50 protein-coding genes (1 of these 50 only partly in view) are annotated in these 57,671 nt (G+C 47.0%); 34 read left to right on the forward strand and 16 right to left on the reverse strand.

The features are described 5' to 3' along the window. The first annotated feature begins 50 nt into the window (after positions 1 to 50). From OB236_RS23075 to OB236_RS23085, 3 genes are all read left to right on the forward strand, one after another. Positions 51 to 1,583 (forward strand): extracellular solute-binding protein, encoded by a 1,533-nt coding sequence (locus tag OB236_RS23075; protein ID WP_262686084.1) that lies wholly within the window; start codon positions 51 to 53, stop codon positions 1,581 to 1,583. 85 nt (positions 1,584 to 1,668) lie between these two features. Beyond that, a complete protein-coding gene (locus OB236_RS23080; protein ID WP_262686085.1) occupies positions 1,669 to 2,379 on the forward strand; it encodes a ThuA domain-containing protein in 711 nt (236 codons plus the stop codon). Beyond that, positions 2,376 to 3,101 (forward strand): SDR family NAD(P)-dependent oxidoreductase, encoded by a 726-nt coding sequence (locus tag OB236_RS23085; protein ID WP_262686086.1) that lies wholly within the window; start codon positions 2,376 to 2,378, stop codon positions 3,099 to 3,101. The genes OB236_RS23080 and OB236_RS23085 overlap by 4 nt, the downstream gene beginning before the upstream one ends. Positions 3,102 to 3,134: 33 nt before the next feature. Here the strand turns inward: OB236_RS23085 and OB236_RS23090 are convergent, their stop codons facing one another. Continuing rightward, on the reverse strand, positions 3,135 to 3,989 hold the full coding sequence (locus OB236_RS23090; protein ID WP_262686087.1) for an AraC family transcriptional regulator: 855 nt from the start codon (positions 3,987 to 3,989) through the stop codon (positions 3,135 to 3,137). 142 nt (positions 3,990 to 4,131) lie between these two features. Here OB236_RS23090 and OB236_RS23095 point away from each other — a divergent pair, with 142 nt between their 5' ends. After that, a complete protein-coding gene (locus OB236_RS23095; protein WP_262686088.1) occupies positions 4,132 to 5,295 on the forward strand; it encodes a Gfo/Idh/MocA family protein in 1,164 nt (387 codons plus the stop codon). 91 nt (positions 5,296 to 5,386) lie between these two features. Here the strand turns inward: OB236_RS23095 and OB236_RS23100 are convergent, their stop codons facing one another. Next, entirely contained in the window at positions 5,387 to 6,010 is a 624-nt protein-coding gene (locus OB236_RS23100; RefSeq protein ID WP_262686089.1) for a YjgB family protein, read from the reverse strand. Positions 6,011 to 6,114: 104 nt separating this feature from the next. Continuing rightward, on the reverse strand, positions 6,115 to 6,288 hold the full coding sequence (locus OB236_RS23105) for a hypothetical protein (protein ID WP_179097622.1): 174 nt from the start codon (positions 6,286 to 6,288) through the stop codon (positions 6,115 to 6,117). Between the two features lie 147 nt (positions 6,289 to 6,435). Here OB236_RS23105 and argC point away from each other — a divergent pair, with 147 nt between their 5' ends. From argC to OB236_RS23125, 4 genes are all read left to right on the forward strand, one after another. Next, positions 6,436 to 7,389, forward strand: coding sequence for an N-acetyl-gamma-glutamyl-phosphate reductase (gene argC, locus OB236_RS23110; RefSeq protein ID WP_262686090.1), 954 nt, complete (start codon positions 6,436 to 6,438; stop codon positions 7,387 to 7,389). 114 nt (positions 7,390 to 7,503) lie between these two features. Further along, entirely contained in the window at positions 7,504 to 8,283 is a 780-nt protein-coding gene (locus OB236_RS23115; protein ID WP_262686091.1) for an SDR family NAD(P)-dependent oxidoreductase, read from the forward strand. A 381-nt stretch (positions 8,284 to 8,664) separates the two neighbouring features. Further along, a complete protein-coding gene (locus OB236_RS23120) occupies positions 8,665 to 12,972 on the forward strand; it encodes a DEAD/DEAH box helicase (RefSeq protein WP_262686092.1) in 4,308 nt (1,435 codons plus the stop codon). Positions 12,973 to 13,055: 83 nt separating this feature from the next. Continuing rightward, positions 13,056 to 13,208, forward strand: a complete 153-nt coding sequence (locus OB236_RS23125) for a hypothetical protein (protein ID WP_262686093.1) — start codon at positions 13,056 to 13,058, stop codon at positions 13,206 to 13,208. A 96-nt stretch (positions 13,209 to 13,304) separates the two neighbouring features. On the opposite strand, the gene OB236_RS23130 is transcribed toward OB236_RS23125, so the two are convergent. The 5 genes from OB236_RS23130 to OB236_RS23150 form a co-directional block, all read right to left on the reverse strand. After that, the gene (locus OB236_RS23130) at positions 13,305 to 14,507 is read right to left on the reverse strand and encodes a Ger(x)C family spore germination protein (RefSeq protein WP_262686094.1); all 1,203 of its coding nucleotides are present in this window, start codon (positions 14,505 to 14,507) and stop codon (positions 13,305 to 13,307) included. After that, entirely contained in the window at positions 14,507 to 16,021 is a 1,515-nt protein-coding gene (locus OB236_RS23135) for a spore germination protein (RefSeq protein ID WP_262686095.1), read from the reverse strand. Before OB236_RS23135 ends, OB236_RS23130 begins: the two co-directional genes overlap by 1 nt. 32 nt (positions 16,022 to 16,053) lie before the next feature. Next, positions 16,054 to 17,154, reverse strand: coding sequence for a GerAB/ArcD/ProY family transporter (locus OB236_RS23140; RefSeq protein ID WP_262686096.1), 1,101 nt, complete (start codon positions 17,152 to 17,154; stop codon positions 16,054 to 16,056). Positions 17,155 to 17,170: 16 nt separating this feature from the next. Further along, positions 17,171 to 17,407, reverse strand: coding sequence for a hypothetical protein (locus OB236_RS23145; RefSeq protein ID WP_262686097.1), 237 nt, complete (start codon positions 17,405 to 17,407; stop codon positions 17,171 to 17,173). 195 nt (positions 17,408 to 17,602) lie between these two features. Further along, positions 17,603 to 18,232 (reverse strand): DUF1796 family putative cysteine peptidase, encoded by a 630-nt coding sequence (locus OB236_RS23150; protein WP_076235025.1) that lies wholly within the window; start codon positions 18,230 to 18,232, stop codon positions 17,603 to 17,605. A gap of 290 nt (positions 18,233 to 18,522) precedes the next feature. Between OB236_RS23150 and OB236_RS23155 the strand changes: the two genes are divergently transcribed. The 3 genes from OB236_RS23155 (at position 18,523) to OB236_RS23165 (ending at position 21,434) form a co-directional block, all read left to right on the forward strand. Further along, positions 18,523 to 18,717, forward strand: coding sequence for a hypothetical protein (locus OB236_RS23155; RefSeq protein ID WP_076235027.1), 195 nt, complete (start codon positions 18,523 to 18,525; stop codon positions 18,715 to 18,717). A 224-nt stretch (positions 18,718 to 18,941) separates the two neighbouring features. Continuing rightward, on the forward strand, positions 18,942 to 19,325 hold the full coding sequence (locus tag OB236_RS23160) for a hypothetical protein (protein ID WP_262686098.1): 384 nt from the start codon (positions 18,942 to 18,944) through the stop codon (positions 19,323 to 19,325). 18 nt (positions 19,326 to 19,343) lie between these two features. Further along, complete coding sequence (locus OB236_RS23165) at positions 19,344 to 21,434, forward strand: methyl-accepting chemotaxis protein (protein ID WP_262686099.1); 2,091 nt, start codon at positions 19,344 to 19,346, stop codon at positions 21,432 to 21,434. Here the strand turns inward: OB236_RS23165 and OB236_RS23170 are convergent. Further along, complete coding sequence (locus OB236_RS23170) at positions 21,400 to 22,374, reverse strand: helix-turn-helix domain-containing protein (RefSeq protein WP_262686100.1); 975 nt, start codon at positions 22,372 to 22,374, stop codon at positions 21,400 to 21,402. The genes OB236_RS23165 and OB236_RS23170 overlap by 35 nt on opposite strands. 264 nt (positions 22,375 to 22,638) lie before the next feature. Here OB236_RS23170 and OB236_RS23175 point away from each other — a divergent pair, with 264 nt between their 5' ends. The 17 genes from OB236_RS23175 (at position 22,639) to OB236_RS23255 (ending at position 46,036) form a co-directional block, all read left to right on the forward strand. Next, entirely contained in the window at positions 22,639 to 24,168 is a 1,530-nt protein-coding gene (locus OB236_RS23175) for a type 2 periplasmic-binding domain-containing protein (protein ID WP_262686101.1), read from the forward strand. Positions 24,169 to 24,295: 127 nt separating this feature from the next. Beyond that, positions 24,296 to 26,440 carry a glycoside hydrolase family 52 protein gene (locus OB236_RS23180; RefSeq protein ID WP_262686102.1) on the forward strand — a complete coding sequence of 715 codons (2,145 nt, stop codon included), beginning with the start codon at positions 24,296 to 24,298 and terminating at the stop codon, positions 26,438 to 26,440. Positions 26,441 to 26,505: 65 nt separating this feature from the next. Next, complete coding sequence (locus OB236_RS23185) at positions 26,506 to 27,663, forward strand: Gfo/Idh/MocA family protein (RefSeq protein ID WP_262686103.1); 1,158 nt, start codon at positions 26,506 to 26,508, stop codon at positions 27,661 to 27,663. Between the two features lie 16 nt (positions 27,664 to 27,679). After that, entirely contained in the window at positions 27,680 to 29,260 is a 1,581-nt protein-coding gene (locus OB236_RS23190) for a glycoside hydrolase family 43 protein (RefSeq protein WP_262686104.1), read from the forward strand. Further along, positions 29,261 to 30,346, forward strand: a complete 1,086-nt coding sequence (locus OB236_RS23195; protein ID WP_262686105.1) for a Gfo/Idh/MocA family protein — start codon at positions 29,261 to 29,263, stop codon at positions 30,344 to 30,346. A gap of 46 nt (positions 30,347 to 30,392) precedes the next feature. After that, complete coding sequence (locus OB236_RS23200) at positions 30,393 to 31,304, forward strand: ABC transporter permease (RefSeq protein WP_262686106.1); 912 nt, start codon at positions 30,393 to 30,395, stop codon at positions 31,302 to 31,304. Between the two features lie 18 nt (positions 31,305 to 31,322). Next, positions 31,323 to 32,171 (forward strand): carbohydrate ABC transporter permease, encoded by an 849-nt coding sequence (locus OB236_RS23205; protein ID WP_262686107.1) that lies wholly within the window; start codon positions 31,323 to 31,325, stop codon positions 32,169 to 32,171. Positions 32,172 to 32,348: 177 nt separating this feature from the next. Next, on the forward strand, positions 32,349 to 33,035 hold the full coding sequence (locus OB236_RS23210) for a GntR family transcriptional regulator (protein ID WP_076235051.1): 687 nt from the start codon (positions 32,349 to 32,351) through the stop codon (positions 33,033 to 33,035). 102 nt (positions 33,036 to 33,137) lie between these two features. Continuing rightward, positions 33,138 to 34,214: a mannonate dehydratase gene (gene uxuA, locus OB236_RS23215; protein ID WP_262686108.1), complete on the forward strand. Its 1,077-nt coding sequence runs from the start codon at positions 33,138 to 33,140 to the stop codon at positions 34,212 to 34,214. Then, the gene (locus tag OB236_RS23220; RefSeq protein ID WP_262686109.1) at positions 34,211 to 35,059 is read left to right on the forward strand and encodes an SDR family oxidoreductase; all 849 of its coding nucleotides are present in this window, start codon (positions 34,211 to 34,213) and stop codon (positions 35,057 to 35,059) included. Before uxuA ends, OB236_RS23220 begins: the two co-directional genes overlap by 4 nt. 419 nt (positions 35,060 to 35,478) lie before the next feature. Continuing rightward, positions 35,479 to 36,261, forward strand: coding sequence for a Cof-type HAD-IIB family hydrolase (locus tag OB236_RS23225; RefSeq protein ID WP_262686110.1), 783 nt, complete (start codon positions 35,479 to 35,481; stop codon positions 36,259 to 36,261). A gap of 34 nt (positions 36,262 to 36,295) precedes the next feature. Continuing rightward, complete coding sequence (locus tag OB236_RS23230; RefSeq protein WP_262686111.1) at positions 36,296 to 36,556, forward strand: DUF2164 domain-containing protein; 261 nt, start codon at positions 36,296 to 36,298, stop codon at positions 36,554 to 36,556. A gap of 187 nt (positions 36,557 to 36,743) precedes the next feature. Further along, positions 36,744 to 39,080: an AraC family transcriptional regulator gene (locus tag OB236_RS23235; RefSeq protein WP_262686112.1), complete on the forward strand. Its 2,337-nt coding sequence runs from the start codon at positions 36,744 to 36,746 to the stop codon at positions 39,078 to 39,080. Positions 39,081 to 39,231: 151 nt separating this feature from the next. Next, the gene (locus OB236_RS23240) at positions 39,232 to 40,881 is read left to right on the forward strand and encodes an extracellular solute-binding protein (RefSeq protein WP_262686113.1); all 1,650 of its coding nucleotides are present in this window, start codon (positions 39,232 to 39,234) and stop codon (positions 40,879 to 40,881) included. A 94-nt stretch (positions 40,882 to 40,975) separates the two neighbouring features. Beyond that, positions 40,976 to 41,896 carry an ABC transporter permease gene (locus tag OB236_RS23245; protein ID WP_076235066.1) on the forward strand — a complete coding sequence of 307 codons (921 nt, stop codon included), beginning with the start codon at positions 40,976 to 40,978 and terminating at the stop codon, positions 41,894 to 41,896. Between the two features lie 10 nt (positions 41,897 to 41,906). Further along, entirely contained in the window at positions 41,907 to 42,788 is an 882-nt protein-coding gene (locus OB236_RS23250) for a carbohydrate ABC transporter permease (RefSeq protein WP_262686114.1), read from the forward strand. 83 nt (positions 42,789 to 42,871) lie between these two features. After that, entirely contained in the window at positions 42,872 to 46,036 is a 3,165-nt protein-coding gene (locus OB236_RS23255; protein WP_262686115.1) for an alpha-mannosidase, read from the forward strand. 87 nt (positions 46,037 to 46,123) lie between these two features. Here the strand turns inward: OB236_RS23255 and OB236_RS23260 are convergent, their stop codons facing one another. Continuing rightward, positions 46,124 to 46,558, reverse strand: coding sequence for an Lrp/AsnC family transcriptional regulator (locus tag OB236_RS23260; RefSeq protein WP_262686116.1), 435 nt, complete (start codon positions 46,556 to 46,558; stop codon positions 46,124 to 46,126). Between the two features lie 161 nt (positions 46,559 to 46,719). Here OB236_RS23260 and OB236_RS23265 point away from each other — a divergent pair, with 161 nt between their 5' ends. Further along, the gene (locus OB236_RS23265; protein WP_262686117.1) at positions 46,720 to 47,214 is read left to right on the forward strand and encodes a VOC family protein; all 495 of its coding nucleotides are present in this window, start codon (positions 46,720 to 46,722) and stop codon (positions 47,212 to 47,214) included. On the opposite strand, the gene OB236_RS23270 is transcribed toward OB236_RS23265, so the two are convergent. Together OB236_RS23270 and OB236_RS23275 are read right to left on the reverse strand one after the other, a co-directional pair. Further along, positions 47,175 to 47,552 (reverse strand): hypothetical protein, encoded by a 378-nt coding sequence (locus tag OB236_RS23270; RefSeq protein ID WP_262686118.1) that lies wholly within the window; start codon positions 47,550 to 47,552, stop codon positions 47,175 to 47,177. The genes OB236_RS23265 and OB236_RS23270 overlap by 40 nt on opposite strands. A gap of 82 nt (positions 47,553 to 47,634) precedes the next feature. Beyond that, positions 47,635 to 48,060 (reverse strand): hypothetical protein, encoded by a 426-nt coding sequence (locus OB236_RS23275; protein ID WP_262686119.1) that lies wholly within the window; start codon positions 48,058 to 48,060, stop codon positions 47,635 to 47,637. 343 nt (positions 48,061 to 48,403) lie between these two features. Here OB236_RS23275 and OB236_RS23280 point away from each other — a divergent pair, with 343 nt between their 5' ends. The 4 genes from OB236_RS23280 (at position 48,404) to OB236_RS23295 (ending at position 51,555) form a co-directional block, all read left to right on the forward strand. Continuing rightward, positions 48,404 to 48,883, forward strand: coding sequence for an NUDIX domain-containing protein (locus OB236_RS23280; protein ID WP_262686120.1), 480 nt, complete (start codon positions 48,404 to 48,406; stop codon positions 48,881 to 48,883). 59 nt (positions 48,884 to 48,942) lie between these two features. Further along, positions 48,943 to 49,587 carry an HD domain-containing protein gene (locus tag OB236_RS23285; protein ID WP_262686121.1) on the forward strand — a complete coding sequence of 215 codons (645 nt, stop codon included), beginning with the start codon at positions 48,943 to 48,945 and terminating at the stop codon, positions 49,585 to 49,587. Positions 49,588 to 50,020: 433 nt separating this feature from the next. Beyond that, complete coding sequence (locus OB236_RS23290) at positions 50,021 to 50,461, forward strand: NUDIX hydrolase (protein ID WP_262686122.1); 441 nt, start codon at positions 50,021 to 50,023, stop codon at positions 50,459 to 50,461. Positions 50,462 to 50,574: 113 nt separating this feature from the next. Beyond that, the gene (locus tag OB236_RS23295) at positions 50,575 to 51,555 is read left to right on the forward strand and encodes an aldo/keto reductase (RefSeq protein WP_262686123.1); all 981 of its coding nucleotides are present in this window, start codon (positions 50,575 to 50,577) and stop codon (positions 51,553 to 51,555) included. Positions 51,556 to 51,719: 164 nt separating this feature from the next. On the opposite strand, the gene OB236_RS23300 is transcribed toward OB236_RS23295, so the two are convergent. Then, a complete protein-coding gene (locus OB236_RS23300; protein WP_262686124.1) occupies positions 51,720 to 52,736 on the reverse strand; it encodes a DMT family transporter in 1,017 nt (338 codons plus the stop codon). Between the two features lie 132 nt (positions 52,737 to 52,868). On the opposite strand from OB236_RS23300, the gene OB236_RS23305 reads away from it, so the two are divergent. Next, positions 52,869 to 54,755 carry an ABC transporter substrate-binding protein gene (locus OB236_RS23305; protein ID WP_262686125.1) on the forward strand — a complete coding sequence of 629 codons (1,887 nt, stop codon included), beginning with the start codon at positions 52,869 to 52,871 and terminating at the stop codon, positions 54,753 to 54,755. A 38-nt stretch (positions 54,756 to 54,793) separates the two neighbouring features. On the opposite strand, the gene OB236_RS23310 is transcribed toward OB236_RS23305, so the two are convergent. The 3 genes in view from OB236_RS23310 to OB236_RS23320 are tightly spaced (at most 28 nt apart) and all read right to left on the reverse strand, a layout consistent with a single transcriptional unit that may run on beyond the window. Continuing rightward, the gene (locus OB236_RS23310) at positions 54,794 to 56,257 is read right to left on the reverse strand and encodes a sulfatase (protein ID WP_262686126.1); all 1,464 of its coding nucleotides are present in this window, start codon (positions 56,255 to 56,257) and stop codon (positions 54,794 to 54,796) included. A gap of 28 nt (positions 56,258 to 56,285) precedes the next feature. Beyond that, entirely contained in the window at positions 56,286 to 57,152 is an 867-nt protein-coding gene (locus OB236_RS23315) for a carbohydrate ABC transporter permease (protein ID WP_076235102.1), read from the reverse strand. Positions 57,153 to 57,167: 15 nt separating this feature from the next. Then, positions 57,168 to 57,671: the 3' portion of a carbohydrate ABC transporter permease gene (locus OB236_RS23320; protein ID WP_262686127.1), read on the reverse strand. It continues 369 nt past the right edge of the window; 504 of the gene's 873 nt are visible here — the last part of the coding sequence; the start codon falls outside the window, past its right edge; the stop codon is at positions 57,168 to 57,170.

Consider the following 57,671-nt stretch of genomic DNA (forward strand, 5'->3'; position numbering starts at 1 on the left):
ATGTTCGGGATACGTTCACATACAATTAGATTAGGGGAGGCACATTCACAATGAAAAGACGTAACGGTATAAACAAAGCAGGCATCGCCACAATGGGTATCATGGTAGGAGCTGCGGCAATGCTTGCAGGCTGCGGCAGTGACAGCGGCAAGGCTCCTGCGGCCAGTCCCGCCAGCAATAATGCGGCAGTAGAAAATAAAGGACCGCTGAAGCTCAGCATCATGACGCTCATGTATTCCGAGCCGCCCAAAGCCGACAGTGAGGCGCAAAAGAAAATTGAAGAATATACCAACACCAAGCTGGATATTTCCTGGGTGCCGAATTCCTCTTATAAAGAAAAGGTTAATGTTACGATTGCTTCCGGTGAGCTGCCCAAGGCACTGCTCGTTCAAAATAATAAGGATTCCAACATCCTGGCTGCCGTCCGTTCGGGCGTCTTCTGGGAGGTAGGACCGTACCTGAAGGATTATCCGAACCTGTCCAAAATGAATAAGTCCGTGTTCGATAACATCAGTGTGGACGGCAAGGTTTACGGCGTATTCCGGGCTCGTGACCTGGCGCCCAGCGGGATTATTTTCCGTAGTGACTGGTTGAAAAACGTCGGACTGAGTGAGCCCAAAACGATTGACGAATTATACAATGTGCTGAAAGCCTTTACACTTAACGATCCGGACAAAAATGGGAAAGCAGATACCGTAGGGCTGACCGATGAGAAAACGATGGATGGCTTCGCGGTAGTCGCATCCTATATGGGCGCACCAAACGGATGGGAAGCAAAAGACGGCAAGATGAGCCCGGATTTCATGTCACCTGCTTACTTTGAAGCGATGAAATTTTACAAAAAGCTGTATGACGAGAAGCTGATCAAGCAGGATTTCCCTGTGCTGAACAATCAGCAGAAGAAAGATGATATTAACCAAGGCAAAGCAGGGGTAGTTATCTCGAGCATGCTGGATGCACCGAATTACCAGGCATCCTTGACCAAATCATTCCCTGGGGCCGATGTAGATGTGGTTAGCCGCATTAAAGGATCTGCAGGAGATAGATCACCAGGCGGACAGGGCTATAATAGCGTGTTTATGTTCCCTAAATCCAGTGTGAAAACGGAAGCAGAGCTGAAGCAGATTTTGGGATTCTTTGATAAGCTGTCTGATCAAAAGATGCTGGATTTACTCGGATGGGGTATCGAGGGAAGACATTATAAAATGGAGGACAATAAGCCAACCTTCATCGATCAGAAGCTGTTTGACACGGAGGTCGGCTCCAGCTTGCTTCAATTGCAGGTAGCCAAATATTCGGCGAAAACAACGGGTAAAGAAACACCTCTAATGGAGAAATATGGTAAAATGATTATAGACAATGAATCGATTGCTGTTAATAACCCGACTAATCCGCTTGTATCGGATACACAGACGACCAAAGGCAATGAATTAAAGCCGATCATTGATGACGCTCGCACTAAATTTGTATTGGGCAAGCTGGATGAAGCTGGCTGGAAGCAAGCGATTGAGCAGTGGAAAAAAGCAGGCGGTGACAAGGTTATCGAGGAATACAGTGCACAATACGCAAAAATCAAAAAATAACCGGATCGAAATAGAGAGGGGCAGCGATGCCCCTCTTGTATGCTGCAATCAGTTCTATCATATCTGGGTGTGAGGAGAGGGAATAATGACAAGTAAACACATTAACATACTGCTGATTTCCGGAAATGACCAGCATAAATGGCATAATTGGGAGGAAACAACGCCACTTATCAAGGAAGCGCTGGAGGAAAATAGAGCGATTAACGTAACGGTTTCTTATGATATCGAAAGTCTGGCGGAGGAAAGCCTGCTTGCTTTCGATGTGATTGCTTTCAATTACTGCAATTGGCAGGACCCGACAGAGCTGAGCGAGCAGGCCAAGGCTAATGTCATTGAATTTGGTGAAAGGGGCGGCGGGATTGTGATTCTGCATTTTGCCAACGGTGCTTTTCACTTCTCCCTGCCGGAGGCGGGACCGTCGGATTGGCCGGAATATCACCGCATCGTACCTCGGGCATGGAATCATCATGGCAAGAGCAGGCATGACAAGTATGGCGAGTTTGAAGTGTTTATGACGGACAATGCCCATCCGATTACAGAAGGGATTGCGTCTTTTACCATTACGGATGAACTATATTTTGATCAAGAGGGCGACGTGGATATCCATCCGTTGTATGCTGCACATTCGAAGATTACGGGTAAGGAAGAACCGCTTGCCTGGGTAAGTGGATATCGCAACTCAAGAGTATATCAAACGTTGCTGGGACATGATCGGAACGCTTATCTTGTGCCTGAGGTAAGGGAAATGCTGAGACGGTCCGTAGTCTGGGTAACCGAAAAGGAGCAGCAATCATGACGAGCACAAAGACGGTTTGCATATCGGGTACCGATAGAGGGATTGGACTGGCATTGACCCACCAATTGCTGGATGCAGGTTATACGGTATTTGCTGGGGGCATCGTGCCTGACAATGAATGGTTGAAGCAGCTTCAGGTACAGTTCCCAGAGCAACTGCACGTCATTACGTTGGATGTGGGCAGTGACCAGAGCGTAAGGGAGGCCGCTGCATTCATTGAGAGTAAGACCGACAAGCTCGATCTGCTGATCAATAATGCGGCGATACTCGGTGATACGCTGGCTACGGTGGAGGACACTATTGACTTCGATGAAGTCCAACGTGTGTACAATATTACGGCAGTTGGTGCGATTCGCTTGTCGAACGCCTTGATTGGCCCGATTATGAATGGCGGCAAGCTGATCGTCAATATTTCCTCGGAGGCAGGCAGCATTGGGAACAATCAGCGCGAAGCCTGGTTCGGATACTGCATGGCCAAAACGGCATTGAATATGGGCTCATCCCTAATTCATAACACCATTCGCAAGCAAGGCGGGCGTGTTCTATTGCTGCATCCAGGCTGGGTGAAAACTTTCATGCATGGTGCCTGGAGCGATAAAGGGACGCATACGCCAGAGGAAGCAGCCGTACATATCTGGAACCGGATCGAAGCGCTGAAGGATCTGCAGCGTGAGCAGCCGATTTATGTAGAAGCCGATACCGGTGAAGAATTACCTTGGTAGACGGCATCCCGCCAACGTCAATATCCTGATGGGTCAGGTTCTTTTGTGAATATGCAGCCGGTATTGGTGCGGTGTGCTGCCCATCGTATGACGAAATACACGGCAAAAGTAAGAAGGGTTGGGAATTCCAACTCGAACCCCGATTTCCGGAATGGATAATGATGTTGTGATCAGATACACACAGGCGTGCCGGATTCTCGTTGCCTGCGTGTAAGCGACAATGGTCGTTCCTGTGGCCTGCTTGAATAAGTGGGCGATATGGTAATGAGAGAGATGCAGCTCCTCAGCCAACTGCTCCAACCGAAAAGGCTCATGATAATGCTCCTCGATCCACTGCATCACCTCTTCAGCCCGATGATGATGCCTTCTCGCAGGTAAGGAGGAATTGTCTTCGGGCTTATACCCTAATGACTTTAATTGACGAAGAAAGCCAAGCAGGAAAAAATGGAATTCTTCCTTGATTTCATGTGCGTTCATTTTCGATCGTGCCTCGTTAAATGTTCCCAAATGAGTAATAATCGGCTCGGATTCCCGAATACTGTGTACCGGTATAACGTTGGTTTGCTGCTGCAAATCAAGGAAAAACCGTTCAATGACAGGGAAGGTGGCCCAATAGGGCTTCAGCAATGCAGGGTCGAACTGGATGACGGTTCTAATGAATGGTGAATCGGAAGTGACATGTATTTGCACGCGATGCAACTGAAAGGGCTGGAAAATCATTAAGGTGTTGGGCTCGATGGAATAGGTTCTGCCCTCAATAATTAAATTGCCTCTTCCTGTATGCACATAGGTGAACTCCATCTCGGGGTGGGCATGGAAGACTTCTTTAAAATTTAGCGTTGACGTTCGCCGATAGTCAAATTGGAACGGATCGGAGACGATGCTCATCCTCTGGGTTCACCACGCTTCGTATTAATAATAGCAAGATATGAACATTTTATCACAACATCGCTGCATAAAATAAGCCCGGATTCGATTATGATGAAGATATGAAAAAGCATGAAGTATCTTAATCTGGAGGGATTCAGCTATGTTGAAGGTAGCGATTATCGGAGCGGGAGCGATAAGCCCGTCTCATATCCAAGCTTATTTGAAATTTTCGGAGCGCTGTGAAATTGTGGCGATTTGCGATATTTATGTGGACAAGGCGCAGTCGCGTATCGATCAATTCCAATTGACCGCGGCCAAGGCCGTTTCCGATTATAAAGAGCTGTTGGGGCTGGACATTGATCTCATATCCGTGTGTACACCTCCGTACACGCATGCACCGATTACGGTGGATTTTTTGCAGGCAGGCAAGCATGTACTGGTAGAGAAGCCGATGGCGTCCTCGCTGCAGGAATGCGATGAAATGAATGAAGCCGCCCGAAAGAGCGGCAAGATCCTGTCGGTCGTCGCTCAAAACCGTTTTAAAACACCGATGATGAAGCTGAAATCGGTTCTGGAAAGCGGACTGATGGGTCCGATAGTCCATGCACAGGTTGATTCCTTCTGGTGGCGTGGACATTGCTATTATGATTTGTGGTGGCGTGGTACCTGGGAGAAGGAAGGCGGGGGCTGCACGCTTAATCATGCCGTGCATCATATCGATGCGTTCCTGTGGATGATGGGACGTCCGAGCGAGCTTCAGGCATTCATGAGCAATACGTCGCATGACAATGCAGAGGTTGAGGATCTGTCTATTGCCATGCTGCGTTTCCCGTCCGGTGCATTGGCCCAAATCACGAGCTCCGTCGTCCACCATGGCGAGGAGCAGCAGCTTATTTTCCAAGGCAAGCAGGCTCGTGTCTCTGCACCATGGAAGCTGAAGGCATCGAGCTCGAAGGCCAATGGGTTTCCTGAACCGAATGTTGAATTGGAGCAGGAAATCGTCAAGCTGTATGAGGAACTGCCGGAGGTAGCGTATGAAGGCCATCAGGGGCAAATTGATAATGTGCTGCAAGCCATCGAAACCGGTGCTCCCTTGCTAATCGATGGGATTAGCGGCCGCAGTACGCTGGAGCTGATTCTGGGGATTTACAAATCTTCAAGCACAGGTGAAAAAGTGACCTTCCCGATTAGCGCGGACGATCCTTTCTATACCCGTGAAGGGATTCAGGCGAATGCCACTCACTTCTATGAGAAGAAGGCATCGGTTGAGAATTTTCAGGATCAGGCGATTACAACAGGCAGCAGTTTGAAGACAGGCAGATGATTCGGTTAAGGATTGAGCATACAAAAGCAGCAGGTCTCAGGATTTTCCTGGACCTGCTGCTTTTGTATGTCCGGTAAGGACAGAATGTCTTTTATCCCGCCATTAAATTGACGGAGTCCTGAGGAGAAAATACGGATATATGGTCCACTTTTCCGGTCGATTTAGGGATGATGAATTTAAGCTGAAATTGATCATTTGCTTTGAAGATGTAGATCGTATCGTCACCATTCAACTTGATGTCGGCGGGTTTGCCCAATGTTTGTTCAATCTGCTGAAGCGTAAGCTTGTGTAGAGAAGGATCATTTGAACGAACATCGAAAATGAGCATGCCTTTGTTAAAGCCGAGCACGGCGTTCTTTTTACTATAGGTAGCGTACACAAAGCCTTTGCCCGCTGAATCCTGTTTATCGGCTTTACCCCAATCCTTTTCTACCTCATCTATCAATGCGGTATGTGCCGCATACTTAATGCCAGGAATCTTGCCTTGTTTGGCTTGCTCAAGGAGCTCTTTAAGCTGCTTACTGGTGTCTTCAGATCCTGCCGCCGCTGTCGGTGCAGGGCTTGGAGTCGTGTTATTCGTCGGTGCAGCAGGTGTAGTTGCTGCAGGATCAGGCGTAGCAGGTGTCGCCGTCTTGCTATCTGAATTACAGGCTGCGAGTGTGAGCACACCTGCGAGCATCATGGAGTAAACCAAAGCTTTAATCTGTGGTTTCATGGTGTTATCTCCTTCATAGATATCATCCTGTTCATTGTTGCAGTTGTTGTTTAGACTGCTTTCAATTAGACGGACGGTATCCACGGAAGGTTGCAACTATCTGTTTACTGCAAACGGTAATCGTCGGTTTTTTCCCCGTCCTCCCAAATTTCCACGAAAAGCGCATCGCAGTCTTCAAAGTCCTCTGGCTTGAAAGCTAGTGCTTTTTCCTCGTCTGTACCTACATACACATTGTCCATAGACTCTCCATTAAAGGAGAGAATCACATATATTTTCATGCTATGAATCCTCCAAAGTTTGATATTCGACATTATAACACAAAAACTTACCAACACCGATGCTTTATATTTTTAAATAGAATTGAATATAAATACAATAAAATGTATAATTATTAATATTAATTTGGGGAATTGAGGTGTTCAGGTATGAGCAATACTGTGTTTGTTGATGGTCAAGAGGGAACTACAGGTTTAAAAATATTCGAGTATTTATCCAAAATAACAGGAATCCAAGTGTTAACCATTGATCCTCTGAAACGAAAAGATCCGCAAGCTCGTAGTGAGCTGCTGAATGCTGCTGATATTGTTTTTCTATGCCTTCCTGACGCTGCAGCCAAGGAGTCGGTTTCACTTGTTACCAACAGCAAGACCAAGATCATCAATACGAGCACTACCTTCAGGACTGACCCCGATTGGGTGTATGGTTTACCTGAATTAACAGGCAGCCAAAGAGAAGCGATTCGCAGCTCAACGCGAGTGTCGGTGCCCGGCTGCCATGCTACAGGTTTTATCCTTAGTCTGAGACCGCTTATTGACGCTGGTGTAGTACCCAGAGATTACCCCGTTAGCTGCTATTCGGTAACAGGCTATAGCGGCGGAGGAAAAAGCAAGATCGAGATGTACGAGGATGCTTCCATCGTGAATGAGAGAAAGCTGGGCGTACCCAGACATTATGCTCTACAGCATACACATAAGCATATCCCAGAGATGCAAAAGTACACCAACCTCCAGTACGAGCCGCTTTTTACACCTATTATTGCCAATTACTATCAAGGTCTGGCTATGTCTGTTCCTTTAATCAAACGGAATCTGACCAAACAAATGTCTGCCAAGAACGTGCATGAGCTATTGTCAGCCTATTATGGATCCGAACCGTTTGTGCGTGTGATGCCATACGAATCCGATGCTTATCTGGATGAGGGTTACTTTAAGCTGGCAGAGTGCAGCAATACGAATAGGATTGAAATCTTTGTGTTTGGCGAGGGGGATCATATCCATCTGTTATCGAGATATGACAATTTAGGTAAAGGGGCGTCAGGAGCAGCTATCCAAAATATGAACCTGATGCTGGGTTATGACGAAGGGTATTGTTTAATCTAATAGGAATCAGAGGCAGAGAAGCCGAATCTGAAATGTATAAGCTGCTTGATTATTTTCTATAAATATACAATAGTATAAGTAGGCTAGCAGAACAGTAGGATGAGGAGATTATGGATGAGTATCTGGGAAAAGTTTGCGATGAAGGATTATTGTTCAATCGTTACTGGAGGGGCAACAGGACTTGGAAAAGCGATGGCCGAGGCACTTGCAGATATGGGATCCCATATCGTCATAGCTGATTTGGATCAGCAGCGGGCCGAGCAAACGGCTGAGGCACTGCGCACGGCAAAAGGGGTCCGGGTACTGGCGATCCAGGCGGATGTCACCAAGAGTGAGGATGTTGAGCGTATTGTTGAAGAGACGCTCGCTTCCTTCGGTAAAATTGATGTGCTGGTGAATAATGCGGGTATCGTGCGTAACGCCAAAGCGGAGGAAATGTCCTTTAAGGATTGGTCCGATGTGATTAATGTGAATCTCCATGGTGTTTTTCTGATGGCTCAAGCAGTAGGGAAAGTGATGATTCAGCAGCGAAAAGGTTCTATCGTGAACATTTCATCGATGTCCGGAATTATTGTAAATACGCCTCAATGCCAAAGCTCTTATAATGCTTCCAAGGCCGCTGTTATTTCATTAACGAAAAGCTTGGCTGCCGAGTGGGCAGTCCATTCAGTCCGGGTGAATACGATTGCTCCCGGGTATATGAAAACAGAGCTGACACAGCCTTTCTTTGATAACGGTGGGGATATGACGAAGCTGTGGATGGAACGGACTCCGCTTGGCAGACCGGGAGTTCCAGAGGATTTGGGCGGAATTGTCGTATATCTGGCTTCCGAGGCTTCCGCTTATGCAACCGGTGGGGTATTCGTGGTGGACGGCGGGTATACGGTACTGTAGTTGGAACGGGTAAGCTTGGGTTAGAGGATGGTTTGAGATTACAAAAGAAACGGCGCCGCGACTTACAGGTGACCGTTTTTTGTTGTTTGTCGTTATAAGTGCGTGTTCAAAAAGTCGACATTTCAGCACCGAGAAGTAAAAGTTTTCGTAGAAAACTCGCTTCGTAAGATGGGAAGAAGGAGGAGCGGAGTTTAGGCAAACCTAAATGAGCACCGGACTTCGAGCCTGATTGCAAGATTCGATGCCGAATACGCTTCCTGTGTAACCGCGTGATCAAAAGGTGACTTTTTGAACAACCTCTATAAGTATATAATAATAGTAACGATGATTAGAGACGCTTGATACAATCAATCCGATCCATATAAGGGGGATTCTATATAGATGGGAACAGATCCTTATTTGCAGCGGGTACATCCAGTTCTGGCTGCCTGGTTCAAGGAAAGCTTCAATGAGCCTACAGATGTGCAGATGCAGGCATGGGCATCGATTGAAGCCAATCGCCATACGCTGATTGCTGCTCCGACGGGTTCAGGTAAAACATTGGCCGCCATGCTGCCGGGATTAAACCGGATTATTCAGTCCAAGCTGAATCCTGAAGGTGAGGAGCGGCCGGGGGTCAAGCTGCTTTATATTACACCACTCAAAGCACTGAATAATGATATCCACCATCACGTGGTTTCTTTTGCGGCGGAATTGGATAAGCTGGCCGAACGTACGGAGCTCAGCTGGCTTGGACTTAAAGCTGCCGTTCGTACAGGAGATACGCCGCAAAAGGTACGTGCCTCCATACTGCGGAAGCCGCCGGATATACTTGTGACGACCCCGGAAACTTTGTATTTGATGCTGACCTCGCTCAAGGCCCGGGAAATTCTGCGCTCGGTAGAGCAGGTTATTGTCGATGAAATTCACTACATCGCAGGGGATAAACGGGGGGCTCACTTATCACTTTCGCTGGAACGGCTGGAGGCGCTGTGCGGGAAGTCGTTTCTTCGTATTGGTGTGTCCGCTACGCAAAAGCCATTGGAACGGGTGGCTGCTTTCCTTGGCGGTTGGTCAGAAAATTCGCTCCGACATGTCAGTATTGTTGAAAGCAGCATGGATAAAAAATTTGAGCTTCGTGTGGCGGTACTTGATCATGACTCTGCTCAAAATAAAGAGGTAGTCTGGTTTGCGATTATGGACCGTATCCTCAAGGAAATGGAAGGCTGCCGCTCGACGTTGATCTTTGTCAACAACCGTAGGCTATGTGAGCGGCTGGCCCAGCAATTGAACGATTATTGCGGCGGCGATTTCGCCAGCTCGCACCATGGAAGCATCTCGCGTGAGCAGAGGCTGGAGGTCGAACGACGCCTGAAAGCGGGCGAGCTTAAATGTCTGATCGCCACCTCTTCGCTGGAGCTTGGAATCGACGTGGGTCAGATCGATGTGGTCATCCAGATCGATTCTCCGCTTGCAGCCGCGACGGGTATACAGCGAATCGGCCGAGCTGGACACGGTGTCGGAGAGGTCAGCCGCGGTGTCATTATCGTCCGTCAGCGCAGCACACTTCCCGAGGTGGCTGTGCTCAGCAGGATGATTCGGGAAAGGGAAATTGAGCCCATCGTTATTCGGCGCAATCCAATCGATGTTCTGAATCAGCAGATTGTTGCAATGATCGCAGCGGATGACTGGACAGTTGATCAATTGTTCCAGCTCGTGCGCGGCAGCGATTGCTACCACACGCTGACACGCGACAGACTGGTAGCGTTGCTGCGTGTACTATCCGGTTATTATCCATTTGTCCGACCTCTGATCGATTGGGATTTGGACACGGACAGGCTGAGCAGCAGAAGCAGCAGCCGGATGGCAGCCATTATGGGAACCGGCACGATTCCGGGGAGCGCCAATTATCCGGTTTACCATATGGATAGCCAGATCCAGCTGGGTGAGCTGGATGAGGAATATGTGCATGAGAGCAAGGTTGGCGAGCTGTTCCAGCTGGGAGCGCAGTCGTGGACGATCCGGGAAATCCGCAATGATCGTATATTGGTAAGTGAAACAGCTAACCGGATTAGCGAAATCCCTTTTTGGCGAAGCGAGGGGTTGGGAAGATCGTTTGGGCTCGGGGAGCGGGTAGGTGTTTTTTTGGCTGAAATATGTGCTCGATTGGAAGATCGTCATGCGGATGTGGACACTATCGATTGGCTGGAGCAGATGTATGGCTTTGATGCGCTTGCATCGGATAGTCTGATTCAGCTGATCAGAAAGCAGCAGGCGGCAAGTGCAGTTCCGACGCACTGCTCTATTGTGATCGAGCATTATCAGGATGCCATGAACCAAACCCATGTCATTCTCCATAATGTGTGGGGACGCAGGCTGAACCGGACGTGGCAGATCGTGCTGGAGCATGAGATTGAGCGTAAGCTGCAGCAATCCCCTTATATGGGGGCTAAGGATAATGGGATCGAGATGATTTTCAAGGAATGGGACGCGGAGTGGCTGTCATCGATTTGGCGGGCTGCGGTGTCAGCGGTCGACCCGATTCTGATGGAGGCAATGGGGCGTTCACCGATGTTCGCAATTACCTTTCGCCGGATGGCTGAGGTAGGCCTGCTGCTGTCACGGCAATTTACGCGGACACCGATGTGGCAAAAGCGCCTGCGCAGCGAGGAACTGCTAAAGGAAGTGCTGCCCTATGCCGAGCAGTTTCCTTTCTTCGAGGCGGCTATCACGGAATGCTTTGAGGAGCATCTGGATGCAGACGGTCTCAAATATGTACTGGGTGGCCTGGAGTCAGGAGTGATAGAGGTCAAGATCACGGCAAGTCGTTTCCCCTCTCCTTGGGCTAATCAATTTATGTGGGACTATGTGAACACTCAAATTTATGAGTCGGATGCGCTCAGCAGCGAGCTGCAAATGCAGGTAATGAACATTAACCGTGAGATGGCAGGCGCGGTATTCGGATCGGCTGCGGTAGGCGTTGTTTATGAACCGGAGGTAGTAGCTGCGGAACGACAGCGTCTGCTGGGCAAGCCGCAAAGCCCTGATGAATTGGCTGCACTGCTGAAAAAGCGAGGCGATTTAAGTAATGCCGAGCTGGAGGAAGCTTACGGAGAGCAAGCCGAGACGTGGATCCAGCAGCTTGAGGCGCAGGGTGTCGTTATCCGCTTGCAGGTAGGCGGTGAGACAAGATGGATCTGCCGTGATGAAAAGGACACCTACGAGCTGTTTCCACATGATCCAGCTTCTGTTACATTCGTGCTGGGTCGCTATATCGATGGTCGTCTGTCGTTCTCGGAAGCAGAGCTGGGACGAAGATATTTGCTGAATGAGGTGCAGACTGCGCAGCTCATGAGGAAATGGGAGCAGGAGCGGCGTATCGAGCGTACTCCTTTTAGCAAAGCTGATCTGGCTTACGAAACTGATGAAATCCAGTGGTCGGGCAGCAAGATTTGCGACCGTATCACACGTTTGTCCTTACAGCACTTCCGTAATGCGGGTGAGCCTGTCGCACCGGCTAGACTCGGGCTTATGCTGCTGCAGCGACACCACCTGCTCCCGGGACAGCAAAAGAAAGGGTTCGATAGCTTGCGTCATGCGGTGACCTTGCTGCAAGGGATTTTTCTACCTTATTCCCAATGGGAGCAGCTGATATTTCCGTCCAGGGTAGCCGGGTACCAGAAGGCGGATCTGGATCTGTTGTGCGCTTCAGGCGAGGTGATATGGATGGGCCGTAAGGAGGCTAACGAAAAGGAAGGCAAGATCGCCTTTTTTCTGGCAGATTCTGCTTCGCTCTATAGTCCGTTTATGCCAACTACAACGGAAACCGCACATCCCGAGCTGCTGGCTCTGCTTCGTACAAGAGGAGCAAGCTTCTTAACCCGACTATCCACCGAAACGGGTCTGGTTCCTTCCGTGCTTCTAGCCCAGCTGTTCGATCTTGTCTGGGAAGGTCATATCTCGAACGATCAATGGTCTCCACTGCGTAATTATAGCGCGGCCAAAGGCAAGCTCAATCCCAAGATGGGCTCGGGCCTTGGACGCTGGTATCCCGTTGAATCGCTGGGTAGTGCTGCTATTCCCCTTGAGGAATCCGCGCTTGCCTGGGTTCGGCACCTGCTGCAGAATCACGGGATCATCACCAAGGAGGTCGTCTCCCAGTACGCACCCTTTTTATGGGACAACATGCTGAAGGTGCTCAAACGCCTGGAGGAGCTCGGGACGCTCACGCGTGGGCTGTTCGTTCAGGGCGTGCAGTCGATGCAATTTATGGAGCGTGATGTCATTGGTATGCTCCGCCAGCAAGACGAGGCCCAGTCCACAGTGGAGGATACGGATCGTGCTGTAGCGATCCATGCGGCTGACCCTGCCGATGTGTTCGGAACCGTTGTACCTTGGCCAGAGGTAGATGGGATTCATTTTACTCGTAAGCAAGGTAATTTCCTTGTATATCATCGGGGTATGTGGGTATGCTGGCTGGAAAATTACGGACGCAAGATCGTATTTCTGAGGGACGATTACAATCAGAATCCGGAGCTGCTGCTGCCGATATTTCGCCAGATGTTGGACTATGGCAAATCCCGCAAAATCGTTATCGATTCATGGAACGGCCGACAGGCGGTCGATTCCCCCGAAGGGCAATTGCTGCTGAAACGCGGTGCAGAGCGAGATCGCAATTCGATTGTATTTTGGCCGAGCACCTTGGGTTAAACACAGAGCTGATACCTCCTGATTAGTAAACAGTGGAGATGGGTAAAATACCATATCAAAGCTACAGGTGAGGCGGGCTGAATATGGATGAAATTATGAAACAAACCAGAATTAACTGGCATCATTTCCTGTCCAACTTTTACTTGATCCTTCATGAACATAGTATGGACAGGGAACTAAAAGCGACCTTTATGAAAAAAGCTTATACGCATACGCTTAAAATAAGAGACTTGTAAAGGTAAAGCATATAGACATATATGCTTGGATATACGTAATAAATAAAGCTTAACGGGAGTGTGTTCATTCGCTTTCGTTAAGCTTTTTTTGCGTTCTTATTGCTTGGTTTGCTGGTCTACGGATTGTACGATCGTTCCCATACGTCTCAGTATGGTATCAGCCTGCACATGGACCTCCAATTGTTTGAATTCTTCATTCCAGTCTTTGTATTGAGACCAGATTGTTGGGTTTTTTTGGTGAATAAGCTCTCCAAAACCAAAAATATCGGTTCCATATTGCTTTTGTATCTTGTGAATGGAGTTAGTAATCAATTTTTTTATTTTCTGATCGCCTTCCTCCTTCAATTTGTCAAGCACGGGCTTTTGGGTGATGTCGACATTACATTCGATGTCTGATATATTTTGCTCTACGCGGACATGGATATCAACAATCGGTTTTCCATTTTTGACCCGGGTATTCATGTGAGATCTTACATTGACAACATCTAGGGATACCGTGCCGTTTTCGCCTGGGCAGGAAAGATAACCAACGGTTTGATTGACTGTATTTTGCACATAGTTCAGCGCCTTCGTCTCATCCTCGTCAAGCCAGCCTACCATACGATCTACCTTGAAAATAGCCATGCCTGAATACCTTAATAATGCCGGTGGCGCAATCTTTTCGACATTCAGGGTACTCTCACCAATAATCTTACTCCCGATAATTTCTACTCCGGTCATTGCAGGACTTTTACCAGGCTTGCTGAGATCCTGAATCAGCTTATCAAGCGTAATTTTACCGGTTGCGGCCCACAGCTTATCTGAGGCCTCAAGTGTTGTATATAAATTATTTGCCGGAATCGGATCCATACGGCTGAAAACCTTTAGTACCTCGGAGGCATCGGAATTTTTGGCAATGATCAGAAAAAAATCGGTCCGCATTTGCGGGTTTCTGGATATGAAATCAAGCGGTTTGCTAATTCCCGATTTAGCAAGCTCTTCCCCAATTACAATCATACGCAAATGTGCATAATACAGCTTGCGCGGTACCTGAACCTCCATACGTCGCAGTGCTTCAGGGAGTGTTTTACCTGATTCCACAAAAGTGACGACTGGACTGGCATTGCTGCTAACTCCGGTTTTGGGGGCGACCCGGGACGGATTCACGAGTTGAACGCTTACTTTATACGTGTCGTCCACTTTATCGAGGCCAAGCCCAACAACGAGACTGATTTCATTCAATTCATTACGGTCCCAGCAGCCAGCCAGCAGGGGAATCAGCATGCCTATGATCAAACACATCGCGAGTTGTCTCATCATTATTCCTCCTGCTGGGTAGAGCTCCTTTTTTGTCTAACCAGATTACGGGGCTTTAGGCTTTTGGGCCGGGTAATCATGCTCATCAACGGGAACCTGACGAGTGTATCCTTTTGATCTGACATGTGGAAGGGAGCAAAGGGTGACATGTAGGGGACGCCCAGTGAGGACAAGCTGCACATATGGATGACGAGCAGAATAATCCCCATAAATATGCCAAACAGACCGAATGTCCCCCCAACGAGCATCAAACAGAACCGTATAATACGTGCTGTAATTCCCATATTGAACGCAGGAATAACAAAATTGGCTATGGCGGTTATAGAGACAACAATAACCATACCGGCGGTGACCAAACCGGCTTCAACTGCTGCTTGTCCGACGACCAATGTACCTACAATAGAGATGGCTTGTCCAATCGTCTTGGGCATACGAACGCTCGCTTCGCGGAGGATTTCGAAGGTGATTTCCATAATCAAGGCTTCGATCAGAGCAGGGAAAGGCACCCCTTCGCGTTGGCCTGACAGGTTGTAGAGCAAGGTCGTGGGAATCATTTCCTGATGGAACGTTGACAAGGCAATGTATAGTGAAGGCGTTAATGTTGCGATAACGAGACACACAAAGCGCAGCAAACGAATCAGGGTGGCAAAATCACTTCGTTGGTAGTAATCCTCGCTGGATTGGAAAAATTGTGTGAATAGTGCTGGGGCCAACAGCGTGAACGGGGTGCCGTCCACCATTACTCCTATTCGTGCCTCCATTAATCCGGCTGCGACAACATCCGGCCGCTCTGTATTGTAAATGGTCGGAAATGGGGTGTAACGCTGGTCCTGAAGAAACTCTTCGAGATAGTTGCTTTCCAGTACAGCGTCAATATCGATTTGGTTGATACGGCTGCGGACCTCGTTAACCAGATCATCAGAAACCAGATTATTTAAATAGACGAGGGCTACCTCGGTTTGGGTGACGGTGCCAATCTTGAAAAATTCGATCCATAGATGACGGCTGTTAATTTTACGACGCAGCATCGCCGTATTCCAGGAGAGCACCTCCGTGAAGCCTTCGCGGGGGCCGCGTACGACGGATTGCACATTTGGTTCTTCAACGGTACGGGCCTTTACTTGCTTGGTTCCAACAGACAGGCCGTAGGCACACCCTTCAATAAGCAGGATACTGCTGCCAGAAAGCAGTCCATCGAATAGTTCCTCAAAGTGAGTGACCTCTCTCACATCACCCTCAGAAATCACACTGACCTTGTAGTGGTAGAGAAGACTCTCAGGATCGGACAAATCCTGCGGTTCATAGGCATCGGCAAGCAGAGCCTGCAGCATGACCTGTGAATTGGAATAGCCCTCCACATAAATAATAGCAGCCTTCAGGAACGTATTCCCGATCCCGTCTATTTGGAAATCCCTGAATCTGATATCGCCGCTGTTGCCCAGGGTTTGCTTGATATGCTTCAGGTTAGGCTCCAACTGATCGCTAATTGTATCGGTCATATCTTCAGAATTGCGCATAGCTTGGGAAGTCACCCCATTTCACGATCAAATTAGTTGCTGCTGTTGGCACTCTGGCGGCGAATGAGCGATACGCCGAATACAAGCAGAGGAAGTATCAGCATGAACAGAAGAGAGAAGGCCGCCCAGCTGTGGGTGAGCAGTTTGATGACAAACATCGTACTGGGATAGCACATCGACGATAGCACAATCATTCCGATCGCAAATGGCCAGACGAATGGCTTTTCATCCTTGAAATTGAAAATCTGTGCCATACCGAGGACAGAGGCATGGAACGTTAGTGTAATCTTCATGAATATGGATAAAATCCAGAGAAACATCATCACGGATTCGATACGTTCCAGAAATTCACCGATGTTAATGTGCTTCGCAACCGCATAGGCAGGAAATAATTGATTGGCTGTAAGTGCAGGCCCAAGAACAAGAATACTGGAGAGGGTCATAATAATGATGAGGCTGCCACCTATGGACATGCCTATAATAAATCTGCTTCTGCGATCCTTGGTACCAACTGATACGTATGGATAAAACATGAGCAGCACAACCATCTCCTGAAGAGCGAGAAAATTGTAGGCACCCTTAAATACAGGCTTGATACCAAACTCCAGCAGCGGATAGAGATTGTCAAAGTGAAACTTGGGTGCAGAAGTAAGGATGAGCAGGATAAATAGCCCAAACATCCATATAATAAAAATTTCCGCCGCATGGGTATATACTTTGAGTCCTGCCCGAATTGCCATAACGATAACGAAGGTGAAAATAATTTTTAATATTTCCATCGGTGTGTCCGGCATAATTTGCGATGTCAGAAAAATCCCCATATCGCCAAGCATCAGGGAGGCAAGAATATAGCAAAAGGCTACAAACAGCAGAGCCACGAATTTTCCGATCCAGGGTCCGAGCGATATGATGCAGTATTCCACAAATGTCTTATTCGGATATCGATTACCAAGCGTGGCATACAGCAGCACAAGAAGGATATTGATAACAACACCTAAGATACCTGCCATCCAGGCATCCTGCTTCGCATCGATGGCCAAACCGCCGGGCGTGATCAGAATGGAGGTACCCACCGCAAACATAATAACGAGAATCATAAAAGAACGCGCCTTTATGGTTTCCTTTGAATCCATTATCCACACGTCCTCTTCATTCAAATACGGAATAGATCGCCTGATTTAACGGTTCAAATGTCGTATTGATCCATTCGAGTGGATTGGGTAACGGAAATTGGAGGGCTTCCAATACACTCAGAATACCGGCACCGCACATCAGCAGCAGGAATAAAGTAAGCTCTTTAAACTTGCTCGCTTTCCACAAAGCGGGGGCCTCCAATGAAGCAATGAGCATGATAACCACGATAACACCTGTTACAATCCATGCCATAGTTTCCTATCCTTTCTTGCAGATTATTGTTAATATTGTCCGAAACCAGTTTTTTTAACCAAATTGGAGTTTCTCGTTATGACAATAAAAAAAGCGCTAGATGTGTTGTCTCTGCAAGAAGACAAGGATATCTAGCGCGATACATCCATACTGCAGAACGAAGTCCAGGCTCGTTTGCTTCCTCTTGATTGTCCATTAGTAGCTAAGCGTGAAGCCTCTCATAATGGTGTTCCAAGCCTGATCGGAGCCTTTCCAATCGCGCCCGCTTGGTATATTAACCGAGCTCACTCCATCGATACCCCAATCCTCGTGCATCACTGTGTGTAAGCCGCTGGCATGATTATTAACAATAAGTAATCGAAATTTGCCGTACATCAATGTGTTCAAGGCCGCTTTAAGTTGGATCGCTTCTCTCTTGGACGTTTGTGTTCTAATAAATAAAACCGGACTGCTGTACCTTGCTGTTCTCAAAAAACGCTGAACTCGCCGATCGATCTTTCCTTTGAAAGGAGGATAGGCATCCCATATTCGCTCGGTCGTAAGGTACCGGGGGAAATCGTGAAATGAGACAACCTCATAAGCATTATCTCTGACAACGAAATGATCATAGGTTCTGTCAATGAGCTGGAGATGATCGAACTCCATAAAACCATAAAATCGTTTGCGAATCAGTTGGACCAGATCAGGTACGGAATCAGAAATAAACCAATCCAAGGGACCGGCAAATTGACGCAATCCCAGTCTTTGTAACTGATGAGCCGTTTGACAGGTCGTACCTAAGCTAAGATAGGCTTTATAACTGCCCGTACAGTCATTCCACTTCATAGCGATCACTCCTGGTCAAAAAAATAGTAACGGATTTATCGGAAAAACAGGCATACACACAAGATCTAAACCTTAAACTAGTATATAAAGGCCCAGCGGCATGTGTAACGGCTAATGACATATGACTATCAGATTTGGAAGCGCTAACAATAATGGTGTGAAGGAATGAGTCTGCTTGGAGATCAACGGCTATTGTGGAGGAGCTTGGAAAAAATATATTTGGCATTTATCTTGTTCTAATCAAACATTAATGTTGCATTGCTAATCTTGAATCTAAAGGAGTGATTCATATGACATCTTCTTATTTCAACGAATGGCTGGATGAATATAATGATTACTTGAGACTATATGAAATTTTTGGAGATAAGGAGTATTTGGAGGAAGCGAGGGAAGTACTCGTCAGTTTGAAAGCGATGGTTGTTCGCGCTGAATACCATCAAAGATTCCTACACCAAATCATGAACGGAGGTGTCAATGCTTCGTAATATATGGCAATAAATGGTAAAAATTGCATCCTACATAGACATATTCCAATTATTCTGATCTGAACACGGAAAAGCAGCTCCGGGTTCTTTTTTTTACAATTTTCCTGCTTTTATTTAATATAGTTAGCTATCTCATCACCTATACTCAATGATATAGGGATTCATACCTATTCTAGTGATCCTAAAGACCAATACGAGTGATATGGACAAGGAGGCCTATGTGTATGGTAAACGAAACAGCTGTAATCTCGAAGGAAGAAGCGGTGGAGGTACTTACTCATTACATGGTACGTGTAGGGGAATTAAAACAGTCGTTAGAGGTAGTAGAGCTGGGTGGAGATGGCAGCACTCAGGCATGGATCGACCTTACAGAGAAATATGCTTTGATCGAAAATGATATCAGAAAACATCATGAATACATAAGCTCTGGGGGAACCTTTGGCATGAAAGCCGCCTTTTTTGAAGCTGCGATTAAGGATATGTATATAAGCATGACCCATTTGAACATGGATATGAATGCCAAGGATGCTGCGCCTCAGTTGGGTCGTGTACTGGTCGAAATCGACGGTTATTCGAGGTTTTGGATGTCGCACTCCAATAGAATCTAGCTTAAGGTGGGGAATCGGGTGATTAAGCAGAGAGCGTTGATGCAATTTACAAGGATTCAAACCAAATTCCTGGTATTTATGCTTCCCATCCTTATATGTTTGACCTTATCTTTGTCGTGGATCAGCTATACGTTCTCGCAAAATATGATTACCCACGAGATCGAAGGCAAGATGAACAATCAATTGCAGCAAACCATTCACGATATTCAAAACAAGCTCTCTTCGCACACCCGAATCCCGCAAACTGTGGCCAGACTGGTCGAAGCACGGGGAATGGCGTTGAATCCACAGGATTATAAGGCCATGCTGCTGAATGTTCCCTCCTTAAATCCCGATACGCTGGGCGTTGGTGTCTGGTTTGAGCCCAAGCGATACAAGCCGGAACAGCAGTACTTTGGACCCTATGTGTACAAGGATGGGGACAAGGTGACCTATACCGAGCAGTATATGACCGCGGAGTACGATTATCCCACAACAGATTGGTACCGGAATGGTATAAATTCCAGAGAAAGCGCGATTTTTACGGATCCGTATTATGACGAGACAATCAAGACAACGATGATTACAGCAACCGTCCCTTTTTATGATGAGCGCAAGCAGTTTCTGGGTGTGACCACTGGTGATATCAGCTTGAACAGCATGCAGCAAATGATCAAGGAAATTAAGGTCGGTGAAACCGGATGGGCTTTCCTGATGGATAAAACGGGCAAGGTCATCGCCGACCGGGATGCGCAGAAGGTGATGAAGGACGAGCTGTATAAGGATGCCAATCCTTCCCTCGCTGCTCTGGGCAAAAAGATTATGGAGGACGTTAAGATTGGCGGCTCCAGCGGATTTCAAGGAGGCTTTGAGCAGTCCGGGAAGCAGGTTCGGGTGTTCTATTCGATCATCCCCGAGACTGGCTGGAGCTTTGCACTGGCGATACCGGAGCAGGAGCTGTATGCTCCATTGAATAGCCTGCTGCAGCGGATGCTGATTGTGATTGTTATTGCGGTATTGGTCATGATCGGAGCCATTATTGCTTTCAGTCGTTATATTACGACCAACATTCACAAGGTGAATGCGTTATCGACCTCGCTTGCTGAAGGAGATTTCAATACTCGGCTTGAGATCCGAACGAAGGATGAATTTGAACAGATGGGACATAACTTCAATCGTACGATCGGAGTTTTGAAAGGAATGATGGGCCAGATTTCGGTCTGCTCGCAAGAAGTGGCTACCCAGGCCGAGCAGCTGAAGCAGGGAGCGATGGAGACGAATAAGGCTACGGAGGAGATTGCTACCTCCATTCAAGGCGTTGCCGAAGGTACGGAGAAGGAAGTCCATATTATCGGCAATTTGAAGCAAATGTCTACCGAGATTTCTCTGGGTATGGAGCAAATTGCAGGTAGTGTTGAGTTGGTCAGTGAATCGTCTTCGACCGCGATGGCAGCTGCGACAGCAGGCAATGAATCGTTATATGAGTTGATCCGGCAGATGAACACGATACACGGCACGGTTCATGAATCGTTTCATAGTGTCAAGCAGCTGCAGGATAAGTCACAGCAGATCGATGATATTGTGAGCATGATCACGACAATTTCCAGGCAAACGAGCATGCTTTCGCTGAACGCTGCCATAGAAGCGGCCCGTGCAGGTGAGGCGGGAAAAGGTTTTGCAGTAGTAGCGGGAGAGGTGCGCAAGCTGGCTGACCAGGCTGCGGAGGCGGCGAATCAAATCAGAGGCGTGATTACGGAAATTCAGGGAACGATTCAGCAAACGGCACAGAGCATGGAATCGGGCAGGCTGGCAGTCGCCGCTGGCATGGAGAAGGCCGGAAATGCTGGTAATTCGTTCGGGGATATTGTGGACGCGGTGAATAAAGTATCACAGCAAACGGAAGAGGTATCGGCTGCTGTAGAGGAAATCTTCTCAAGTGCTGAGAATATGGTCCATGAAATGGATGGAATTGTTCATTTGGCTCGTGAAACCGCAGATAATTCGGGTTATGTAGCCGCAGCCGCCCAACAGCAGACTGCTACGATAGAACAGGTCGCTTCGTCAGCGGGTACTATTTCCAAACTCGCTTTTGAGCTTAAAGCCTTGATGCTGCATTTTCGCTACGAATAACATTTCCAGCCAGAGTAGAGGGAGCAAGCGATTCCTGATGAGCGTTGATCCGGGGATCGATGATTTGCTCCCTGTATTCGCTTGGCGTGATATCGGTCCATCTTTTAAATTGGCGGCTAAAATGAGGGCTTGTTCGATACCCGAGCATCATCGCAATATGATCCACAGACAGGTCGGTTTGCAGCAGCAGACGTTTGGCTTCGTTCAACAAAATTTCAGACAAATATTTACGCGGGGCTTTTCCGTATACCTGATGAAAAATACGATTGACCTGGGAGGTACTCATATTAACCGACTTGGCAATATCCTGTACCCAGGTCCGTCCATTTTCGTGAATCTGCCCATGCAGCAATAGAGTTTGTACGGAGTCCTCAATCTGCTCGGCAATTTGACTGGCAATGACTTCTTTTTTGGTCAGCATGACATTATCGGATTGCGACAGCTGGTCAATCAGGCTTCCAAGCAGATCGAATACAGCGGAATGAACCTTCATGCTTTTCGAGGTGGACAAAATGGTGCTTTTGATCTCGATCGACAGGTCATAAAGGGTAGCTAATGCAGGTTGAATGCCTATCGCCAGCGGTGATGCTGCCGGATAATAGGTCGTTTGGTGATGCTCCAGCTCCTTGGAAAAAATACGGTCAATGACACTGAAGTGCACGCAGAAGTAAGTGAAGCCATGCGGTCCGGACGATTTGCAGGAATGGGTAACCCCTGGCCGAATAAACAGAATGTCCCCTTGGGTTTGTCGATAAATGTGCCCATCTACGACCATCTCCATCTCACCGTCAATGACCCAATGAATTTCGTACATCGGATGCTCATGAGAAGGATAGCTCCAGTGCGAATCGACCTTTCGTCCATGCAAACCCATGAGTTGAACGGTAATTCGCAGATCAGGAAGCCGTCCCAGCTCAAATTCTTTAGAATAGCTTTTCATCATTACGCCTCCCGTTAATTCCGGTATTTTCAGTTTCATGCAACAGGTTATACTAGTATATCACCGAATTTGATCAGAGGAAAATGCGCGAAAAGGGTAAATTGTAGCCACGATTAGTGTATCGTCATTCATTAAGGTTAGTGGTATGTTAGTATTACTACTAAACAAGGGAGGGTATGACAGCGGTCCGGGGCATTAAGAATGCATAGAATGAAAACGATTTCAATTTAGCTGTTACTTTATTATTACAAATGGAGGTCAGCCATGAAAGCACTGAATACTAAAAAAAGAAGTGTAGTTGCCATTACTTCAATCGTGACAATGTCGTTGTTAGTCGGCTGTTCGAGCAATACCAATAATGCCGCTCCCCCAAGTAATTCAGCACAAGGTCCAGAACCGCTGCCCATCAAAATATCGTTGAATTTTGACGGAAAGGATATCCCGCAGCCTGGGAATGAAGCACAGAAGGCGATAGAGAAATATACGAATTCGAAGCTTTCGATTAACTTGATATCGAGCAACGATTTCTGCAGCAAGCTTCCCGTTATGATTGCCTCGGGTGACATGCCGCAAATTCTCGCCAGCTGTGGAGCGCCCAATCAATCGTACCTGATCAGTGCAGCGCAGAATGGGGCTTTCTGGGATATCGGTCCTTATATTAAAGATTACAAGAATCTGTCATTAATGCCGCCGGCTGTGTATGACAATGTGAAGATTGACGGCAAGTTGTATGGGATTCCACGGTATCGCCCGTTCGCCAGATATGCTTATACGTACCGGAAAGACTGGTTAACGAATGTAGGTCTTCAGCAGCCCAAAACCGTTGATGATTTATACAACATGTTTAAAGCGTTTACAAACAATGACCCCGACAAAAATGGGGTTAACGATACTTACGGTATGACGATGATGATTAAGAATGATTCCTTAAGACCTGATTTCGGTGTAACGTTCGGTGCACCCAATGCGTGGGGTCTGAAGGACGGTAAATTTACCAAATCCGAGGAAACCCCGGAGTATTTCGAAGCCATCAAATTTACGAAAAAATTGTATGACGAGAAATTGATCAATCAGGATTTTGCTTCGATCGATGTGCCTAAATTTGAAGCCAATCTGGAAAATGCCAAAAGCGGTGTTATTAATGAGGCTACCAACAAAATACTGACTTTTGAAACTCGTGTTAAAAGCCATAATCCGAATGCCGTTATGGATGCTTTCAGTATTGTGGAAGGCCCTAAAGGCAAGTTGATTAATGGCGAACGCGGCTCCAACGGTATTCTGATGTTCCCCAAATCGAGTGTCAAAACAGAAGCCGATTTAAAGCAGTTGCTTGGTTTTATTGACAAGTTGTCCGATAAACCGATGGCTGATTTACTGGAATGGGGTATTCAAGGCAAGCACTATGATCTGAAGGATGGAAAAGCGGTCAGAACGAATCAGGATGCCTTCGACAACGAAGTAGGTTTCCCTTATAAATTCCCTTTTGAAACGGTTCCTGTTACCAAAATCAGAACTGAGGGCGTACTCGACCCTATGACCAAGCTGCAGATCCAGCTCGAGGAAGATAACGATAAATATGCGGTGCTTGATCCAACGATTGTGCTGATCTCGCCGACGTGGGCAACCAAAGGCCAGGAGCTGCAGCAAATTTTGCTGGATGCCAAGGTGAAATACATCATGGGCAAGATTGATGAAAATGGCTGGAAGGCCGCAATAGATAAATTTAAAGGCGCAGGCGGAGATCAAACAGCCAAGGAATACGCAGAAGCTTACGCTAAGACACAAAAGAAATAATAGAGAACTGCCATTAAGGTAGAAACAGAAAAACTTCCACAACAGGAGGTTTTTCTGTTTCAGCCGACATCCTGCGATTTGTTAAATAAGATAGGAATACGCTTTTATTTTAACTTGGGAGGACATCATGACGGATCGAATATTTTTTAACGCACATCATTCGCCTATCGGTGCATTTGCCAGCTTTACACTGGGATTCCGCGGTGCTAAGGGCGGGTTGGGACTTGAGCTCGGCAAGCCAGCCGATCAAAGTGTATTCATTGGATTGCAGTCCGATGACGGCAGCTTGTATGAGGCTCTGCCCTTCTTTGCGGAGGCTGTGGATGCTGTGGATGAAAGTGCAAGATACGATGTGGAAAAAGCGGAAGAGACCGTCCCTGCGAACAAGCAGCGTCTAGTTTCTTACCCTGCTCAAAGCATCGTTCGCGATTTTAAACTAGGCACGGATACATGGAAAGCGGGAGAGCTTACGTTTCGAATTTATTCACCGGTATGCAGCGTTCCTGATCCAGAGACTGCAGAGGCTAATCTATTGAAGGAAGCAATCGTTCCGGCTGTTTTTGCCGAGCTGACTATAGATAATACGAAAGGCATCCGCACAAGGCGGGCTTTCTTCGGCTATCAGGGCAATGATCCTTATAGTGCGATGAGAAGGTTGGACGATACGAGCGAAGGTCGATTTAAAGGTGTCGGGCAGGGGCTTAACACAGCTATTGTTTCCCTGGACCCGGATACTTCTTCCGCTCAGGGCTTTACGATGGAGAAAATTTTGAGCAATTCCCTGAATGAAAACCGTGCGTTCGGCCTTGGCGGATGCGGCGCCCTGATTACGGACGTTGCGGCCGGTGAGAAGAAAACCGTGCGGTATGCGATCTGCTTTTATCGCGGAGGCATTGTTACGGCCGGGATGGATACGTCCTACCTGTACACACGCTTTTTCAAAAATATCGAAGCCGTTTCGGCCTACGCACTTGAGCATTATGACGCACTGGCCGCTTCATGCGAGCAATCGAATGAAATGGTCAATACAGCCCGTTTATCCGATGACCAAAAGTTTATGCTTGCTCATGCTATCCGCAGCTATTACGGCAACACACAGCTGCTGGACTATGAAGGGGAGCCCTTCTGGGTGGTCAACGAAGGCGAGTATCGGATGATGAACACCTTCGATTTGACAGCAGACCAGCTGTTCTATGAGCTGAAGATGAACCCGTGGACCGTCCGTAACGAGCTGGACATGTTTGTGCGGAGGTACAGCTATGAAGATCAAGTAAGCTTTCCCGATGATTCTGTCGAATACCCCGGAGGTATCAGCTTTACCCATGATATGGGTGTAGCCAATGTGTTCTCCCGTCCACAGTATTCATCCTACGAAATATCCGGTATTAAAGATTGCTTCTCCTACATGACGCATGAGCAGCTGGTCAACTGGATTTGCTGTGCCGTCGTGTATATGGAGCAGACGGGGGACAACGATTTTCTGAACCGTCATCTGGCCACGCTTAAGCTATGCTTCAATAGCATGCTGAACCGGGATCATCCGATTCCCGAGCAGCGCAATGGGATTATGGGACTCGACAGCAGCCGAACGATGGGTGGAGCGGAAATATCGACCTATGACAGCCTGGACATTTCTCTGGGTCAAGCGCGCAACAACATTTATATGGCAGGCAAATGCTGGGCCGCTTATGTTGCACTTGAGAAGCTATTCCGCAGCACAGGCGAGGAACAGCTATCCATCGAAGCGGGCAAACAAGCGGAGCGATGCGCAGCAACACTTGCCTCCAAGATGACGGATCAGGGATATATTCCCGCAGTTATTAATGAGAATAATGATTCGAAAATTATTCCGGCCATAGAGGGTCTGATTTTCCCTTATTTTGCAGGCTGCGAGGAAGCTTTGGATGCGAATGGCAGGTTCGGTCCTTACATTCAGGCTTTGAAGCAGCACTTGGCTGCCGTTCTGGTCCCCGACATCTGCCTGTTTCCTGATGGAGGCTGGAAGCTGTCTTCAACCAGCAGCAATTCATGGCTGAGTAAAATTTATTTATGCCAGTTTATTGCCCGTAAGCTGCTGGGCTTCCCGCAGGATGAGAAGGCCGATGCGGCTCACGTTGCCTGGCTGAAGCATCCGGAGCATTCGTACTGGAGTTGGAGCGATCAAATTCTTGCCGGGGTTATTATCGGCAGCAAATATTATCCTCGAGGCGTAACTGCCATATTGTGGTTGCTGGAGGAGCGTAATGAGCGGAGGCACTCCCTTTCTCAGTAGTAGCGGCACATCTTTTTGAATAGTGTTCTATGAGGATGATCAGTTAAAAACAGGAGGTTATTATCATGATTAGAGTCGCGATAGTAGGTACAGGCGGTATTTCGGCAGCTCATTTGGCAGCATACCTTTCTTTTCCGGAGCGGTGCCAAATCGTCGCTTTATGCGATATTTACCCGGAAAAAGCAGCAATACTTAAGGAACAACACAAACTGAGTTGTGACATCTTCAGTGATTCCGCCGACATTGCTTCACGGGATGATATTGATCTCGTTTCCATTTGTACGCCGCCTTATACACATGCCGATTTATCCGTTCAATTCTTGAATGCCGGCAAGCATGTGTTGGTGGAGAAGCCGATGTCCTCCTCGTTAGCTGAATGTGACCGGATGATTGCAGCCGCAGAGAAAGCGAAGAAGATTCTGTCCGTAGTCGGTCAAAACCGCTTCCGCGATCCGATCATGAAATTAAAGCAGGTGCTGGATTCAGGAAAAATGGGTAAGGTGGTACATGCTCAGGTGGAATCGTACTGGTGGCGTGGACATGTTTATTACGATCTCTGGTGGAGAGGCACGTGGGAGAAGGAAGGCGGAGGCTGCACGCTCAATCATGCGGTGCATCACATTGACATGCTTCAATGGATGATGGGGATGCCAACCAAGGTTCAAGCGATCATGAGCAACACTTCACATGACAATGCGGAAGTGGAGGATTTATCGATCGCCGTCTTATCTTATCCGAGCGGTGCGTTGGCGCAAATCACAAGCTCGGTTGTTCATCATGGTGAAGAGCAGCAGCTCATTTTTCAAGGGGAAAAAGCGAGAATCTCGGCTCCATGGAAAGTGTACGCTTCCGTTCCCAAAGAAAATGGATTCCCCATCAAAAATGTTGAATTGGAAAATGAAATTGAACAGCTGTACAACGAGCTCCCTTCGGTACCTTACAGTGGACATCAAGGACAAATTGATAATGTGCTGTCAGCTATAGAAAACGATACGTTGACCGTATTGGTCGATGGCTATGAAGGAAAGAAGACGCTGGAGCTGATTACCGCGATTTATATGGCAGCCAGCACAGGGCAGCAGGTCGAATTGCCGTTACAGCCGGACAGCCTGTTCTATACAAGAGAAGGCATTATGGCCAACGCTACCCATTTCTACGAAAAAACAAATTCGGTAACCGGATTTGCCAAAAACGATATTACGTTAGGCGGGAAATATGAATAGAGGAGGTTTACCTGCAATGCAGACAATTACGAATCCGATTCTGACCGGATTTAACCCGGATCCATCAATTCTTCGGGTTGGAGAAGATTATTATATTGCAACATCGACATTTGAATGGTTTCCCGGGGTTCAGATTCATCATTCCAAGGATTTGGTGCATTGGCGCCTCTTAACCCGGCCCTTGAATCGCATTTCGCAGCTGAACATGGAGGGTGAACTGAACTCCGGAGGCGTATGGGCTCCCTGCTTAACTTATGATGACGGTCTATTTTATTTAATATATACCGATGTGAAGAGCCGAAAAGGGGCATTTAAGGATACTCATAATTATATGGTTACGGCACCAGATATGATGGGTCCATGGTCGGAGCCTATTTTTCTGAACAGCAGTGGATTCGATCCTTCGCTGTTTCACGATGATGATGGGCGGAAGTGGCTGGTCAATATGCTGTGGGACCATCGCAAAGGAAATAATAAATTCGCGGGCACAGCGCTGCAGGAATATTCGGTAGAGGAACGCAGGCTGATCGGTCCGGTCATTAATATTTTTAAAGGGACGGAGCTAAAGCTCACCGAAGGGCCGCATTTGTACAAAAGAAACGGGTTTTATTATTTAATGACTGCTGAAGGCGGTACGCAATATAACCATGCGGTGACGATGGCGAGAGCCAAGTCCATTGAAGGCCCCTACGAGGTGGACCCTACCAATCCCATCCTCACATCTGCCGGTAAACCCGAGCTGGCGCTGCAAAAAGCGGGACATGGCTCATTGGTGGAAACACATACCGGAGAATGGTATTTAGCCCATCTATGTGCCAGACCGGTTAAGGACAAATACTGCAATTTGGGTAGAGAGACGGCTTTACAGCGCTGCTATTGGACAGAGGATCACTGGCTTAGGGTCGAAGAGGGCAATTGGCCCAAATCCAGCGTTAAGGCGCCGAGGATCGAACCGTTTGTTTTTGAAGTGGAACCGGTAGTGGATCACTTTGATGATGCGAGTCTCGGCGTCGTATGGAATACGCTGCGGATTGCGCCGGGGCCGGATTGGCTTTCTTTGACAGAACGACCTGGGTTTCTGCGTCTGAAGGGTATGGAATCGATGAGCTCGCTTCACAGGCAAAGTCTTGTAGCCCGCAGGCAGCAAGCGTTTCATTGCGAAGCTGAAACCGTTGTGGAATTTGAGCCTGACAATTTTCAGCAGCTGGCGGGGTTGATTGTTTACTACGATACGGAGGATTACATGTATTTGCGTATCACACACCATGAGGTACATGGCAAATGCATCGGGATTATTCAATCGGTGGGTGGCGTGTATGATGAGCTGTTGGATACGGACATCCCACTGCAGGACATCACCCGCTGTAAGCTAAAAGCCATTATCGACCGTGAAGCGCTGCAGTTTTATTACGCAGCCGAAGGTGGTGAATGGGCGGCCATCGGTCCGGTTGTCGATATTTGTCATTTGTCAGATGATTATCCTGATTATATTCGTTTTACAGGCACCTTTATCGGAATGTGCGTTCAGGATTTAAGCGGCACCCGAAAACATGCTGACTTCGATTCATTTTCTTATATAGAAAAGGCGGTGGAATAGATGGCAAAACCAGCAACTTTTAGTATCATCGGCGGCAGTGGGTTTCGCGCACAATATTTTCTGAGAATAGCGCAAGCGCTGCCGGAGCAGTTTCGCATTAGTGGCATGGTGGTCCGTGACGAATCCAAGGGTCGGGCCATGGAGGAACAATGGCATGTAGCGACCTATCGGAGTCTGGAGCAGCTGTTGGCAAATGAACAGCCAGATTTTGTCGTATTATCCGTTAGTTCGTCGGCTGCTTTTGATTATATGGTGCAGTTGGCGGAACGGGGTATTCCTGTTCTTGCGGAAACACCTCCAGCTCCTAATCTTGAAGGCTTATTACAGGTGTATGACAAGCTTGTCCGCCAAGGAGCGCGGATTCAAGTAGCCGAGCAGTACCAGTTTCACCCTGTACAAGAAGCACGGACAGCTATTATTCAATCAGGACAATTAGGCAGCGTTAATCAGGTGACCGTATCGATTTCTCAATTTTATCATGCTGTCAGCCTAATTCGAAAAATGCTTGGGGTCCAGTATGAGGAAGTTAAGATAAAGGCCATGCGATTCGAATCCAATTGGGTTGCCGGGCCTAACCGCAGTGGTCCTCCGACAGAAGATAAATTAGTCAAATCGGAGAGGGATTTGGCTTGGCTCGATTTTGGCGGCAAGCTCGGTATTTATGACTTCACCAAGGATCAGCATCGTTCATGGACACGCTCCAATCATATGAGTATAAGGGGAGAGCGTGGGGAAATATTCGATAACCGGATCAGCATACAGGACTCATCCTGCACACAGATTCAATCGGAATTAAAGCGCGTCAACAAAGGCGAATATGAGAACGCGGAGGGTTATTTCCTGAAAGGAATTATGGCGGGAGAACGTTGGGTATACGAAAATCCATTTATGCCGGCAAGGCTGTATGACGATGAGATCGCCATTGCTGCCTGCCTGAGCAAAATGGCTGCTTACGCCGCAGGCGGTCCCGGGTTCTATGGTTTGCCGGAGGCATCCCAGGACCACTATATCGGGATGCTGATTGAGCAGGCGATCGTGTCCGGTGAAACCGTAGTATCGGTTCGTCAACCATGGGCTAAAGAGTAACTAAAGGACAGCTGCAGAATTCAAACAGGATGAGGTGAAGAACACAATGCAGGTACAACTGGCCATGAGAGAAATGTGGAAATACCGCTGGTTATATTTGTTTATGGTTCCGGGAATTATTTATTTCTTTTTATTCAAATATGTCCCCCTATGGGGCGTGATCATGGCATTCAAAAATTACCAGCCTTTCGCCGGATTGATGCAAAGCGAATGGGTAGGGTTGGCGCATTTCAGACGATTTTTCGGGATGCCGGAATTTTGGATGCTTTTCCGGAACACCATCGTTATCGGGCTGTACAGCCTATTAATCTTTTTCCCGATAACAATTGTCCTGGCTTTGCTGCTGAATGAGGTTCGCAGAGAGATGTTCAAGCGATTCGTGCAAACCCTTGTTTACATTCCACATTTCCTGTCGTGGGTCGTTATTGCCGGTATCTCTTACGTGCTTCTGACTACAGAGGGCGGTATCATCAACCAAATATTAATAGCATTTGGGTACAAGCCTGCTGAATTTTTAACCAGCGAGTATTGGTTCCGGCCTTTGATTGTTATGCAGATGATTTGGAAAGACGCAGGCTGGGGCACCATCATATTCCTGGCAGCCCTGGCGGGAGTGAACCTGCAATTGTATGAGGCGGCCCGTATGGATGGCGCTAATCGGTTTCAGCAGCTTTGGCATGTGACGCTGCCTGCGATTCGGAGCGTTATTGTGATTCTCTTCATCCTGAGACTCGGAAGCTTTCTTGATCTGGGATTTGAGCAGATCTTCCTGATGGTCAATTCCGTTAACCGTGATGTCGGCGAAGTGTTTGATACTTATGTGTACCGCGTCGGTTTACAGCAAGGCCAGTTTAGTTATAGCGCGGCGGTCGGGCTGTTCAAGTCGGTGGTGGGACTCGTCCTGGTGCTCATGGCAAACAAGATTGCCAAATGGTTTGGCGAAGAGGGAATATATTAAGCAAAGGTGGAGAGCACCATGCATCACAATCAGACTTTTGGTGAAAAAATATTCGAAATATGCAACTACGTCCTGCTTGGTTTGATCGGCTTGCTTACTTTTTTACCATTCGTATACGTCATTATCACTTCTTTCTCTGCAGATACCTCAGGTTGGCCGAGTGATTATAATCTGGACGCGTACCGCTACATCTTCTCAACGAAAACGTTTGTCAGAAGCTTGGGCGTTTCGATTTACATTACTTTGCTGGGAACGGCTTTAAGCTTGCTTACGACCGCATTGATGGCTTATTCCTTATCTTATAAGCAGCTTCCCGGCCGAAGCAAAATCATGCTGCTCGTGTTATTCACGATGCTCTTTCAAGGCGGGCTTATCCCTACTTATTTCGTGGTCAAAGAGCTGAACATGATTGATTCGCTGTGGGCGCTTATGATTCCCGGTTTGGTCAGTGCTTTTTATCTGATCATTTTGCGCGACTTCTTTTCCAGCGTGCCGACCGAGCTGATCGAATCCGCCAAGATGGACGGCGCCCATGAGATTGTCGTGTTAATAAGAATTGTTTTACCTCTTTCGCTCCCGTCGCTCGCTGCTTTTGGTTTATTTTATGCCGTTGGCATATGGAATCAATATTTCAACGCGATCATGTTCATCAACACTCCGGATAAATGGCCGGTTCAGGTACTGCTCAGACAAATCGTCGTGCTGGCGTCCGGCGGCTTGGGTGATGGCGGCGAATCGGTGGCCTTCTATGGCGAATCCGTCAAAATGGCGGTTATCGTCGTATCCACGATTCCTATTATGATCGTGTATCCATTCCTGCAGAAGCATTTTGCCAAGGGAGCCTTAATGGGTTCAGTCAAAGGTTAAACAAAAACGACAAATCGGAGGACGCTGACAATTTTTCTATGTCGCTGACAGGTCTTCGTATATAATAGTGATAAATAGTGAGCAGAAAACCGCAATGTGTACAGCATCTGTCAGATGGCGTTTTTTGTCCTCGTATATCATACAGCATGAGCTCGAATGAGCCTGGGAGGTTTTTTAATGTCTACGCAACTAACAACTTTAAAAGATAAAAAGGGACTCATTCGGGATCATGTATACGAAAACCTGAAAAAAAATATTATGGAATTAAAGCTGGAGCCCGGACGTTTAATCTCGGAAAAAGAGCTGGTGGAAATGCTTCAGGTCAGCAGGACGCCCATTCGCGAGGCGCTTGTTAAATTGTCGCAGGATGAGCTGATTGAAACCACTCCGCAAAAAGGCTCAGTGATTTCGCTGATCGATATGCAGCATGCTGAGGAAGCCCGATTCCTAAGAGAAACAATGGAGTCCGCGATTGTACGCGAGGCGTGCGTGAAGCTGAGCAGCGAGCAGGTGCTGCACCTTCAGAACCTGATTGCGCTGCAGGAGCTGTGCGAATCCGAAGAGAATTATGAACGATTGTTCGAGTTGGACGAGGAGTTTCATCGATCCATTATTGTAGGCTGCGGTCGTACGCGCACCTGGGGTCTTATTCAGCAGGTGACGACACATTATAACCGAATCCGTTTTTTGCGATTGGCTACGAATCATGACTGGAAAATTATTCTTTCCCAGCATCATGGGATTGTCCGCGCCATCAAGGAAAAAAATCCCGATGCAGCTGAACAGGTGTTACGGGATCATCTGGAGCTGGTCGTTATTGAAAAAGAGGAATTAAAACACAAATATCCAGGATATTTTAAATAGTCTCACGCAGGCTATTTATTTTTTGGAAAACGTATTCAAAAATATAAATAATCTAGTATACTAGTCATATCAGTATAATTAGTTGTTGTTGGAGGAATCAGGATGAGAATGGTATTTAGATGGTATGGAGAAGGCAACGATACCGTAACCCTGCCGCAAATCAAACAAATTCCCGGAGTTGAAGGCATTGTCTGGGCGCTTCATCATCTGCCCGCAGGCGAAGAATGGCCCATGGAGGACATCCTTGCCTACAAAAAACTGGCTGATCCTTACGGCTTCCATCTGGAGGTCGTTGAAAGCGTCAATGTCCATGAGGATATCAAGCTGGGCCTGCCGACGCGCGATCGCTACATCGAAAATTACAAACGGACGATTGAGAAGCTGGCCAAGGTAGGCGCGAAGGTGATCTGCTATAACTTCATGCCTGTGTTCGACTGGATTCGCACCGATTTGTTCAAGGAACTGGAGGATGGCTCAACCGCGCTGTTTTATGAAAAAGCGATGGTTGACGCGATGGACCCCATGGATTTGGTGCGAAAAATTAATGAGAATCCAGACTTTACGATGCCGGGCTGGGAGCCTGCCAGACTGCTTCACTTATCCTCGGTATTCGAGTCGTACAAGAACGTAACTGAAGATGACCTGTGGAACAATCTTCAATATTTTCTGGAGCAGATTATTCCGGTAGCGGAAGCCAATGATATCAAAATGGCGATTCACCCGGATGATCCGCCTTGGTCGATTTTCGGCTTGCCGAGAATTATGACGGGTCCGGACAGCATCCGTAAGCTGCTGAAGCTGGTCGATAATCCGTATAACGGTGTGACGCTGTGCAGCGGTTCACTCGGTGTGAATCCGAACCATAATGTAGCCGAGATGGTCAGGGAATTCGCTGATCGGATTCCTTTTGCCCATATTCGCAATGTGCGGCTTTACGAGAATGGGGATTTCATCGAAACCTCGCATAGAGCCTCTGACGGAAGCGTAGATATTTGCGATATTGTGAAGGCATACCATGAGAAAGGCTTCACAGGCTACGCACGACCGGATCACGGCCGTCATATTTGGGATGAGAAATGCAGGGCGGGGTATGGCTTATATGACCGTGCGCTTGGCATTATGTATCTATGGGGGATATGGGATTCATTGGAGAGAACGAAACGGGGGACGAGGGTATGATCAGCATTAATGAGAATTTACAAGGAAAAGTAGCGGTTATTACCGGAGGCAGCGGCGTGTTGTGCTCGGCAATGGCCAGAGAGCTTGGACGTCAAGGCGTCAAGGTGGCTATCCTCAATCGGACAGCGGAGAAAGGCGAGCTCGTCGCGGCTGCGATCCGGGAGGCTTGCGGCGTGGCGATTGCTGTGGCTTGTAATGTGGTCGATATCGAAAGCGTAAAGGCTGCAGAGAAGCAGGTTACCGAACAGCTCGGTATTTGCGATATTCTGATTAATGGTGCAGGAGGCAATCATCCGAAGGGCATCACAACGAATGAAACGCTGAAGCTTGAGGATTTGGATAACAAAGAGCTGAAGACGTTTTTTGATTTAAGCCAGGAGGGAATTGAATATGTGTTCAATTTGAACTTCCTGGGAACGATCCTGCCGACACAAGTATTTTCCAAGGGGATGATCAATCGTCCGGGTGCGGTTGTGATCAACATGTCCTCGATGAGCGCACCCAGTCCGATGACCAAGGTTCCGGTCTACAGCGCGGCGAAGGCTGCTATCGAAAACTTTACCCAATGGCTTGCTGTGCACATGGCGGATTCCGGTATTCGGGTAAATGCAATTGCACCAGGCTTTTTCCTGACAGAGCAAAATAAGAAGCTGCTGACCAACGAAGACGGCTCGTTAACCGAAAGATCGCACAAAATCATCACGCATACGCCGATGAGAAGATTTGGCACTCCCGACGATCTGCTGGGAACGCTGCTGTGGTTGGCCGATTCGAATCTATCCGGCTTTGTGACCGGTATTACGGTGCCGGTGGATGGCGGATTTATGGCTTATTCAGGTGTGTAGCTGACCCCAAAAGGTCGAGTCAAGAGGGTGATAGATTCCTCTGCTCGACCTTTTTCATGTGATAAAAGAAATGACTGGCTTCAAAATCGATTTGGCGTAGCTGTCCAGGTCGATCACGGTTCCGGAAGCAAGAACCCCCTTCAATGCAAGAGGCTTGATATCACCTTTGTTCATGCGAAGCTCGGAATTGTTTGGATATTTCTGGCCACCTTCATCATACAAATTGTATGTATTATTTAGTAATCGCTTTCATGATACTGGTTTGCACAAAATATAAAAGGGCATTTTTTACGTTCGCCTTGTGTTTTCTTATAAAGTGATTCCCCGTACAGGTAAAAAATGGCCGACTGATGTATAATGTTTCTAGCCGTTAAGCAGATATGGCTGATATATGAATAAACCCGTGTGGGGGGATTTGGATGAGTATCAAAATTGTTTTCTTTGATTTAGACGGGACGCTTGTGGATAATACAACGGGAAAAGTGCCAGCTTCAACCATACAAAGCATACAAACGTTACATGAAAAAGGGATCCACGTCGTTGTCGCTACAGGTCGCTCCTATTTTTTTGCGAAGTCGGTAGGGGAACAGCTTGGAGTTAACAATTTTATTAATTGCAGTGGTGCCTACATCACATTGGATGGAACAGAAATCTATAAGGACCCCATTCCAACAGGAGATTGGGATCGTTTGGTCCAAATAAGCAGCCTCAGGGGCGATCATTTATCCTGCTTTGGGATCGAAGAAACCTTTTCGAATGGACTCGCTGCCGAGGTAGCCTTACCCATCTTGAACCATATAGATTGCCAGGTGATTCCAAGCAGGTTCCCAGACAATGAAGTGGAATATATGGGGATGTGTTTATTTCTGGACCGTGGAAAGATTGAAGATTACGCTCACGTTTCAGACGATCTTCAGTTTTATCATTGGGGCAGCGAGATACCGAATGCGTATAATATAGAGCGAAAAGGTAACAACAAAGCAAGAGCGGTTGAACAAGTGTTACAGCATTACCAGATTACCCCAGATGAAGCGATGGCTTTTGGGGATGGTGGCAATGACATCGAGATGCTCCAGATGGTTAAAATTGGGGTTGCCATGGGGAATGCCAGAGACAGTTTGAAAGAAAAGGCGGATTTCGTAACTAGAACAGTAGACGATGACGGCATTGAATACGCGCTTCAGGCTTTCCATATCCTGTGATTTTAAAATCAATCTTAAGGAGATGCTATTACTTATGATCATACCCATGAAGCTGCCTAAAGAACAAAAGGAAGAAATCATTAAAAATGTTCAAGCCTATTTTAATGAAGAAAGATCGGAAACGATAGGAGATTTGGGAGCAGAGCAATTAATTGATTTTATGATCAAGGAGCTTGGGCCGTATTTGTATAACAAGGGAATTGCTGATGCCAGAACCTTAATAAACGAAAAAGCCGCTCAAATCGAAGATGAATTGTATACTCTTGAACAGCCGCTCCATAACCGAAAGAGATAATTCCATACAAGGTACAGCCAGGATTGCCGAAGAAGGCAGTCCTCTTTGTTGTTTATATCAAGGTTTGGTATAGCTGACCTTACAAATAAGCAGTTGACATGGTGAATGGATTATTCTGCTTCCCTCACGGAAGTGATAAAATGAAGACTTATTCAGGCTCCAACGAATGGAAAAGGAGATGCAGGAAATGACCTTAAAGAGTTGGAGAATCAGGCTTCGCGGCAGCTCCAAAAGTGTCATGGTACCGATGTTTTGGTCGTATATAGCGATACTGATGTTAGCTATCGTGATCGGCGGCGTCTTGTATTGGAAAGCCAAATCGGTAGTGGAACGAACCGTAGATCATACGAATACCGCAATGCTTGAGCAGCTGCGTGAGGCTGTTGACAGCAGATTGAAGGAAATCGAAAAGCTAGAGCATCAAATTACGCTGCATCCCAAGCTGCATTGGCTGCTGAACAACGACGGAAAAGAGTCGGATGCAGAGGCTTATGAGATCATTCAATTCACGAACGAGCTGCAAAGATATCAAAGCTTAAGCAATTATATCCTGGATTTTTATATTTATGTTTCCAAAACGGACACCTTTATCGGACCCAACGTGAAGTCATCGCCCGGGATTTTGTTTGATGGCATGTACAATTTTACTGGCATCAGCAGTGATCAATGGCGTAAGGATATGCAGAGTATACATTTTCGCGAATATATGCCTGCGCTGCCGGTTAATGTAGGGAGTGGCGGTATGCAGAGCATCATAACCTACAAACAGTCGCTTCCCGTTGCCGACAGATCCTCCTTGAAAGGAGCACTGCTTATTTTCATTGATGAAAATAAGCTTCGCAGCTTGTTCCAAACGCTGGTTGATGTCAATCAGGGATCCGTCTATATTGTCGATAACCATAATCAGATTATAAGCGCGACGAGCGCGAATGCGGACAAATTGCAACTTCGCTACGAGCAGTTGGCTGGACAGCAGGGCAAATTAATCGTTAACCGGGATGAAGGAACCTATGTGGCGGCCTATACGACATCGAACACGAATGGCTGGAAATATGTATACACCATTCCTCAGGATGTGTTTCTTGATCAGGTCCTCTCTGTCAAAAGATGGGCGCTTCTGCTCTTATCGTTGTGTGTGCTTGGGGGCATTACGGCATCGCTGTTTTTGGCTTACCGGAATTATGCTCCGCTGCGAGAGGTGCTTCGTACGATCAGGCAAGGCAATGAAGCTGTTACAGGGCCAAGAGGCAGTGAATACGAACTCATACGAAAGACAATTGAATCGGCTCAATTAACCGAATCCCATCTGCGGGGACTGATCTCCCAGCAAACGCCGATTATTCGCTTTAATTTTTTGACTCGATTTATTTATGGTAATGTGGACCCTGCCGAATTGCAGCCGGAAACGCTTGCTTTCGTGGGTGTGCAGTTCGTAGGGCCCTCCTATGCCGTGCTGCTTATTGAGATCGAGGATATGAGCGGGTTTACAGCTGATGGTAACGAACGCGAATGGCCATTGGTCAGCTTTATTGTTTCTAATATTGCAGGTGAGCTTGCCAACCAGGAGCACTTGGGCTTTCCGGTCGAATTGGAGCACAAGCGGGTGGCTGTTTTACTGAATCTGAATGAGGAACGCTTGAATGATTCGGCTCAGGATCTGCAAGCGATAAGCGAAACGCTCGTACAAGTGCTGGAAAATAGATTTCACCTGAAAATATCAATTGGAATCAGTGGGGTAACTGATGCTGCGGGGATGGGTGCTGCGTTTCGCGAAGCGCTGAAAGGGCTGGACCCGAGCAACAGGAAGAGGGATAACCGGACGGCAGCCTATGATGAGAGGGTGCAGAGCAGCTTCTATTATTACTTTCCGCTGGAGGTCGAGCAGCAGTTGGTGAACCTGGTCAAGGCTGGAGACGCATCCAAAACCTCTGCGTTGATCGATTCCGTCTACAAGGAAAATTTTGTGATCCATGACATCCCACCGGATTTTGAACGTGTACTCATCACCAATCTATTGGGAGCGTTATTGAAGATCGTGCAAGGACAACCCGAAACCGAGCAAGCGATTGCGGCCAAGCTATGGGACATTACCCATACTTATGATAGCAGCGAACGTGAGCGGTTGTTCAGCGAAATGCAGGAGCTGTACGGCAGCGTATGCCAGGTCTATAAGCAAAAGCGTTCAGGACATAGCGAACGGCTGATGGACAACATTATGCGGTATATTGAACAGCAATATGGTGAGAACGTTCTAAGTGTGAGTTCGATTGCCGAGCACTTTGGCTTAACCCCTCAATATTTGTCCGGCTTATTCAAAAAATCAACAGGGCAGAACCTTGCTGATTATGTGGTGATGATCCGAATTCGTGAAGCCAAGCGGCTTATGGCCAATCCTGACTATACGATCGCCCAAATCGCGATAATGGTTGGTTATGCGAATGACATTGGATTTATCCGGGTTTTCAAAAAAAATGAAGGCGTGACCCCTGGAGCTTTCCGTTCGAGCTTGCCAAATGATCGTTGATCTTACCATTGGTTTATCCGATGTGGGTCTCCAGTTTATATAGCTTAATAATGAGCTGTATCCTAAGCCAAACGGTAACGCCTACAATCGATCCAGGGCACCAACGTCTAACAGGCGCTGACCTAATTCAGCATAAAGGGAGAGTTTGTGAATGAGGAAGATAGAAATATCCACAACCCATACCAAAATAAAAGGGATGCTCGTCTCGACCGCCATGATGGTAGCTTTAGCTTCTGCTGCGGCGGGCTGCAGCGGTAAGGAGGAAACCGGGGGTTCACAAGCCCCATCCGGTGCACCTGCGGGAGCCGCCAATGCTCCGGCTGATGGCAAAGTTGTGTCCAGTCCGCTAACGCTCAGTTATTTTGTTGGGCTTCCGAATGGCTTAAAGGACGCGAACGAAATGGAAGCCTATAAAGAGCTGGAGAAGAAAACAGGAATTCATGTGAATTTCATGCATCCAGCGGTCGGTCAAGAGGCCAACCAGTTTAATCTGATGCTCAGCTCCGGTGATTACCCGGATGTGATCGAATGGGGCTGGAGCGCCTATCCCGGCGGCGGGCAAAATGCACTTAACAATGGAGTCATTATTAAACTCAATGATTACATTGACAAGTACGCTCCGAATCTGAAAAAGTTTTTGGCAGAAAATCCGGAAGCGCGCAAGCAGGTATCTACCGATAATGGTGACATTTATACGTTCCCGTTCATTCGCAACGACCCGTCCTTACAGACTTATTTTGGACTCGGTATTCGTAAGGATTGGCTCCAGAAGCTGCAACTGCCTATGCCTGAGACTATCGATGAGTGGCACACCGTATTGAAAGCGTTCAAGGAGAAGGACCCGAATGGAAATGGCAAGGCGGATGAAATACCGATGCTTCTGCTCAAGAGCAAGCTGGCCTTTGGTAATCTGTATCTGAATGCCTGGGGGGTCCGCTATGACTTTTACCTGGATAACGGGAAGGTCCAGTACGGTCCTGTGAAACCGCAGTATAAAGAATTCCTTACCACGATGCGGAATTGGTACAAGGAAGGGCTGATCGATCCTGACTATGCGGCAACGAACGATAAGCAGAAGGACGCCAAGGTCACAGGGGATCTGGTCGGCGCAACGGATATGGCGGTTGGCGGCGGGATCGGCAAATACATGGCAGCCATGAAGGATAAGCATCCTACCTTCGACTTGGCAGGCGCGCCTTATCCGACCTTGAAAAAAGGCGACAAGCCTGTACAGGGACAGCAGGAGCCGATCTTTAACGGGTATGGGGCGGTGATCACGAAAAACAACAAACACATTATAGAAACGGTCAAATGGCTTGACTACAAATACGGCGAGGAAGGCCATATGCTGTTCAACTTTGGTGTTCCGGGCAAAAGCTATACGATGGAGAACGGCTTTCCCAAATATACGGACGATGTTATGAAAAACAAGGACGGACTGTCATTCTCGGCAGCTTTATCCAAATATGCGGTTCCATTCGGTGCACCGCTTGTTCAGGATAAACGCTACCAGGAGCAAAATGCATCGATGCCGCAGCAAACCGAAGCGCTCAAAACCTGGGTGCAGCCTGACAATAAGGGCATACTGCCTCCACTGTCGCTTACTTCCGAGGAAGCTTCGCAGATCGCTTTAATTATGAATGACGTGAAAACCTACACGGATGAAATGTTTGATAAATTTGTTATGGGCGCGGAGCCTATCGAAAACTTTGACAAGTTCGTTGATAGACTGAACAAAATGAACATCCAGGAAGCCGTCAAAATCGAGCAAGCTGCATATGAACGGTATTTGAAGCGTTAGAAGGAATCAAGCTTACATTCCGGAGCCAGCAGAGGAAGGGCGGGAGCGCTTCAATGCCGGTTTCTAACAAGGTATAGGGCAGGTGAGCGTTAGGATGGACAAACCCTTAGGATTGAGACTGAGGAGAGATCTGGTTAGAAATAAATATGTGTACCTGATGCTGATTCCGGTACTTGCCTATTATTTTATATTCATGTATCTCCCTATCTACGGCTTGCAGATTGCCTTCAAAAATTTTGTGCCCACCAAAGGGATATGGGGCAGCGAGTGGGTAGGCTTCAAGCATTTCGTTTCGTTTTACCAAAGCTATTATTTTTGGCGGATCGTCCGCAACACGTTTGTGCTGAGCATCTATGACATTGCGTTTGGGTTCCCGGCGCCGATTGTGTTGGCTTTGTTCCTGAACGAGCTTCGCCACCGCATATTCAAAAACATTGTGCAATCGGTTACCTACTTGCCGCATTTTATTTCTGTTGTTGTAGTGTCAGGAATGTTGATTGATTTTTTGGCGAGTGACGGGCTGATCAACAGGCTTACGGCGATATTTGGGGCAGAGGCGATTTCATTCATGATTAAACCGGAGTGGTTCCGATTCATCTATGTATCCTCTGGCATTTGGCAAGGTGTTGGCTGGGGCTCCATAATCTATCTCGCTGCTATAGCTGGCATTAATCCTTCCTTATATGAAGCATCCCGGGTGGATGGGGCTGGTCGGTTGAAGCAAATGATGCACATTACAGTTCCTGGTATCATGCCGACAGTCATTATTATGCTTATTCTGCGGATTGGCGGGATGATGTCCGGCATTAACTTTGAGAAAATTATACTGCTGTACAATACGACGATTTATGATACGGCTGATGTGATTTCAACCTTTGTGTATCGCAGGGGCTTGCTGCAAATGGACTATGGCTTCTCAGCGGCGATTGGCCTGATGAACAATATCATCAATTTTATTATGCTGATCTCGGCTAATGCACTTAGCCGCAGACTAAGCGAGAGTAAATTATGGTAGGGGGAGCGCTGTGAACGTTCGAAAAAATTGGGGAGAGCATACGTTTGACCTCTTCAATATCGTGATGATGCTCCTGTTGATGCTTATAACACTTTACCCGTTTCTATATATTGTGTTTGCTTCACTCAGCAATCCGGCCGATCTGCTGCAGCATCGCGGATTGTTATTTCGTCCTGCCGGTTTCAACCTGGAATCTTATCGGCTTGTTCTCAACAATCCGTTGATCGCGATCGGCTATGGAAACACACTCATTTATGTGATTGTGGGGACAGCGCTTAATATTGTATTGACGGCCTTTGCCGCTTACGCCTTGTCCCGCAAGCAGGTTATGCTGGTAGGTCCGATTACTTTCTTTATCGTCTTTACAATGTTCTTCTCCGGGGGTCTGATCCCCACCTATCTCGTCATTAAGAACCTGCATTTGTTCGATACCCGCTGGGTGATGATCTTGCCTTCTGCGATTAATACATGGAATTTACTCGTTATGCGAACTTCCTTTCAGGAGGTTCCAGCAGCGCTTGAGGAGTCCGCTCGTATCGATGGGGCCAATGATTTTACGATCTTGATGCGCGTATTCATACCGGTATCGCTTCCGATTATGGCTGTTATGCTGCTGTTTTACGGCGTTCAGCACTGGAATTCCTATCTGGATGCGATGATTTATATCCGTAACCGGGATTATTACCCGCTGCAGCTGGTGCTCCAGGAGATCTTAATAACGACGAGTACGGACACGATGACTTCAGGCATCAGTGATATTGATAAGGGATTGCTTCAGGAAACGATCAAATACGCCACGATCATTGTCGCCACGATACCGGTGTTATTGATGTACCCATTCCTGCAGCGCTATTTTGTCAAGGGTGTTATGTTGGGCGCGATTAAAGAATAAATTGAACAAGATGGATGGAGCGGGCGGCTGAAGTTATGACAAGCAGCCGTTCGTTTATTTTCTCTGAGGAGCTGTGAACACAGATGATTCACGAAAAGCAAATCGCCAAGACCTTAAGTAAATTGAGGAAGCTGGACGAGATTTACACGGATTATATATTTGAAAAGCTGGATGAGGTTGCTGTCCACTATTGGGAGACGGCTGAGCACAGATATGAAGTTCCGGGTCCTGAGAAGCCATGGCAGCCGATCCGGCAAGGAATGGCCTGGGGCCAAGAATGGAGCTCGGCCTGGTTCAAGGGCATGTATCTTGTGCCGGATGCTTTGAAGGGGCAGCCCTTATATGTCAGTGCGCATACGGACGGTGTCGAGGCGTTGTTCTGGGTAAACGGAAAGCCGGACGGGATTTTCACACATGTGAAGGAGGCGGCCAACCGTGGCAACCATCATACGCTGCTGCTGACCGAAGGCTCAGAGGCCGGAACGGCTTTTGAGCTGGCTTTTGAGAGCTACGCCGGTCATCCGTGTGTAGGTACGCAGCCTTACGAAAATTACCGCTCACATGACGGCTATCCGAACCGCTTTGAACGTTTGTTCAAGTCGATCGATATCATGCAGCGCCGGGATGATGTCAAAGATTTTGTGTTCGATCTGCGGATATTGAACCAGCTTGTGAGCTCGGAGGTAGTCGATGCATTCCGCAAAGGGAAAATCGTCAACGCCCTGCTTGAGGTGTTTCAGGTGCTGGTTCAATCACCGGACGAAACAGAAGAGTGTGTGTGGAGGCCTGCTCTCGACAAAGCCCGGGCGATTATGAAGCCGTTGCTGGAGCAGAGGAATGGCGATTCGGCTCCGCTTGCCGGCATAGTTGGCCACTCCCATATGGATACAGCTTGGCTGTGGACGCGCGAGGAAACGATTCGCAAATGTGCCCGCACTTATGCGAATGTACTCAGCCTGATGAAGCAATACCCGGAATATACCTTTGTGCAAAGCTCAGCCTTTCATACGGAATTGATGAGAAGGCATTATCCCGATATCTTCGAAGGGATGAAGCAGCGCATATTGGAAGGACGTTGGGAGCCGAATGGGGGCGTATGGATTGAATGCGACTGCAATCTGGTGTCGGGTGAGTCATTGGTCCGCCAGTTTCTGAAAGGGCAGCGTTACACACGTGAGCATTTTGGTTATACGGCGGATACCTTCTGGCTCCCTGATACGTTTGGCTACAGCGCGGCGATTCCGCAGATTTTGGCAGGGTTCCATATTCAATACTTTCTGACTACAAAGCTTTCCTGGAATGATACGAACCTGTTCCCATATGACACCTTCCAATGGACGGGGCTTGACGGGACAACCGTATTAACCCATTTTAACTTTATCCACTGCTGGCCGGATGCGGAAACGTTGATTAATCGCATTTATGGAACGAGCCAGAACAAGGGCTGGGCAATAAAAAACGATATCCAGCATAAACAGGTGAATGACCGCCGTCTCATTTCATACGGATATGGGGATGGGGGCGGAGGCCCTCAATATGAAATGCTGGAAACGGCAAGGCGTGTTCAAGATGTGGAGGGCTCGCCAAAAGCCGAGCATACGACGGTAGCCCGTTTTATGAAGGAGCTGGAGGAAACTGCTGTACAGCCTCCAGCATTTGTCGGGGAGCTGTACTTTGAAGGGCACCGCGGGACGCTTACACAAATGCACGAGATCAAAAGGAACAACCGCAAAGCGGAGCTGGCGCTGCGCGACCTTGAAATCATCGAGGTTTCAGGATGGCTGCAGGGACAACACGAACCTTCGCCACGGCGCGACGAAATTCATGAAATTTTGCTGATCAATCAATTCCATGATATTTTGCCAGGCACGTCCATACCGGAAGTACATGATCAGGCTATTCAGGAGTTAAAGGATGTTATTATCGAGGCTAAGGAGCTGACGAATAGCTATCTGACAGCATCTGTCGAGCCCAGTCCGCATGCGGTTACCGTTTGGAATACATTGAGCTGGGCCCGTACGGGAACGTTTGAATTGGAAGGAATCGAGACAGGCCTCATTGCTGCCGATCCATCGCTGCAGAGCCAATATATTGAAGATGCTGCCGGACGCGGGAAGCTGCTCGTCGGAGGTGTGGAAATTCCAGCACTAGGGGCGGTGGTCATTGCGCTCGATCAGGGAACGGCAGACTCGTCTTCTCCCTTCGAATATGATGGCATACGGTTGGAAACCCCCTATGCAAGCCTTATATTTGATGATCATGGTTATATCTCCTCGTTCATCGATAAGCCTACAGGCAGGGAGCTGCGCGGCAGCGGGCATCCGCTGAACACATTCTTGATGGGAGAGGATCTGCCAGGGTCATGGGACAATTGGGATATTGATATGGATGTGAACGGCAAGCTGGCTGCGCAGACGAATTTGCTTCATCGTGAATTGGCAGCCAACGGACCGCTGCAGCTTCGAATCCGCAGTGAGTACCAGATTGGCTATCGTTCTACACTCCAGCAGGATATCGTATTTTACGTAGATAGCCCGCGGGTGGATTTCCATACTATCATCGATTGGAAGGAGAAGCATCAGCTGTTGAAGGTCGGATTTGATGTGGACATTTGGAGCCAGACCGCGAGGCATGAAATTCAATTCGGGCATGTGGAGCGCTCTACCCACACGAATACGTCCTACGACCAAGCGATGTTTGAGGTGTGCACGCACAAGTGGACCGATTTGTCGGAATCCCGGTTTGGCGTTGCTATACTTAACGATTGTAAATACGGGATTTCTGTAGACGGAGCCGATATTCGACTGTCGCTTCATAAAGGCGGCTGCCATCCCGATCCGCGCGGTGACGAGGGTGTACACGAGGTGACGTATTCTTTGCTGCCGCATCAGGGCGCATTCAGCACTGAAACGGTAATTCGACCTGCTTATGAGTTGAATATTCCTGTTCTATCAGTGATGGGAAAAGTTACTGGGCAAGCAGCCGCGTCACTGCTGGAGGTCAAGGCAACGAATGTCATTGTGGAAGCCATTAAGCCGGCGGAGGAAGACCATGCTTACGTGGTCAGGCTGTATGAGGCGGAGCGTTCTGCCGTCCGAGGGATGAAGCTGCGTTTTGGAACTCGTCCCAGTAAGGTTGCGCTCATCAATATGCTGGAGGAGGAACAGGAGGAGCTTGTGCTAACTGATTCCGAGGTTTCTCTGGACTTTCATGCATTTGAGATTAAATCAATCAAGGTTTATTTGTAATAGAGATCGGAGTGGTGGCTTCCTGGAAGTCGCCTCTTTTTTTTGAATTCAGATATGGGTTGCCCGGGAATCTGGATGAGGGCTGATTTAGAGTAAAATCCTGTTTTCAAATATGTTTTTCATACTAATATGAGATTTGGAAGGTCCGAGCTCTACAAGTGAGTCTTGGAATTCGGCAAGCTCCTCAATGGATGCTGTTTGTACCTGGATAAGATAATTGAACTCCCCGCTGATGCGAAATAAATCCGTTACTTCCCTGGCCTCTTTACAAAAGTCCACTAGCTCTTGGCAGCGTTCTGTCTTGATTAGAATAAAAGTGGTCGTACCTCGATTCAGCTCCCGCAAATTAAATACGGTACCATACCCGGAAATGATTTTTTTCTCTTCGAGCTTCAAGATTCTTTCTTTAACCGATGGTTGAGACATGGAGATTTCTTTACTGATTTGGGAAATGGACATTCGCGCATGATGCTGCAGTAATTGCATAATCTTTTTATCAATATCATCGATCAGATGATCCATATTCGGCGGCCTCCAAATCTATTTTATAAAGTAAGGTATTTAAGAGAAATTAACTTATATTTAATAACTATTCTAATATAAACCCTCGCTTTTAGTATATATTCTACAGAAAAATATAACTATAATAAAAAAACAACTTATAGATCGAGGAGAGATTAGTGATGAGCGTAAAGGGAATCGCGCATGTGGCGATACAAGCCAAAGATTATCAAGCAACCATTTTATTTTATACTGAAGTTTTAGGATTTAAAGTAGGTCATCATTGGAGTCTGCCGTCTTTCCTGATCAAAGAAGCTTCGATGCTGGTTTCACCTGACCAAAGAACGTGTATTGAAATTTTTGATAACGAAGCGGTCATTCCGGCACAAGGGAAAAAAGCAACGTCCGATGCGGAAATAGCTCACGGAGCGTTATTACACTTGGCCTTTTATGTTGATAATGTAGACGATATGTATCATAAAGCCTTGGCTCATGGGGCCAGCACATATATAGAACCGGGTCAGCTGTCTCTTGGCGAACCCCCACTCATTGTCAAAAACGCTGTTATTTACAGTCCGAATGGTGAGGTTATTGAATTTATTGAGGAAGTTGATTTTGATCTGTCGATGGCTCATTACTATTCACGCCATTCCTCGGTGACGTCCTCGTCCGTTTGATACCCTGCAAGATTGACAGCCATAATAATAAAAGCGCATAAATCTTCACGTTGATCTGTTTCAATTAATGAATAGTCACAACGGCCATTTATTGTGTTCAATTGTCCTACGACAGATTTCACACCTTCCATAATTTCATCCTTGGTTGTGCAGGTGGATAATCGGTTAATAAAGTTGTCTAATATGATTCCGCAGCAATCCACATCCTCCATCATATAGGGCTGGTCGAAATCTTCTTCCTTTTTTTCGTCTGCTGGTGTTATATAAGCCCTCATAGTGTGAAGAACCTTGTTCTCTTTCAATGCCTTTAGTTCTTGTAACTCAAGTTCTTTTTTCATCCTCGTACCCTCGTTTTCTTTATAGTTTGCTGCCATATCTACCATGGCACTGCGGGCATGCATACATTAGGTTGATCATACGTTATTGTCCCGTAGTCTCGTGGTGTTGTCCATCCTCGGGGCTTTTACCATCGGGCACACTGTAACCATTTTGTGAAATTGTTTGGTTGTCCCTTACCAGATAAGAGTAAGTCCAATCCTTTTCATTCTCAAACGTCACATCCAGGGAATAAGGATTATATTGTCTTCCTACTTTTCGATCGATTTTCCACTCTTGGTTTGGATATTTCTGTTTCAGATACAGGTTGAGCTGCTCTGTTTTTATGGAGACTTGGTAATCTATCCAATAGGGGCGAACGGCAAACCATGAAATCAATACCAACGTTATAGATAAAACAAGGAATAAACTGATTTTTCTAGCCTTTTTCGGAATGAGCATAGCAATTATAAAAAGTAAGACTACACAAATAACGGAAGCGGTTATTTCGATGACGGTTATGGGATGCATATTTTCCTCCTGCCCAACAATCATAGCTACGGGGTGTTCCTGCTCATGTAAGTGTATCATATATGGCATTTTACGCGCTGATTATCCACTGTTGAGTGCGCTCATCTCATGAGGTGCTTGAGGGTGGCTGTAACAATCACCTCAGCTACTTGTCAGATAACACATCATAAATAATACATACGGAAAGACTGGGACGTTACTTTTAACATTCCGGTCTTTTTTATTTAGCTTTGTGGTTACAGGGTTCTTGTTATTGTTCAAATTGCGTTTATTTTTACCATAAATTCCAATTTGAAGTTATAATATTACTTACATCAAATCATGGATGTCTGGGAGGTATATGATGACATATCCGATAAGAGTAAGGCCCACTGCGCTGATACTTAATGAAGGAAAAGTGCTGCTGATTGAGTATTACGAAAATGATCAATACCATTACAATTTGCCAGGTGGTGGGGTGGAGTCCGGAGAAACGATCATCGATACGTTAAGAAGAGAGTTACTTGAGGAAACGGATGCTGCAATCCATGTTGGCCCCGTCGCATTCCTATATGAATATTCCCCACACAAGCAATCCGGTCAATATGAATCCAGTATTCCAGGACTCAATATTATTTTTGACTGTAGTCTTCAAAAAGGATCTGTCCCTCAGCTGCCAGAGAATCCCGATCCCCACCAAGTCGGTGTCAAATGGGTGCCCTTAGAAGAATTGGAAGCCGTAGTTCTGTATCCCAATATAGCGAGCCATATTACCCAATATGCAAGGGATAAAAGACATATCGAATTGATTGAGGATCACCAATTGCAGTGTTATGCAAAATAACTGAGCCATCTTACCCGTGTACTGTCTAAACAAATTATAAGGAAAAGGGTGGTGCCGCAATGCATTCCATATTTAAAGATGTTACACAAAACATTCAATTTACGGGTGACTTAAAGCACGATATCTACTTATTTCTATCGGCTAACAACTGCAGCAAGACGGCAGAGCATTGCATGGATGTGGGTACAGAAGCAAGAAGGATAGCGTTATTATTTGATGCCAATCCCGAAGCGGCCGAAATATCCGGTTGGTTACACGATATTAGTGCTGTGTTTCCAAATAATCAGCGAATCGTTGTGTCAAGAGAGCTGCAGATTGAAGTTTTGCCTGAAGAAGAATTTTTTCCAATGATTATTCACCAGAAGCTCTCTAAAGCTATGGCAAAAGATATTTTCAAAATCACAGATACAGAAATATTGGATGCAGTAGGTTGTCATACTACCTTGAGAGCTCGATCCACCCAACTTGATCAAGTGTTATTCGTAGCGGATAAGGTGGCTTGGGATCAACCGGGTGAACCGCCCTATATTCAAAAGCTTCACAGGAGCTTGAAAATTTCATTAGCCCATGGGGCTTTTTCATATATCCAATTCTTATGGGAACGTAAGGACACGCTTAAAGTTGTACATCCCTGGCTGAAAGAAGCATACGAGGAAATGAAGCATATAGAGAATAGTAACCATTCACAAAAGCGATTTGAATGAATAACTATTATCTGTAACATTATTACGAGTCTAACGTATTTTATTGATTAATTACTACGTAACCGAGCCAGGCAATAAGGAAATAAACTGGAAAAAGAAGAATTACGGACAACAACCTTGCCCTTTTATTAATCGAAACTGCTGAGCCCATATACAACAATGGGAACACAAGTCCCCAAATTGAAAATCTTGGTGTTGCAGAAAGATAAAGTGATAGAGGCAATATTAAACAAGCGGAAATGTACAATAAGCTGGAACGGCTAAATATGACTCCAAGCAAAGATGTGATCACCGAGCAAATCATTAATGGCCAAAATAATAATTGTATCATGACTCACCTCCAGGCTGTGATTACTCTCAGAAACACACAAGACTAGGCACCCTATCTTAACCATTATATAACATATACCATCCTATTGGAGGTATCGTAGAGATGTTAACATTTATTACTGAAGTACCGACGGATAAGCCTGTTAGCGGTGTTCATTGCATACCTGTCCTGGATAACGGAAATGTGGTCATGGTTTGGGATACGGATGAACAGGTATTAACTACCATAGGCGGAAGATTAGAAAAAAATGAATCATTATTCGAAGGCATGGATAGAGAAGCGTTAGAGGAAGCAGGAATTGAATTAATGGATGAAAGAATCCCTTTTGCCTGTTGGTATTGGAAGGAATTTGATTCATACCGCATTTATTATTTAACTAAAGTGAAGAGATTTATTGAAATGTCCCAAGTGTACGAAAAAACAGGATATGTCATAACGAATTTTGATACTGCAATTGAAATCATTCAGAAGGTTGAAGGACGTGAAGAACGGATTGCTGTCATAAGAAGAGCAGGGATCCTAGCTGGACAAATCAGGGAATAGGGCAGCAGTAGATAGCATCCCCTTCCTGCGGCATGGTTAACGCCCCTACAATCCTTTGATGTATAATGGTACTTGTGGAAATGATCCAAATCGAAACTCTAGGAGGATATCAGATGAAATATCGTAAACTGGGCAATAGTGGATTAAAGGTCTCATTACTGGGATTGGGTACCAATGCATTAGGAGGGAGGGCCGACCAGGAAGAGTCGATCCGGATTATTGGGCAGGCGATAGACAAAGGCATCAATTTCATCGATACCGCTAATATATATACCAAATCCGAGTCGGAGCGTATTATCGGGCTGGCTTTGGAAGGCAAGCGACATGAGGTTGTATTAGCGACGAAGGCAGGACTAGTCCGCGGCAGTGGCCCTAACGAACGGGGATCTTCGCGATTTCATCTTCAGCAGGAGCTCGAAGGTAGTCTGCGTCGGCTAAAAACGGATTATGTGGACTTATACCAAATACATACGTTTGATCCAGAGACTCCGCTCGAAGAAACGCTCAGAACGCTGGAAGACATGGTTAGCTCAGGCAAGGTACGCTATATTGGTGCGTCCAACTACGCTGCATGGGAGCTGATGAAAGCACTGGGGATCAGCGAGCGTCAGGGCTGGAACCGTTTTATTTCTCATCAAATTTGTTATTCGCTGGCTGATCGGACCCCTGAACAGGAGCTTGTTCCCATTTCTCTGGATCAAGGTGTGGGCATCATTCCGTATTTCCCACTGGCAGGTGGCATTCTGACAGGGAAATACACATCCGTAGGTGCAGCACCTGAAGGATCACGGGCCGATAAAGATCCTAACTTTGGCAAGTTTTTGACGGATGAAAGATTGCAGCTGAGTCAAAGCGTCAGTGAATTGGCTGCCAAGTGGGACTGTACTCCCGGCAATCTGTCACTATCCTGGCTGATGCACAACCCTGTCGTATCGACCGTTATTGTTGGAGCTTCAGGTGCTGCTCAGCTTGAGGAAAATTACAAAAGCTTATCGATTGAGCTGAATGCCGATCAACTGCAGGAGCTTGACCGGGTCAGTGAATATTCGCGTTATGGCAAGCCGTTCGCACATTTTCGACTGCCGCAAGCTTAAGGGTAAATGGCAATAGTAGAAATTTCTGATGCCTAGAGGTCCGGTGAATAATGAGCGGAGCGGCCAAATGATCCTGGAGAAGCGTCAGCGCTCGCCGGAAACAACAGCGATCGGAAGGATATTTGGCCGTGAAGCGGGACTTATTCACTGGACTTCTAATTGAGTTATTGTTTATGCTTTTTCAACAACGGCGCAAGCTGAACAGCAACAATGGCCGTTCCGGCGATACACAACGAGCCTGCTTGTAAATAGGTGATACTGCGTCCGAGAAACAAGATATCCATCAGGGCAACCTCCAGCAGCATTAAATTATTGATAAGGCTGCTTTCATAGGCGCGCAGCTGCTTTTGCGACCAAGCCCAAAGTGTAAAGGCCAACGCTCCGTTGATGGGTCCAAGCCATAACAGAATGAGGATCAGCTTTAATGAATAAGGCGGAATACCCTCTAGAATAAATCCAGTTAACAGCATACCTGCAGCCCCGATCAGCATTGGTGTAAGAACGAGTGCCGAAGGGGCTGTTTGTTTTCGGGTAAGCAAATAACGGGAATAGGTCAAGTGCACAGCATTGCCAACACAGGATAGCAGGATCAAGCTGATGCCGATCAAACTGCTTTGGGCAAAATGCCACGGATAATAGTAAATGACGATGCCAGCCATAGCTGCGAGAACAGCGAGGAAGGTGGCGCGGCCTTTTAGCTCACGCAGCCAAAGCGCGTCAATAACGAGCAGGAACAGCATATTTCCCACCGATAGGAACATGTTGGACTGCATAGGGGTCAAATAAAATTGGCCTGCATACTGAAGTCCTTGAGCCAGAATAAACCCGGTAATTCCAAGAAATAAATAGTTTTTCCAGGTCAGCTTCCATTTCCCCTGTGAAACTTCTGTATGAACGCTGTGATCCTCATGTACTCCATTTTCCTGAGCGTGCTTTCGATCACGAAGCCGCAGCACCACCCATAAGGTCAACGCCGCTGCGCTGTAGCGCATGCCTGCAAGGGTAAAGGGACCTACGCCCTCAGCAAACGCATATTGATTCAAAATGTAAGAGGAGGACCACAGTAGCGTTACGAAGACAGCCGCTGCAATAGAAAGCGCACGAATCATCGAAAGCCCCCCGTTTGGACGCTGCCACACCCCTATGTTGCTATTGTTTTTAACTTTCCTTTCTGCATCCATAATAAGCTACTTCCCTTCTTACAAGGCTGTTGGTAACTCCATAGTAAGCTTGTAAAAAGGGGATAAAAAGAGTAGACTTTCTTTAATTTATTTTCCCCTTTTTTAATCATCACTCTGTTTAAGGAGATTTGTATGCAAATTGCTTATCACTACTTGAAGCTAAGGGAATTTTGCGGCTATGCAGAAAAAGAGCCTGTAGAGGTTTCACTGGAGCAGCTCGCAGAAGTGTTGTGCTGCACACCGCGCAACGTGAAGCTGATTGTGAAGCAATGTCAGGAGCTGGGGTGGATCGAGTGGCAGCCTGGGCGTGGTAGAGGGAATCGTTCCATAATTACATTTAACATGGAGTCGGAAAACGTAATCCGCTCATGGGTCCAGACCAAAATAGACAAAGGTCAGTATTCGCAAGCGATGGAGCTTATGCGTCGGTATGATCCGAGCTCACCTCTTCAACAACAAATAACAGATTCGATCTATAAGCAATTTGGCATCCAATCCACGCCAACTAAGAAGGGGCACATCGATTTGCTGCGGCTTCCTTTTTACCGGGAAATGCCTCTGCTGGATCCGATCAACGCCACCCTCAGGACAGAGCTGCATATGATGGGTCAGCTTTTTGACACACTTGTTGAATGGGATTGTTCGAATGCAGTTTTTGTACCCCGGCTTGCTGTGCACTGGGAGCAGAATGGGGATGGGACCGTATGGATGTTTTATTTGCGTAAAGGTGTCCTTTTTCATAATAAAAAAGAGCTGACGTCCGCAGATGTCCATCATACGCTCATGCGCCTTAGCCAGTTGGATTCGGATTGCGCAAACCAGGAACGAGATAGACTGTGCTCAGAATGGAAGGTACTTCATATTCGCGAGATAGAGGCTACACATCGGTATGCGCTGCGTATTCAACTGGCAGCACCAAGCTCCTTGCTGCTGCATTATCTGGCTGCACCGAAGGCATCCATTATTTCATGTCAGACAAACGAAAATAATGAGCGTCTACCTATAGGAACTGGGCCATTTAAGCTGTTACGGAATGACGCAGAGATGGTGGTTCTGGAGGCATTTGCGGACTATTATCGGGAGAGGGCACAGCTGGATAAGGTTGAAATTTGGATATTGAAGGAACTGCTCACACAAAAAATGTCCGATGGTGGTTTAGGCGGACAACCTATTCTCTACACGCATCCGTTCCAAATTCATGCGCATGCTCCAAAGGGGACCACGATTATGGAGCAGACAGAGGGAGGCTGCACGTTCATGATCATGAACGGTCGCAAGCAAGGACCGTTACAGGACCCTGCTATGCGGCGCAGGCTGCATAAGCTTTTGCAGCCCGAACAGTGTGTGGCGGAGCTTGCAGGTAATCGGATCGGAGCCGCTTACAGCTTTTTTCCGGATTGGAGTGCAGCAATAGCGGCTCAGGTAACGGTAGAGAGCAAGGTGGAGCATGGGACCGAGGACGTAGAGACAGAGCAGGAAGTGGCTACATCAGATACGATGGTTTCTTTACAAACCGATGGTTATCAAAATTCGCTTCAGCTGTACACACACTCCATCTTGAACAATTCGCTTGAGCAGACGGCTCAGTGGATTCAGCAGCGGTGTGAATCCGCAGGCATCCCTGTACACATTCACGTGCTGCCCTATGAACAATTCAGTCGACCTGGAGCGGTAGATCATGCGGATATCGTGCTGCTTAACGCTATTACAACGAATAATCGGGAGTGGTCGCTGATGCATGTACTGCTCTATGAAAGCTATGGGGTCCATCGCTTCGTTGATCCGGTTTTGTTAATCGAGCTTGATCAAAGGTATGCTGCCATCGCCAATGAAACGGATTCCGCAGCCCGATCCGTACTTTTGCGAGAAGTGGAAACTTTGCTGCTGCATCATGATGCGCTGCATTTTCTTTACCATTTGCGGCATGCTGCCTTTTACCATCCGAACCTGCTCGGAACAGAAAAAATCAACCCCTATGGCTGGGTTGATTTTCGTGAGCTGTCACTGCGGCCTGAATAGCTTTTACAGCGTAGCGTATTATTGTTTGACCATAAGGATTACACCAAACCAAGACGCTGAAACTGCTCAATGGGTGCATCGTTGTCTTTCATCATCCTTATCATATGATCGATCATAAGCTGTTCAACCGCTGCATTCTCTAATGGCTGGTTTTGCTGTGGATCATGGAGCTGATCAAATAATAGTGTACCAAATGAATGATATTGCACCTGCGAATTTGCCTGTGTTTTCAGAGGTTTGACTCCCTTGGTAAAGGCAAAGGGTTCAGCCAGCGTAGCTGCTCTCAGTTCCTCCAAGCTGAACATAGTCCGCATATGGGTTGGCATCAACGTATAGTTGTATAGCGGCTCATTGGTCGCTGTTGCTGGTGCCCGCATATAGACATATCGCCCATCCGTGCAATTTACGTGCCCTCCGTGTATACCGAATAGGGCTGCCTCCCGTACAGACTGATCAGAAGCAATTGTCTCTTTGAGTGGCTTGCCCTGCATCCCTTCCGGAATAGCAGCACCGAAAAATTCAAGCAGGGTGGGCGCAAGATCAATGGTTTGTACCAAACTGCTTCTGCGGACTCCCTGGATCCGGCTGCGCGGATCCCAAATAAATAACGGCATACGGGACACTTCATTATAAAAAGGCTGCACCATCTTTGCCCACCAATCATGCTCTCCAAGTAAAAATCCGTGGTCCGTATTGACGATAAGCAGCGTATCCTCCCACAAATTTAACTCGTCCATCATATCTAATACCTTCCCAAGATAAGCATCGCACATGCTGAGCAGAGCCGCATATTCATAACGCAGATGTGCAACTTCCTCCGGGGTTTGGGTCACACGACTATACGGTGGCCAGTCAAAATGCTTGCCTTCATTATCATGCGGATACAACGCTCTATAATTCTCGGGTGCACGGAAGGGCTCGTGGGGATCAAAGGTCTCCAATTGCAAAAACCAGTTGTTCTGGTCTGCGTTGGTACGAATAAATTCCATACCGGCTGCGAATGTTTTGGCTTGTGGATATTCGGCTTCTTCCCGGATGTATTGGCGATTGACCCAGTCCTGACGGATCAGATTGCCAGCCCGATGTCCGCCCAGCATGTCGGGATGCTCGGGGTCCTTAACCTGGCCCTTCCATGGATCGCCCTCCTGGCCACGGATAAGCTCGTAAGAATGATAACGGTTATGATAGGTGCAACCGCCATCCTCCCAATAATGCTGATGGTCAGTAACCAGATGGGTATATACGCCATTATTGCGAAGAAGCTCTGCCACTGAATCGTCATAAGGCTCCAGAGGTCCCCAACTGCGATGAAGGAAATTATAACGCCCTGTCTGGAGCTCTCTTCTTGCAGGCATGCAGGGCATACTCCCGACATAAGCGTTGTCAAAAACAGCCGTTTGCTGTGCCAATCTTTTGAAATTGGGGGCATGAATCCAATCGCAACCATACGCCGGAAGCATATGCCGGTTTAAGCTGTCAAACATAACCATGATCGCTTTCATATATCGATCTCCTCTCAATCCTATAACTTCAACCCTTAACACTGCTGGAAATTAAACTTTTAATAAACTGCTTTTGGAAAATAAAGAACATCACGACTAAAGGCAAGGAAACAACGACGGTTGCAGCCATAAGCAAATTATATTGAATCGTGTGCTCACCATTGAATACCTGCAGACCCAATTGAACGGTTCGCATACTTTCACTTGTAGAATAAATTAATGGATGAAAAAAGTCGTTCCATACGGAAACGGTTTTGAATATACCCAAGGTAGCGATGAGCGGCCCGCTTTGTGGTAAATAGATCGATAGAAAGCTGCGTAAAAAGCCGGCCCCATCGATATATGCCGCATCATCCAATGCCCGCGGAAACTGCATATAAAACTGACGAGCCAGAAAAATCCCAAAGGAGCCCGACAGCTCCGGTATGATGAGAGCAAAGTAAGAGTTAATCCAACCATTCCCACCGCTGCCGAATAAGTCATTGCCGCCAAATAAAGGCATCGATTTCATAATCAGAAATTGTGGGATAATCGTCACCTGAGGCGGGACCATCAAACCGATAAGCAGCATAATAAAAATGAAATCTCTACCTTTAAAATGCAGCCGGGCAAATGTGTAACCAGCCAGTGAATTAAAAAACATGCTTCCTCCAACGGCAACAAGTGTGACTATCGTTGAATTTTTAAAATAGGTGGCCCAACTTGTCTTCGCCATCGCACGCACAAAATTTTCAGGGTGCCATTCCATAGGGAGAAGGGTATTCGCTCCAAGACTAAACTCATTATCTCCCTTAAAGGAAGTAAAGAGCATAACCAGGAAGGGAATAATCATAAGCAGTGAAAATAATATGAGCACGAAATATACGGATAGCTTTGGAAGTACCCCGCTTTTCATGCAGCTGTCCCCTTTTTAGTCAATATCGTTATCTCTGGAACCAAATGTGTAGTTAATCAACGTAACAATCAAGGTAATGATGAGTAAAACCATTGCCATCGTGGACGCATACCCCATGCGATATTCCGAAAAGCTCATTTTTACAATCTCATTAACGAGCGTTGTTGTAGAATTCGCTGGTCCTCCGCTTGTCAGGATATAGACAAGATCAAATATTTGAAAGGACCGAATCGTTGAGGTAATGAATAGAAAAAAGGTAATAGGACGAAGCAAAGGTAGTGTAATTGCTATAAACTGCTGCACGGTGTTCGCACCATCCATTTTGGCGGCTTCATATAAATGTTCGGGTATCCCCTGAAGTCCTGCCAAATAAATAATCATCGCATAACCGATGCCTGTCCATATACCGATAATAATGATCGAGCCTAAAGCCGTCTTCGGATCTTGAAGCCAATTTTCACCTGTCATACCGATGCTCGTCAGAAAAACATTGACAGGTCCTTTCATTGGATCAAGAAG

This window comes from Paenibacillus baimaensis (assembly GCF_025567575.1).

What these genes read in the sequence shown, in the direction of transcription:
- uxuA (WP_262686108.1), top strand. Translation starts at nt 33,138, where the DNA reads ATGAGAATGGTATTTAGATGGTATGGAGAAGGCAACGATACCGTAACC.
- OB236_RS23160 (WP_262686098.1), top strand. Translation starts at nt 18,942, where the DNA reads ATGGTAAACGAAACAGCTGTAATCTCGAAGGAAGAAGCGGTGGAGGTA.
- OB236_RS23235 (WP_262686112.1), top strand. Translation starts at nt 36,744, where the DNA reads ATGACCTTAAAGAGTTGGAGAATCAGGCTTCGCGGCAGCTCCAAAAGT.
- OB236_RS23315 (WP_076235102.1), bottom strand. Translation starts at nt 57,152, where the DNA reads ATGAAAAGCGGGGTACTTCCAAAGCTATCCGTATATTTCGTGCTCATA.
- OB236_RS23255 (WP_262686115.1), top strand. Translation starts at nt 42,872, where the DNA reads ATGATTCACGAAAAGCAAATCGCCAAGACCTTAAGTAAATTGAGGAAG.
- OB236_RS23090 (WP_262686087.1), bottom strand. Translation starts at nt 3,989, where the DNA reads ATGAGCATCGTCTCCGATCCGTTCCAATTTGACTATCGGCGAACGTCA.
- OB236_RS23200 (WP_262686106.1), top strand. Translation starts at nt 30,393, where the DNA reads ATGCAGGTACAACTGGCCATGAGAGAAATGTGGAAATACCGCTGGTTA.
- OB236_RS23230 (WP_262686111.1), top strand. Translation starts at nt 36,296, where the DNA reads ATGATCATACCCATGAAGCTGCCTAAAGAACAAAAGGAAGAAATCATT.
- argC (WP_262686090.1), top strand. Translation starts at nt 6,436, where the DNA reads ATGAGCAATACTGTGTTTGTTGATGGTCAAGAGGGAACTACAGGTTTA.
- OB236_RS23125 (WP_262686093.1), top strand. Translation starts at nt 13,056, where the DNA reads ATGGATGAAATTATGAAACAAACCAGAATTAACTGGCATCATTTCCTG.
- OB236_RS23120 (WP_262686092.1), top strand. Translation starts at nt 8,665, where the DNA reads ATGGGAACAGATCCTTATTTGCAGCGGGTACATCCAGTTCTGGCTGCC.
- OB236_RS23265 (WP_262686117.1), top strand. Translation starts at nt 46,720, where the DNA reads ATGAGCGTAAAGGGAATCGCGCATGTGGCGATACAAGCCAAAGATTAT.
- OB236_RS23260 (WP_262686116.1), bottom strand. Translation starts at nt 46,558, where the DNA reads ATGGATCATCTGATCGATGATATTGATAAAAAGATTATGCAATTACTG.
- OB236_RS23130 (WP_262686094.1), bottom strand. Translation starts at nt 14,507, where the DNA reads ATGATGAGACAACTCGCGATGTGTTTGATCATAGGCATGCTGATTCCC.
- OB236_RS23150 (WP_076235025.1), bottom strand. Translation starts at nt 18,232, where the DNA reads ATGAAGTGGAATGACTGTACGGGCAGTTATAAAGCCTATCTTAGCTTA.
- OB236_RS23175 (WP_262686101.1), top strand. Translation starts at nt 22,639, where the DNA reads ATGAAAGCACTGAATACTAAAAAAAGAAGTGTAGTTGCCATTACTTCA.
- OB236_RS23245 (WP_076235066.1), top strand. Translation starts at nt 40,976, where the DNA reads ATGGACAAACCCTTAGGATTGAGACTGAGGAGAGATCTGGTTAGAAAT.
- OB236_RS23145 (WP_262686097.1), bottom strand. Translation starts at nt 17,407, where the DNA reads ATGGCATGGATTGTAACAGGTGTTATCGTGGTTATCATGCTCATTGCT.
- OB236_RS23210 (WP_076235051.1), top strand. Translation starts at nt 32,349, where the DNA reads ATGTCTACGCAACTAACAACTTTAAAAGATAAAAAGGGACTCATTCGG.
- OB236_RS23220 (WP_262686109.1), top strand. Translation starts at nt 34,211, where the DNA reads ATGATCAGCATTAATGAGAATTTACAAGGAAAAGTAGCGGTTATTACC.
- OB236_RS23295 (WP_262686123.1), top strand. Translation starts at nt 50,575, where the DNA reads ATGAAATATCGTAAACTGGGCAATAGTGGATTAAAGGTCTCATTACTG.
- OB236_RS23270 (WP_262686118.1), bottom strand. Translation starts at nt 47,552, where the DNA reads ATGAAAAAAGAACTTGAGTTACAAGAACTAAAGGCATTGAAAGAGAAC.
- OB236_RS23195 (WP_262686105.1), top strand. Translation starts at nt 29,261, where the DNA reads ATGGCAAAACCAGCAACTTTTAGTATCATCGGCGGCAGTGGGTTTCGC.
- OB236_RS23170 (WP_262686100.1), bottom strand. Translation starts at nt 22,374, where the DNA reads ATGAAAAGCTATTCTAAAGAATTTGAGCTGGGACGGCTTCCTGATCTG.
- OB236_RS23205 (WP_262686107.1), top strand. Translation starts at nt 31,323, where the DNA reads ATGCATCACAATCAGACTTTTGGTGAAAAAATATTCGAAATATGCAAC.
- OB236_RS23155 (WP_076235027.1), top strand. Translation starts at nt 18,523, where the DNA reads ATGACATCTTCTTATTTCAACGAATGGCTGGATGAATATAATGATTAC.
- OB236_RS23185 (WP_262686103.1), top strand. Translation starts at nt 26,506, where the DNA reads ATGATTAGAGTCGCGATAGTAGGTACAGGCGGTATTTCGGCAGCTCAT.
- OB236_RS23135 (WP_262686095.1), bottom strand. Translation starts at nt 16,021, where the DNA reads ATGCGCAATTCTGAAGATATGACCGATACAATTAGCGATCAGTTGGAG.
- OB236_RS23280 (WP_262686120.1), top strand. Translation starts at nt 48,404, where the DNA reads ATGACATATCCGATAAGAGTAAGGCCCACTGCGCTGATACTTAATGAA.
- OB236_RS23290 (WP_262686122.1), top strand. Translation starts at nt 50,021, where the DNA reads ATGTTAACATTTATTACTGAAGTACCGACGGATAAGCCTGTTAGCGGT.
- OB236_RS23140 (WP_262686096.1), bottom strand. Translation starts at nt 17,154, where the DNA reads ATGGATTCAAAGGAAACCATAAAGGCGCGTTCTTTTATGATTCTCGTT.
- OB236_RS23190 (WP_262686104.1), top strand. Translation starts at nt 27,680, where the DNA reads ATGCAGACAATTACGAATCCGATTCTGACCGGATTTAACCCGGATCCA.
- OB236_RS23080 (WP_262686085.1), top strand. Translation starts at nt 1,669, where the DNA reads ATGACAAGTAAACACATTAACATACTGCTGATTTCCGGAAATGACCAG.
- OB236_RS23180 (WP_262686102.1), top strand. Translation starts at nt 24,296, where the DNA reads ATGACGGATCGAATATTTTTTAACGCACATCATTCGCCTATCGGTGCA.
- OB236_RS23300 (WP_262686124.1), bottom strand. Translation starts at nt 52,736, where the DNA reads ATGGATGCAGAAAGGAAAGTTAAAAACAATAGCAACATAGGGGTGTGG.
- OB236_RS23095 (WP_262686088.1), top strand. Translation starts at nt 4,132, where the DNA reads ATGTTGAAGGTAGCGATTATCGGAGCGGGAGCGATAAGCCCGTCTCAT.
- OB236_RS23075 (WP_262686084.1), top strand. Translation starts at nt 51, where the DNA reads ATGAAAAGACGTAACGGTATAAACAAAGCAGGCATCGCCACAATGGGT.
- OB236_RS23085 (WP_262686086.1), top strand. Translation starts at nt 2,376, where the DNA reads ATGACGAGCACAAAGACGGTTTGCATATCGGGTACCGATAGAGGGATT.
- OB236_RS23275 (WP_262686119.1), bottom strand. Translation starts at nt 48,060, where the DNA reads ATGCATCCCATAACCGTCATCGAAATAACCGCTTCCGTTATTTGTGTA.
- OB236_RS23310 (WP_262686126.1), bottom strand. Translation starts at nt 56,257, where the DNA reads ATGAAAGCGATCATGGTTATGTTTGACAGCTTAAACCGGCATATGCTT.
- OB236_RS23285 (WP_262686121.1), top strand. Translation starts at nt 48,943, where the DNA reads ATGCATTCCATATTTAAAGATGTTACACAAAACATTCAATTTACGGGT.
- OB236_RS23115 (WP_262686091.1), top strand. Translation starts at nt 7,504, where the DNA reads ATGAGTATCTGGGAAAAGTTTGCGATGAAGGATTATTGTTCAATCGTT.
- OB236_RS23105 (WP_179097622.1), bottom strand. Translation starts at nt 6,288, where the DNA reads ATGAAAATATATGTGATTCTCTCCTTTAATGGAGAGTCTATGGACAAT.
- OB236_RS23225 (WP_262686110.1), top strand. Translation starts at nt 35,479, where the DNA reads ATGAGTATCAAAATTGTTTTCTTTGATTTAGACGGGACGCTTGTGGAT.
- OB236_RS23240 (WP_262686113.1), top strand. Translation starts at nt 39,232, where the DNA reads ATGAGGAAGATAGAAATATCCACAACCCATACCAAAATAAAAGGGATG.
- OB236_RS23305 (WP_262686125.1), top strand. Translation starts at nt 52,869, where the DNA reads ATGCAAATTGCTTATCACTACTTGAAGCTAAGGGAATTTTGCGGCTAT.
- OB236_RS23100 (WP_262686089.1), bottom strand. Translation starts at nt 6,010, where the DNA reads ATGAAACCACAGATTAAAGCTTTGGTTTACTCCATGATGCTCGCAGGT.